The sequence below is a fragment of the Psychrobacter immobilis genome (assembly GCF_904846175.1).
GTDB classification, from domain to species: Bacteria; Pseudomonadota; Gammaproteobacteria; order Pseudomonadales; family Moraxellaceae; genus Psychrobacter; species Psychrobacter immobilis_E.
Map to the genome: position 1 here is coordinate 1 of NZ_CAJGZM010000012.1, position 57,671 is coordinate 57,671.

The following is a 57,671-nucleotide window of genomic DNA, read 5'->3' on the forward strand; positions in this document are numbered from 1 at the left end:
GAAGTGATGTTTTTAGAAGTTTAATGTTGTATTAGGCGAATTAAATTTTTTGGTGGTGTATCAGAAAGTATGCTGAGGAAATAAAAGGAGGAGTGGCAGCCGAAGCAAGCTAATATATTTGAGGTTATGAAGACACAAATAGAAATCAGCTGCCCCGACTGTCCCAGTTTAAAGAAGAATGGCATCAAAAGCTATGGCAAGCAGAACTACCAATGCAAGGACTGCAAACGACAATTTATTAGTGACCATGCCTTAACTTATAACGGCTGTCAATCTAAAATAGAAGACATCATAAGGCTAATGATGGTTCATAGCTGCGGCGTTAGAAACATAGCTACTATAGCCTCAGTTAGCATTGGTAAAGTGCTGAGCACCATAGGCTCATCTGTTTATAAGATAGCGCCTAAGAAGCGCTACTATGAACGCTTAGAAGTTGATGAGTTCTGGACTTACGTGTATCGCAAGAAGCGTAAAGTCTGGCTCATCTACGCTTATGACCGTGCTACTAATGAGATTGTCGCTTATGTCTGGGGCAAACGTGACCTAAAAACGGCTAAGAAGTTAAGAGCACGTTTAAAGCAGCTTACAGTCAGCTATGGCTCTATCAGTATGGACAACTGGGATAGCTTTAAAACCGCCTTTAAAAGTGATAACAAAGGAATTGGCAAACAATATACGGTAGGTATAGAAGGTAATAACTCTCGTCTTAGACGCCGATTGCGTCGGGCGGTTAGAAAGACTTGTTGCTTCTCAAAAAAGCTTGATAATCACTTTAAGGTATTCGATCTGGTGTTATTTTTTGTCAATTATGGTTACCTCTGATGCCAGCATGCTTTTTAGAACACCAGCAAATTAGTTTTATAAAGCTATTGAATTTTTATATTGGATATAGTTATATAAAAAACAATCTTCATGTATTTAACTTAGGTTAATTTAGATAAATTTTTGCTACCGTAGGGTTTTACTTATGAACAAAGTCGCATACTGTATTATGGCTCACAATGACAAAGAACATCTTTCAAAGCTTATAAATTCCCTAGGGAATAACTGTGAAATATTTATTCATATTGATGGGTTTGTAGATGATACGAACTTTTTAAACTTATCTAGTAAAGAAAATGTGCACTTTCTTATTCCGAGAATTAAAGTCTCTTGGGCTGGATTCTCTATGGTTAAAGTAATGATGGAACTGCTAAAACTAGCGGTTGAGCACAAAGACGAATTTTCTCACTATATCTTTTTATCAGGTAGTTGCTACCCTATCAAATCTATAGACCATATAGAAAGCTTGTTTGAAAACAATAAAGATAAGAGCTTTATAAAATATGTAAAAATGACGGAGCACCCTTTATTATATCGTCACATACAATATCAATTCTTAATGGATAACCCCTTTCCTATTAGAAATAAAATTACTCACAACCTACATCGTACGATGAGAAGGATTTCATTCCATACAAATATTACTAACCCTTGGAAAGATAATATAGTACCGTATGCTGGTAGCCAATGGACAGCATTGAATGCTCAATGTGCTAAATATGCGGTCTCTTTTCACGAGAATAATCCAGGGTTTCAAGATGTGATGAGATATACATACGCTCCAGATGAGCACTACATCCATACTATTTTGGGCAATTCCCCATTGGTCTCTCAATGCACGGGGCTACAAGATTTTAAATATTTTGGATTAGACTATTTAGCGAATCTTCATCTTATTGATAACTCTTTAACTAAGTGGTTTACGATTAATGATTGGGATGAACTTAAACAGTCTGAGAAGCTCTTTATTAGAAAAGTAAGAAGTGTTGATGGATCAACCTTAGTTGACAAGATTAATCATGAAATTCTCTAACTGGTAAGCTCAATGAATGGCATCTTTGTAATATTCCTCATATTAGTTTTGTTTTCATTATTAGAATCAACCAACTTAAGCACTAATATTAAGAGTTTTTTATGGTTTATAGCTTCTGTGTTGGTGCTTTTTACTTTAGGATTAGGTTATAAAGTAGGAGTCGACTGGGTTGCTTATCAAGAAAATTATTACCATAATAATTTTGAAAGTTTTGAGGCTTTGTATAGTGCATTATCAGTCTTTTCTGCTTCCTTGGGCATGAATTTTTGGTTTTTTGCAATTGCCATTAAATCTATTAATACTCTTCTATTATTGGCAATATTTAAAAGATATACGAAACTTCCTTTACTTGCAGTAACTATATTCTTCGCATTGACATACCCCTATATTAATGATGTATTAAGGCAAATCGTATCCTCAATAGTTATACTGTCTTCTTTCTTAATCTATAAAAAACACCCTTCTTTAATTTCTATAATCTTTGCCAGCGGATTTCATGCCTCGAGTTTAACGCTATTAATTGGTAAATTAAAGTTCTTTAACTCAACTTCTAATAGATTTATTGTACTATTAGTAATAGGGTGTTTAATTGCTGGTTTGTTATTAAAAGGAATCTTAACTTCTAGTATATTAGGCTCTTTAAGTTACACTTCTATCAATAAGTTACAATTTTATTCAGAAGGCTCAAGTTTATCGAACTTATATTCATCTTTTGTCCGTTTTAGTATAATTTCCTTAGCTTTATATTTTCAAGCAAAAGTAAATAAAAGTAATTCTAGCGTTAATGACTGGATTTATCGTGCAACTCTATTAATGTTACTGATTGAAGCACTAACTTTGAGCATACCTTTAATATCACAGAGGGTAAGGTTATATTTATTACCATTTGTATGTATTGCTCTTACAAATGGAATTTCTAATTTGCCTAGAACTTTAAAGGTTGGGGTAACAACATATATCCTAAGTTATTGTATGTTATTTATATATTTATTCACTCATGGACCCTTTAAAGAATATTATCAGCTTGATATGAATATTATTATACAGTTCTTTGAAGATTTTCCACCCAATAACTGGGAATCAGCAGCTTATAACTTCTGGCTTTATGGCTAAAAAAATTATTTCGGATTTTTAAAGTATAGAGAGTTAAATCGTCTATAACATTCATACTCTTTAGATTGAATTAAAAATTTCAAAATATTTCTGAAGACGTTTATGTTATTAAATCGTTTTATGAAGGTGTTTGGAGCTGCGGCCATATATTTTATAAAGAAGATCATTCTTGCTTCTAATTACAATACTAAAACATATACGTTTACTGAAATTATGATTAACTCCTTCTAATAAGATGATTATATTATAATGTGTTCAACTTTTCATACTTATATATTTATAATAATATTTAATGTGGATATTAATAATATCTTATAAAAGGCTTGGTTTTTATATGAAAATTCTCTTAGTAACTAATATAGTTAGCCATCACCAGTTACCAGTAGCTATTGAGTTAAGCAAAATAGTCGGTGAAAACAACTTTTTGTTCGCTGCAACCAGTCGTCCTGATAAAAAAAGACTTCAAAATGGCTGGTCAAACGAATATGTCCAGAGTTGGATTGTGCATCCAAATGAATCTGAGAATGATTCAATAATGTACGAAAAATTTTGGCAGGATGCAGATGTGGTAATTTGTGGCGAAAGGTTGATCAATAGAATGCAAGACCGAGTTGATAAAGGTAAACTATGTTTCTACATGTCAGAACGTTGGTGGAAGCCTCCAGTAGGTATGTTTAGATTATTGAGTCTAAAATATTTAAAAATGTTTCTAGAGTTTAAGCAGTTAAGTAAGAGTAATTATTTTCATTACTTACCTATTGGTCCATTTGCTACAAGAGATATGACTTTAGTGACATCGATGCCTTCACGTGTATGGGCATGGGGGTATTTCACAGCATTTCCTATAATGAAATCTACCATAAATGAGAGTAGAGGTTCAGATGTTACTAGTATTCTATGGATTGGGCGGATGATTAAATTGAAGCGTGTTGACTTGCTTATTAAAGCTTTAGCAAAATTAAAAAAAGAAGGTAAAATATTTAAACTTACATTAGTTGGTAATGGCTCTGAACGAAAACGTTTAGAGAAGCTTGCAAAAAAGTTATTAGGAACTTCTTTTTATGAGTTCGAAGAATTCATACCGTCAGATGAAGTGCTTTCTTTTATGGGACAATATGACATATACGTGTTGCCTAGTAATGCGTATGAAGGGTGGGGTGCAGTAGTAAATGAAGCGATGTCTATTGGATGTGCAGTAATTGCTTCAGATAAGACAGGGGCTGGCGCTTCACTTATTCAGAATGGTGTAAATGGACTCTTATTCAAGTCTGGCTCAGAAGATTCTTTATATGACTGTCTGACTGAATTAGTCAATAATAAAAAGTTAATAAACGACTTCAGTGTAAAATCAAGATTAAGTATAAAAGAAAACTGGACTCCTGCTATAGCAGCAGAAAGATTTGTTCAGTTATCCTTGTCGTTAATTAATAATGAACCATCAGCTAGTTTTAAAGGACCGCTTGAAGCAGTTTAGTAAAAATACTATAGGTCGAGTTTAATATTCTAATTTTATTAGTAATAAAATTATTGAGGGAGTAAGAGGTCTTTGAACATTCTAACTTTTACGGGGCACTACCTCCCTGGCTACAAGGGTGGTGGACCTATAAAAACCATCAAAAACCTCTTTGACCAAACTGGAAGCTCTCTATCTTACAAGCTAATAACTAATGATCGAGATCTTGGCGACACTTTACCTTACAATTCGATAGATCATAATGTTTGGAATAAAGTTGGCAACGCAGAAGTGTTTTATGTGCAGTCAGGCTGTATAGGTTATAAGCAAATTACTAAAATCTTGTTTGAGAAGGATTATGAACTAATATACTTAAATAGCTTTTTTTCGCCTACATTTTCATTATTCCCATTAGTACTAGCAAAAACTCTCCGTCAAAAAGTTATTGTCGGTCCCAGGGGTGAGTTTTCAGAAGGTGCATTGAGTTTGAAATCACGAAAAAAAAGTACTTTTATAAAGTTATATAAGCTCTTGAATTTACATCGTGGAATTATATATCAAGCATCAAGTGATTATGAAGCGGAAGATATTCGCCGAGTATTAGGTTCAAAAATAGATATTCAAATAGCGGAAGACATTGGCTCGCAAGAGTTTGCACAATATATACCTGAGCGTGAGAACATAGCATTAAAAGCTGTTTTCATCTCTCGTATCTCCCCTATGAAGAATTTATGTTTTGCTCTAGAAGCACTTAAAAGCGTTCAAAATCCTTTAGTTTACGATATATATGGCCCAATTGAAGACCAAAGTTATTGGCAGCATTGCCAAGGTATTATAGCTGATTTACCTTCATATATTGATGTGCAGTATAAAGGCGAGTTAACGCCTGAACAGGTAGTTCCGACATTATCACCATATGACTTCTTCTTTATGCCTAGCAAAGGTGAAAATTATGGTCATGTTATCGCTGAGGCTCTGTGTGCAGGATTGCCATTATTGATTTCTGATGCTACTCCTTGGCGTAATTTGTCTGAACAAGGTCTTGGTTGGGATTTACCACTAGACAACGCGAGCGCATTTAGTAATGCTATCAATAAACTGGCATTGATGAGCAAAGATGGTCATCATGAAATGCGGAAAAACGTACTTAAATGGGCAAAGCAAAAATTTTCTCAAAAAGATGCCATTGATTCCAATATTGCTATGTTTGAATATGCAGTTAATAAATAAATTAATAAGAAGGTATGTAAATGTTTAAAGGCAAAACACTTTTAATCACTGGCGGTACAGGCTCATTCGGTAACGCCGTACTAAAACGTTTTTTAGATACAGATATCGCAGAAATCCGTATCTTTAGTCGCGATGAAAAAAAGCAAGAAGACATGCGTATAGCCTACGCTAACTCTAAACTTAAATTTTACATTGGCGATGTTAGAGACTACTACAGTTTGCTTAGTGCGACCCGCGGGGTGGATTACATTTATCATGCTGCTGCTCTTAAGCAAGTACCATCATGTGAGTTTCATCCGATGCAAGCGGTAAAGACCAATGTGCTTGGTACAGAAAACGTCTTAGAAGCCGCTATTCAAAATAAAGTAAAGCGTGTGGTTTGCTTAAGTACAGATAAAGCAGTTTATCCTATCAATGCAATGGGTATTTCCAAAGCAATGATGGAAAAAGTAATGGTGGCCAAATCGCGTAATTTAGAAGGTTTAGACACTGTTATTTGTGGTACGCGCTATGGCAACGTGATGGCGTCTCGTGGTTCAGTTATTCCGCTATTCGTGGATCAGATTTTAAAGGGTAAACCTTTGACTATTACTGATCCTAATATGACGCGTTTTATGATGACGTTAGAAGATGCGGTAGATTTAGTGTTGTATGCTTTTGAGCATGGTGAGAATGGCGATATTTTCGTTCAAAAAGCACCTGCTGCCACTATCGAAGTGCTCGCTAAAGCCCTAAAAGAGATGATGAATTTTAATGAGCATCCTATTGTTATTATGGGTACACGCCATGGTGAAAAGGCTTATGAAGCCCTTTTAAGCCGCGAAGAAATGGCAGTGGCTATTGATCAAGGGTATTATTATCGAGTACCAGCAGACCAGCGTGACCTTAATTATGGAAAATATGTCGAAGAAGGTGATTTACATATCACCGAGATTGAGGATTACAATTCCCATAATACAGAACGCTTAGATGTGGAAGGTATGAAGCAGTTGCTCCTCAAGCTTGAGTTTGTCCGTGCTTTAACCGAAGGCAGACATGTTGATCCGGAGTCGTAATTGTGAATATTTTAGTGACTGGCTCTAACGGATTTATTGCTAAAAACCTTATTCAATTTTTATCCGAACAAAACGATATTAATATCTTGTGTTTTAACCGTAACTCTAGTGAAGATAATTTAAAAGATGCGGTTATTAGAGCAGATTGGATCATACATTTAGCGGGGGTTAATCGTCCATTAAATGAGCAAGAGTTTGTAGAGGGCAATATTACCTTAACGCAAAAAATTGCTGATTTGCTAATAGACTATAATAAAAAGACTCCAATTATTTTATCTTCATCCATTCAAGCTGAGCAAGACAATGCTTATGGTCAAAGTAAACTCGGTGGTGAGCAGGTATTAATTGATTTAAACAATGATCAAGGTAATCCAGTATATATCTGTCGTTTGGCTAATGTATTTGGTAAATGGTCGCGCCCTAACTATAACTCCGCTGTAGCAACTTTTTGCCATAATATTGCTAAAGATTTACCCATTCAAATTAATGATTCTGATGCGGTTATTCGCTTAGTTTATATAGACGATGTGGTAGAGATATTTTGGCAGATGATTCAAGGTCACTATTCGCTAGAGCAGTATTTTGTCATTGAGCCTGAGTATCAAATTAGCGTGGGTGATTTAGCGAATACTCTGCAAGAGTTTAAAGCATCACGTAATAGTCTAATTACTGCGCCAGTGGGTAAAGGTCTCACGCGAGCTTTGTACTCTACTTATCTAAGTTTCTTAAAACCTAGCCAGTTTGATTACACCTTACCCATGCATGGTGATGAACGTGGCGTATTTGTAGAAATGTTAAAAACATCGGATGCTGGTCAATTCTCTTATTTTACTGCCCATCCAGGTATTACTCGCGGTGGCCATTATCATCATACTAAGACCGAAAAGTTTCTCGTTATCACTGGTAAAGCCTTATTTAAATTTAAGCATATCATCACTGGTGAATACTATGAGCTAGAAACTTCTGGTGAAGAAGCAAGAATTGTAGAAACGGTACCAGGCTGGACTCACGACATCACTAATATCGGTGAGGATGAAATGATCGTTATGCTGTGGGCAAACGAGATTTTTGACCGTGAAAAACCTGATACCTATGCTATGCCAATAACAGAATAAGAGTTGTATTATGAATAAGTTAAAGCTAATGACTGTCGTAGGAACACGTCCAGAGATTATTAGACTGTCTCGAGTCATGCAGGCCTGTGATAAATATTTTGACCATATTATCGTGCATACTGGTCAAAACTATGACTATGAACTCAATGAAATATTTTTTACTGATTTAGGGATTCGTAAGCCTGATCACTTTTTAAATGCTGCAGGCGCAACGGGTGCTGAAACTATCGGTAACGTCATTATAGGCGTCGATAAGGTTCTAGAGGAAGTACAGCCAGAAGCATTATTAGTCCTTGGTGATACCAATAGCTGTATGGCTGTCATTCCTGCTAAACGCCGTAAAATCCCTACTTTCCATATGGAAGCGGGTAATCGCTGTTTTGATATGCGTGTACCAGAGGAGATTAATCGCCGTATCGTCGATCATACCGCAGATATTAATTTAACCTATAGTACTATTGCGCGTGACTATTTGCTTGCCGAGGGTTTACCTGCTGATCTGGTCATTAAAACAGGCAGTCCCATGTTTGAAGTTTTAAACCATTATAAAGCCAAAATTGAAGCGTCTGATATCTTAGAAACGTTAGGGCTTAAAGAGCAGCAATACTTTATTGTCAGTGCCCATCGCGAAGAAAATATCAATTCTGATCAGAATTTTTTAGATTTGGTTAATATGCTAAATGCAGTTGCAGAAAAATATCAATTTCCAGTGATCGTTTCCACGCATCCACGTACTCGCAACCGTATTGAAGAATTGAATATCAAGTTTCATCCCTTAGTTCAATTACTTAAGCCACTAGGATTTAGTGATTATAACAAGTTGCAGCTATCTGCTAAAGCGGCATTGTCAGATAGTGGCACGATTAACGAAGAATCTTCTATCTTAAACTTTCCTGCGTTAAATCTACGCCAAGCTCATGAACGCCCTGAAGGCATGGAAGAAGCTGCTGTGATGATGGTAGGGTTGACGGCTAAACGTATTTTACAGGGTCTAGATATTTTAGAGTCGCAGACACGCGGTGAGGAGCGTACATTACGCTTGGTAGATGATTATAGTATGCCAAATGTCAGTGAAAAAGTGGTTAGAATTATTTTGAGTTATACTGATTATGTTAATCGTGTGGTTTGGAAAAAATATTAGGAATTACTGTGTCTAAAAAATTATTCTTGATTACAGAGTTTTACGACTCCTCCCAAAATACAACGGGCTATCTATTTGGTAAGCTATATGAATTTCTTAGTAAACAAAAAGATTTAGATATAACTTTATTAACCAAAAAGGATGAGGATGTACTTAATCACCCTGAAGCTTTGTATGTAAAAGGGTTAAGGTTTGATAAGAAAAGCCTAGTAAGTAGATCTTCTCATGAATTACTCATAGGGTTTAATTTCTTTAAAAACTGTGCTCAATATATTAAAAAAGACGACATAGTATTTACTGGTACAACTCCTATCTTACTACTTATTATTATCCACCTTTTGAAAAAGCTAATAGGATTTAAATGGGTGGTTTTAGTTCACGATGTGTTTCCAGAAAATTTAATTCCCGCAAAGATAATAAAAAAAGATAATCTTGGATACAAATTATTAAAACGTGTTTTCGATACTGTTTATGCTAGTGCTGATGATATTATTGTTATTGGTAGAGATATGAAAGATCTGGTTTATGATAAAACAAATCATAGTAATATTACTGTTATACCTAGCTGGATTGATGAAAAAGATATTGCTTTACAACCAAAAAGTGATAACTCTATTTTAAAGGAGCTAGGTTGGCAAGATGATCAAAAAGTAGTATTTCAGTTTTTTGGTAATCTTGGAAGAGTGCAAGGCATATCAAATTTGATGAAAGCGATTAAGATGATGAAAAGGGCAGAGGATGCTCAATTTATTTTTATCGGAGATGGTGTGTACGTCGATGAATTGAAATCGTTGATTAGTGAGTCAGATAATCAAAATATCGTCTATTATGGGCCAGTATTTCAAGACAATAAGTCGCATGGCTTAAATGCTTGCGACATATCTATTGTTACTTTAGCAGATGGTATGCTTGGTTTAGGTGTGCCGAGTAAAGCTTATTATTCGATGGCTGCAGACAAGCTAATATTTACCATTATGGATAAAAGCTCTGAAACATATCGGATGGTACAAGAAAATAATATAGGATGGGTGGTAGAAGCTGATAATATTGTGGCAATAGCTGAAATGTTAGATAAGGCAGTAGTCGATATTGGTATTAAAGAATTCAGTTCACCACGGAAAGTTTTAGTAGATAAGTACTCATCTGAGCTTGCGATGAATAAAATTTTAGATATCATTCGCTCACTTTAGGTGTGTTTTGAGAGAGCGGTATTATATAAATATAATTAAGGTTAATTAATGAATATATTAGTAACTGGTGCTAACGGTTTCGTAGGTCAGTCATTAGTTAACAACTTGCTGAATAATACGAAATATAAAGTTGTAGCTGGTGTTCGTAAGATCCCTGCAAAAAAGGTTAACTGTGAATACAGGCTTATAAACAATCTCGAAGATAAGCCAGTATTGAATAATTTTTTTAGAGATATAGACGTGGTCATTCATACAGCTGCCCGTGTACATGTGATGGATGACAAGTCTGCTGACCCTTTAACTGAATTTCGTAAAGTAAATGTAGAAGGGACTTTAAATCTAGCTTGCCAAGCGGTTGAAGCAGGTGTAAAGCGTTTTATATTTATTAGCTCAATCAAAGTTAATGGCGAAGGCACAGAGCTTGGCAAACCCTATACTGAATATTCTAAGCCTAATCCTATCGATCCTTACGGTATTTCTAAATATGAAGCTGAGCAAGGCTTACTTAAGATAGCAGAGACTACATCATTAGAAGTTGTGATTATTCGTCCTACTTTAATATATGGTGAAAATGTAAAAGGTAACTTTCACTCTTTAATGAAATGGACTTACAGAGGTGTTCCTCTGCCAATAGGTGGAATTAAGCATAACTTGCGTAGCTTAGTATCAGTTGACAACTTGGTTGATTTTATTGTCACTTGTATCGAGCATAAAGATGCTAAAAATGAAGTGTTTTTGATATCTGACGATGATGACATATCTACCGCTGATCTGTTAGAAGAAATAGCAAAAGGTTTGGGTGTCAAAAATAAAGCAGTAAATATACCTGCGGGATTTATTAATACGGCAGCAAGTGCGATTGGCAAGTCAGGTGTGGCTCAAAGGCTATCCGGCTCATTGCAAGTGGATATCAGTAAAGCTAAAAAATTATTAGGTTGGCATCCTAAATGCTCTACTAGTGAGTCGATTCAGGAGACTGCTAGATCTTATAAATCAGGCTTAACTGCTCCTAAGCCCATGACTTTACAGAGACCTTTAGATATCCTGTTTTCAGCAACTGGTTTAGTAGTAGCCTCACCTCTATTAATTGGTGCAACAGCTATTGGTTACTTGGATACAGGTTCGCCTTTGTTTATCCAAGAGCGGGTGGGTAAAGATCAAAAGCCATTTAACCTTATTAAGTTTCGTACGATGAAGGTGAGCACGGAGTCTGTTGCCAGTCACCTTGTTGATAATACTTCGATAACGAAATTGGGCAAAGTACTGCGTAAGACAAAGCTCGATGAGTTACCACAGCTTATCAATGTATTAAAAGGTGAGATGAGCTTGGTAGGTCCGAGACCCAACCTTTTTAATCAAAAAGACCTTATCGAGGCTAGAGATAAGATTGGTGTTTACGAGGTCTTACCGGGTATCACAGGTCTGGCTCAATTAAGTGGTATAGACATGTCTACACCTGAACGCTTAGCTAAAAAAGACAAAGAAATGATTGATACTATCAATCTTAAAAACTATTTTTCTTATATACTGAGTACCGCCTTGGGTAAAGGTAGTGGCGACGCAGTTAAATGAAAAACAATATAATCTCAGTTATTTGGAAATAATCTATCATGTATAAAAAGCTAAGCTTCGTCCTAAGTTTGAGTGTCTTATCATCAGTGTCGATGTTGGCATCTGCACAAAACCTGTATATGAACGATCTAAAGCTGAAGGCAGATCTTGACTGGCTGGATACTCAAGGGGTCGCGCAGATTAGCACCAGTACTTGGCCGCTGACTGCCAATGAGATCAAACGCGCTTTAAATACCGCTAATGCCCAGACGCCAGCGCAGCAGCAGATCCTGCAGTCGGTACAAATGCGATTGAATCAGAATCGAGACTCAGTAGTAAAAGGGTCAGCCGCACTGCATATACAAACCGACAGAGATCAGCTACCACAAAAATTTGCTGACGATCAACTTGCGGGTCAACAGGCAAGCGTTGGGGTATCGCTTAGCGAAGCGGAGTGGGAATTTAATTTACAAGCCAATTTAAAAAATGACAAACTTATCGATGACAGCTCAGATGTTAGCTTCGAAGGCTCATACCTTGCTGGTACTGCTGCCAATCAATGGTTAATCGCGGGTAAAATTCCGACTTGGTGGGGACCTGGGCATGATGGTAGCCTTATTCGAGGTGATGCAAGCTTGCCAGTTGCAGGTTTTACCATGCAGCGTGATCAGCAAACTGCGCCGACATCTCCATATTTATCATGGGTCGGACCTTGGCAGTATCAGCTATTTGCGGGTCAGTTAGAGGATTATCAGGCCATTCCAGATACTAAGCTATTTGGCGCACGCTTAACTGCTAGCCCATGGGAATGGTTAGAAGTCGGTGCGTCACGTACCTTTATGTGGGGCGGTGAAGGTCGTCCACAAAGTTTCAGCTCTTTTACCGATGCTTTATTGGGAACAAAAGATAACAATGATGATCCTAGTGTTAGCACTGATGAAGACCCCGCGAACCAGCTTGGTGGTTTTGATGCGCGCTTAAATTTAGCACCCTTAGTGAATGTGCCTGCGGGTGTTTATGCTCAATATGTGGGTGAAGATGAAGCAGGCGGCTTGCCAGCTAAAAACATGTATTTAGCCGGTGTTGATTATGCCTCTGCTGCTTATGGCAAGCCGTATCAGCTATATGCTGAGTATACGGATACCCGCACTAGTGGTGATATTAAAGGCATCTCTTATGAGCATTACATGTATAAAGATGGTTATTATCAGCAAGGCTTCCCACTAGGCTATGCGCTAGGCGGCGATGCGGAAAGTATCGCCCTTGGTGGTCGCTTATGGCTCGATAACCGTAACTTTATCAATGCTAAGATTCAGCATGCAAAAGTTAATCAATCGGATCGAAGTACCAATCAAGCATTTCCAGCTAACGATAAGTTGACAGGTATCGATGTCGCTTGGGAGCATCAATACAATCCTAAAGCGCTTATCTCTAGCCGAGTTTGGGCAGTAGATTCAGATATCCAGTCCACTGATGTCGGCGTAGGCGTAGGTATCGAGCTGCAAACTTATTAAGTCCAAGTTGAATGTATTTAAATAGGAGTGGTTACTGAGGTAACCACTCCTATTTTTTTGTCAAAAATTTAATGATTTGCTGGGGCTTATTCTCTATTTTGAGAATAGGAATAAAAATAAGATAGATTTTTATCATTCAACAGAAATGTTACGGAAAACAAGTACATATTGCCTAAATATTTGTAGAAAATTATTGGATATCACTGCTAGCCAATTCCACCAATTGCCGTTTCATAAACTCTTACATCGCCACAAAGTTAACCACTACGCCATTTTCATATAACGCGCTACCTAGCTATTTATCTAACTAAAAGCTAATCGTATAACTACTATTAGATAACTGCTCTACGCTATTTTTTATATAACCTCTTAATCGATGTAAGTAATGCATAAGTTTTGTTGCTAATTGTTTTTAGATGGTATATAAGTATATAAGAATATACGAATATGTAAATTCTATTAGTTGTATATAACTATTAATTAGTTAACAAAAGTTTTCCATACTATGACTAATATTCTTACTAAGACGCTTTTTGTTTGTAATGTAGTTATTTAATGAGTTTGTAATAGCCTTACATCATAAAAATTACGCTATCGCTAATAGCTGTTACTTATAGCTGCAGTTTACAAGGAGTTCATTATGCGCGGATATCCATCTCAATTATCGACGATAACGTGCTTAGTACTCTTCACTGTCATATCCGGCTGTAGCAGCATTAATTCTGGACTACAAGTGGGAAACTTACCGCCTAGTGGTGCCTTTGTCGCAGAAAACGGTATTACCTTCAATGTTCAGCCATTAGACATGTCGACCTTACCAGCTAAGCAAGCTCCAGTACTCGACAATGAGCTATATAACTTGGTCAAATCCTCAGGGCCAGTGAGTTACCGTATTGAAGCAGGAGACGTCATAAGTATAGTGCTCACTGACTATCAAAATATTAGTGCATCAACATCAAGTCTGACTGTCGATCAGCAGGGTTTTATTCAGTTTCCACTGATCGGACGCCTGAAGGCGAGTGGCATGAGTGTGCCGCAGTTCACTGCCGTATTACAAGGTAGGTTGCAACGCTATCTCAAATACTCAGACCCGCAAGTCAAAGTCATTAACTATCTTGGTAGCAAATTTTTTATCGATGGCGAAGTTACTAAATCTGGCGAGTTTTCTATTACTGATGCACCAGTTACCTTATATGGTGCTTTGTCCATGGCAGGGGGTGCCACTGCGACAGGCGATTCAAATAATATTGTATTAAATCGCCGAGGTAAAAATTATAACTTAGGGTTGCAGTCACTAAGGCAGATGGGGCTATCTGCCAACCAAATTTATATACAAGATCGCGATTCTATTCATGTCAATAGTCAAAGCCGTAATAAAGTCTATGTCTTAGGAGAGTTTGGTCGAATCGCACCAGTCGCTATACCTGAGCAGGGACTTAGCTTAGCGCACGTATTGGGTGAATCAAGTGGTTTAAATGCGAGCACAGCCAATGCTGCCAAAGTATATATTGTCCGTGATAACTCACAGTATAACTATACCAATATCTATTATGCCGATATGCAGACTATTACCGGCTTAGCACTGGCAAATCGCTTTGAGATGCAGGCCAATGACATTCTTTACGTTGATCCTACGGGTCTCACTCGTTGGAACCGTGTGATCAGTGCTCTTTTACCATCAACTTCTGCAATCAGGTCAATCACAGACTTTTAAGCCATAACAATTATGGCGTTTGATAGTATCATCGCGAGCCTTAAATAACGGAATAAAAAAATAAGCTGACTGACTAATACTAATTGATGAAGACATAGTTATGGATAACAATGTTATGGATAACCATTCAAAAGACTTATCTAAACACAATACTGACAAAGATAATAATCTACTGGGTCTGCTTTTAGTATTACTACGCGGCTGGAAGATCATTGCTCTGTTTGCAATTTTGGGTTTAATAATAGGAGTGTTATATGTTCGCTATGAAAATCCTTCCTTTAAATCAGATGCTCTGATTCAAATCGATGAAACCTCTCAAAACTTATCAGGTCTAGGAACGAATATAGCAGAGCTATTGCCACCTGATGATAGTTCAGTACAAGCGCAGATTAAGCTAATAAGATCCCGCATGGTCTTAGAGCCAGTGGTGGATTTGCTTCATTTGGGTATTAGGTTGAATGACCCGGCAGTGAATAAAATAGATAGAATAAGAAACAACCAAACGAACGTACAAATCAATAGTGCTGATGGCGTTGTACTTGAGACTAGTGATGGTCGAGTACAAGTTAGTGAGTTTAATGTGACAGAAGACTATTTAGATAAACCCTTCACTTTATTAAGAACTAACACAGGTTTTGTTTTGAGTAGTGGCAGTGAGAAATTTAAAGGACAGTTAAATAAAGCTCATCGTTTCACAGGTAAAAACGGTCTCATTGAAATTACGGTCAATGAGCTACCTACTGGTGAACACTCTATCGATATTACCAAGCAATCACTGCAAATCACCACGGACTCTATCAATAGTGCTTTGTCAGTAGTGGAAGAAGGCACTAAGACCGGTATGATCGAGCTGTCTTTGTCAGGTCTAAACCAGAAGCAAGTCAGCCTAATATTAGAACATATTGTACTGTCTTATAGTGCACAGGACCAAACGCGCAGCTCGGAACAAACGATCAAAACTATTGAGTTTATGAAAAAACAAATCCCAGCATTAAAACAAAAACTCAAAGAATCAGAAGCGATATTTAATAAATTTCGTGAGAATTCTGGCACCATTGATGTGGCACAAGAAGCGTCAATATTGCTTAGTGAAAATGCTGGACTTGATACACAAATTAGTGAGCTTAAGCTAAAAAGAGCAGATATAACTACTTACTATACCAATGAGCATCCTTTAGTAATCCAGATAAACGAACAACTTAGCGTATTGAATGCTAGAAAGCAGCAAATCGACAATACCATCAGTGCGCTACCAGAAGTACAAAGAGAGTTTTTGACCCTCTCTGAGGATGTAAACATCGATAGAGAGATTTATCTGACTATCCTTAAAAACTACGAGCAGCTAAAAATTGTCAAAGCAGGCGAGGTCAGCGACGCCCGTATCATTGATTTGCCTATCAATACCAATAGAACCATCACCCCTAAAAAACAATTAATAATGATGTTATCCACCCTAGCAGGTGCTCTGCTAGGTGCTTTATTAGTATTTATTATGCATCTGCTTAGAAATGTTGTTAAAGATCCTGAACGTATTGAGTCTAAGACAGGGGTGCCAGTCATCGCCACCATTCCACGCTCTGCTGTATTATCACGATTAAGTACTAACAAAAAAGCAGCCCCTCGTATGCTGGCTCATGTTGATAATAGTAGCTTGAGTTATGAAGCGATCAAAAGCCTTCGAACTAAACTTATATTGAGTATGCCAGCGGTGACTTTAGGTAGCCAAAAGGCAAAAGTACTTTTGTTAACTGGTGAAAGCCCAGGCGTTGGCAAGTCGTTGATCTCTGCTAACTTGGCAGAAGTCTTTGCTCAGCTGAACAGAAAAGTTTTGCTCATAGATGCCGATATGCGTATGGGTGAGCTGCATAAGGTTTTTGGTATAAGTCAATATGATGGCTTAGCAGATTATCTGTTGCTAGATGATAATAGTTTACAACTTAGCAAGAGCGCCGATGCTCAAATAATGAATGATGTTTCTGATTTTAGTATAGGGAACTTTATTCATCCTAGTGGTATAGAGCATATTGACTTTATGCCACGTGGAAAGCATCCGAGTGATCCTGAATCGCTACTAATCAGCGAAAAGTTTGATACTTTGTTAACAGCATTAAAGTCTCAGTACGACTATATTATCATCGACTCACCACCATTATTGGCCGCTTCAGATGCAATGGTGTTAGCTCAGCATGCAGACAAAGTACTCATGGTAACCAGATATGATGATTCAATAGAAAAACAGTTAATCTATGCCGTTAAGCAAATGCATGAATCTGATATCCAAGTAGATGGCATTATTCTCAACGATGTAAGGCAAGGGCTTATGAGTAAATATAGCTATAATCATCGCTATGCCTATGCCGACAGTCGGTAATATGGTGTTGTCCTGTTCCTGTTCCTGTTCCTGTTCCTGTTCCTGTTCCTGTTCCTGTTCCTGTTCCTGTTCCTGTTATATTTTCAACCAAGCTGGTTAATCATGTTCTTCAAAAACGGTTAGGTGGTAGAACTCTATGATAAATATAAACAAGCTAAAAATAGCAGTGATTGGTTTGGGATATGTCGGACTTCCTCTAGCAGTTGAGTTTGGCAAACAGCATTCAGTGGTAGGTTTTGACATTAATGCTAGCCGCATTGCGGCGCTAATGGCAGGCACAGACCATACCTTGGAGGTTAGTAATGAAGAGCTAGCTGTAGCGATACATTTACGTTATAGCTCAGATATCCAAACACTCAAAGACTGTAATTTCTTTATTGTAACCGTACCGACACCTATCGATAGCTCAAAGCAACCTGACTTAACACCACTAATCATGGCCTCAAAGGCAGTAGGTTCATTACTAAAGAAAGATGACATTGTGGTGTATGAGTCTACAGTCTATCCTGGCGCGACCGAAGAGGTTTGTGTGCCAGTACTAGAAGAAGTATCTGGGTTAATCCTTAACCAAGACTTTTATGCAGGCTATAGTCCTGAGCGTATCAATCCGGGTGACAAAGAGCACCGCGTAACTAATATTTTAAAAGTAACGGCTGGATCGACACCTGAAATTGCTGATTTTGTTGATGAAGTTTATAACCTAATCATTACCGCCGGTACGCATAAAGCACCAAGTATTAGGGTCGCAGAAGCAGCCAAGGTCATCGAGAATACCCAAAGAGATGTCAATATTGCTCTGATTAATGAGCTAGCGGTAATCTTTAATAAGATGGGAATAGATACCGAAGCGGTGCTCAAGGCAGCGGGAACCAAATGGAACTTTTTACCGTTTCGTCCCGGACTTGTCGGTGGTCACTGTATTGGTGTTGATCCTTATTATCTGACTCATAAGGCGCAAGCTATCGGCCATAACCCTGAGATTATATTGGCAGGTCGGCGTTTGAATGACAGCATGGGTGAGTATGTGGTCACACAGTTGGTCAAAACCATGATCAAAAAACGCATACAAATTGAAGGCGCTAAAGTTTTGGTTTTAGGGCTCAGTTTTAAAGAGAACTGCCCAGATGTACGTAATACCAAGGTCATCGATATTGTACATGAGCTACAAAAGTACAATGTCGAGATTGATGTTCATGACCCTTGGATAGATGCTGACGAAGCCAAGCGGGAATACAGCATTACTCCTATTTCTCAACCTTTATCAAAACAATATGACGGTATTATTATAGCGGTCGCTCATGAGCAGTTTATCAAGATGGGCATAGAGAAAATAAGAGCATTAGGTAAAGATAGTCATGTTATCTATGATCTAAAGTATTTGTTTACTAAAGAAGATACTGACATACGCCTTTAAACATCTAGAGTAATCAAGATAATTTGGGAGACATTGACTATGAAAGTAACCGCCTATCAACAAGTTGCAGAAGCATTAGTTAATAAACCAAAGACTTGGCTCATCACAGGGGTTGCGGGTTTTATAGGCTCAAATCTACTTGAGAATCTGTTATTACTAAATCAAAAAGTCGTAGGTTTAGATAACTTTACCACTGGATTTCAACACAATTTAGACGAAGTTCAATCGGTGCTAACTACCGAGCAATGGCAGCGCTTTACCTTTATAGAAGGTGATATACGCAATTTAGCAGACTGCCAAACCGCTTGCGCAGATGTTGATTATATTCTCCATCAAGCAGCATTAGGCTCAGTGCCACGCTCTATTGCAGATCCCATTAATACCAATGACACCAACATCTCAGGTTTTTTAAACATGCTGGTCGCCGCTCGCGATGCGAAGGTGGCAAGCTTTACCTATGCCGCTAGTAGCTCGACTTATGGTGATCATCCTGCATTACCAAAGGTTGAAGAAGCCATTGGTAAGCCTTTATCACCCTATGCTGTGACCAAGTACGCCAATGAGCTATATGCCGAAGTTTTTGCTCGTACTTATGGTTTTCATACTATTGGCCTGCGTTACTTTAATATCTTTGGTAAGCGCCAGACCCCGGACGGTGCTTATGCGGCGGTGATACCTAAATGGACAGCAGCCATGATCCAAGGCGATGATATTTATATCAATGGCGATGGTGATACCAGCCGAGATTTTAATTTTATTGAAAACGCGGTACAGGCCAATATCTTGGCAGCAACTGCCGATGATGATGCCAAAAACCAAGTCTATAATGTAGCCGTCGGTGGTCGTACCACGCTCAACACTTTATTTACAGCACTAAAAGATAACTTAAGCATTAATGGCGTAGATTATAGCCAAGCGCCTATTTATCGTGACTTTAGAGAAGGCGATGTGCGCCACAGTCAGGCTGATATTAGTAAGATCAAAAGTGCATTGGGTTATGATCCGCAGTTTGATGTTGTTCAAGGTATAAAAAAAGCCATGCCTTGGTATGTTACTTTTTTACAAAATAGCTTGCATGGTTGATACTAAATAAAATAGAGACGTTACGTTATGATGCAGGACTGATATGAATGTTTCTGTCGTACGGTGCCTAAGCTGACAGAGGGTGCAAAAAATTGATCCCAGTCCCGCTGTATCTTTTCATATTGAACTTAATATAGTTGAATAAGTTATGTTAAAAGTAATCAAACAGCTCTTTGTTCTACTGACCGATAAACAGTTAAAACAGTTTTATCTATTGCAAGTGCTGGTGGTTATTATGGCGTTTACAGAGCTATTAGGGATTGCTTCTATAGCCCCTTTTATGGCTTTAGTTGGTGATATTAGCATACTAGAGACTAATGGTATTTTTGCGCAGTTATATAAGATGTCTGGTCTGAATAATCCTATGGATTTTTTATTCTATACTGGTGTGATAGTCCTAGTCATGTTGACGTTTTCTACTGTCATTGCTATGTTTACAACTTGGAGATTATCAATTTTTGGCGCACGTATCGGTACTGAGATTGCGGATCGTCTCTATAGCTACTATATGCAGCAAAGCTGGCAGTTTCATGCCAGCGGTAGTAGTGCACAGCTGACTAAGCAAGTATCCACTGAAGCGGCACGCATCAGTAATGACATCATACAACCGTTAATGCAAATGAATTCCAAGCTAGTCTTAGCACTATTTATATCCATCAGTATTGTGATTTATGATCCAGTTATCGCAATATTGGGATTATTCATATTTTCGTTAGCATACTTCGTACTATATAGATTAGTACGACAAAAATTAGAAAGTAATGGTCAACAGCTGTCTGAAGTGTCGACGCGACGTTTTAGACTCATGAACGAAGGGTTTGGCGGTATTAAAGATGTCTTATTGCTAAATCGTAGCCATGACTTTATCACTCGGTTTCATGATAGCGGTAAAGTCTACGCTCGTGCTCGAGGAACCAATATAGCGATTAGCCAGGTACCACGATATTTTATAGAGCTTATAGCCTTTGGTGCGATGATTTCATTAGTATTGGTATTGATTAAGGTACACTCTGGTAATTTAGGAGAAATCTTACCAATCTTAGCGGTTTATGCTCTGGCAGCATTTAAGTTGTTGCCAGCTTTACAACAAATATATTCTAGTCTATCTGTTATTAAGGGTAATGTCGCTGCGTTTGAGGCTGTCAAAGATGACTTACAGCGCTCAATTGAAAACCAGAAGATAGTCAGCGAAACTTCGATAGTTACATCCATAAACCTCTATAAAAACATTGCTCTGAATGATATAGCATTTAGTTATCCTGGTAAGGATAGAGCGGCCGTGGACCGTGTCAATATGAGTATCCCTGTCAATAGTGTGATTGGTCTGGTTGGTTCATCAGGCTCTGGCAAATCAACTTTGATAGATTTATTGCTTGGTTTGCTGACCCCGCAACAAGGCGGTATATATGTCGATAACATTCGTATCACTGCAGATAATAAACGAGCTTGGCAAGATCTATTGGGATTTGTACCACAAAGTATTTTTCTGAGTGAAGGAAGTATCGCTGAAAATATTGCCTTTGGTATTCCGGCGAAAGACATCAGCCTAAAGCAAGTCAATAAAGCGTTAAATTTAGCCAATCTGACAGAATTTGTTCAGCAACTACCAGACGGTGTCAATACCAAAGTAGGTGAGCGCGGCGTACAGCTCTCAGGTGGTCAGAGGCAACGTATCGGTATTGCGCGCGCACTGTATCATGAAGCAGAGGTTTTAGTATTCGACGAAGCAACCAGTGCATTAGATGGTATTACTGAAAAGATAGTCATGGACGCTATCCATGAGTTCAGTGGTCAAAAGACTATTATTATGATTGCACACCGTCTAAAAACAGTAGAGAAGTGTGATCTTATCTATTTTATGGAGCACGGTAAAATAATTGATCAAGGGACTTATCAGGAACTTGTGGTACGTAATGTAAAGTTTAAAGAAATGGCTAGATACGCTTAGCGTTACTGACGGGAGTTCTAATATGTACTTAAGTTTGATCATCCCATTTTTCAATTCGGCACATAAATGCAAGAGACTGCTTAAACGTGTAACAGAAATAACGTCGAGAGATCTCGATCTCGAGGTTATTTTAGTTGATGACGGTTCAACTGATGTCACTTATCGTTTACTTACAGATTTTAGAGATAGCTTGCCACAGGCTAATATAATCGCAATAAAACAAAAAAATAAAGGTCCTGGTGGTGCTAGGAACACGGGGTTGAAGCTCGCAAAAGGTGAATATGTTTGGTTCGCCGACTCTGATGATGATATAACGATAGATGCCTTAATATTTATAAAAGACAACTGCGCCAATCAGTATGATTTTATCGATTTCAATGTTATAAGCTCAGATAATATTCCTATGAATACAATGGGCGTGGCACCAGGCAGCTACAGAGATAGACGAGAAGTTCCTCATATACTTTTGAGTAGGTTTATGTCTCAAACGTGCAAAGCTTTTAGGCGAAATTTTTTGATTGAAAACCAAGTTTATTATCCTGAGTACTGCTATTACGAAGACATCCCATTGGCATTTACCCTCCCGCTTCTCGTCACGAGTTTTTTAAAAACAGACATCGTTGGCTATCTATATCATCAAGAATTCGCTTCTATTACTAGAGGTAAGATAACTCTAAAATCACTTGATCGTCTCTATACATCAATTTGTGGATTGAGAGAGAGCTTAGCAGGTGCCAAAACTGATATAGAAATCGATATCATAAAGCAGCGTTTTATTCAGCTGTACTTGATAGACAGTACTGAGATGTTCTTTAGTGTAATACCCAATAAAGAGTGGGTAACTATTTGGCGAATTATGAGCGAATATCGCAGATTGGCTAAGCAATTTAATATAAGTCTAAGCCCATTTCATCTCATTAATGAAAAAGACTATCAGTATAAACTGTATTTCCGTGCACAGTGGTTTATGTCTTTTACACTGACAGGTGAACAGACGGCTTACTTTGAGGGGATAAGAAAAAAAGAATGGAATTTATAAACTGATATAAAGCTATTTACTTTACTACAAGCGCAGCGCTTTTATTCTGAACCGACTATAGATATCTACTGAACATTTATATTTCTGACTCCCAATGTATTATCCCTTCACTTTCGGTAAAAACCAAACTATAAACACAAACAGAATTAAGTAAATTACCTTATAAATATTATGCTAATGTATTTGGAATATAGAATATATTTTTTTATAAAAGAATACTTTGCAGCATAGTTTTAGTGATTAAGCATTCATATGCTGTAAGTGAGGGATTTCATTTCAGCGATATTAAGGTCAAATAAAATAAGGGATTATTATTGATTAGGCTAAAGGAGAACCGAGTAATGAAAAATATTGGTATAGAAATGCACAAGCTTTGTGAAAAGCTTTTCCCGATATGTCGTAGCATAACTGGAATTGGTTTTCGAGAATCCTTAAATATTCTAAAAAACGATATGCAATTGAATGATTTGAATGTGTTTGAGGTAGCAACTGGTACCAAATGCTTTGATTGGGAAGTCCCAAAAGAGTGGAATATTAGAGACGCCTATATCATTACTCCTGATGGCAAAAAGATATGTGACTTTCAAGTTTCTAACCTTCATGCCGTTGGTTATTCTATACCCGTAAATCAAGAAATATCGCTTGAAGAATTGCAGAAGCATCTTTACTCATTGCCAGAACAACCGAATGCGATACCCTATATAACCTCATACTACCAAGAAAGATGGGGTTTTTGTATCGCTCAACAAGAGAGGGACATGCTCAAACCAGGTACCTATAAAGTATATATAGACAGTGATTTAGAGGAAGGAAGCCTAACCTACGGGGAGTTGATCATTCCAGGTGAAACGGAAGAGGAGGTCTTTTTATCAACCTATTTGTGTCACCCCTCAATGGCAAATAACGAGCTATCAGGACCGGTGGTAACAGTATTTTTGGCAAAGTGGCTTTTAAGCTTACCATTTAGAAAATATACTTATCGTATTATTATCATCCCTGAAACTATTGGCTCAATCACATACCTCAGTCGTCATCATGAAGCAATGAAACAAAACATTATTGCTGGCTTTAATATTACCTGTGTAGGTGATGATAGGGCTTACTCATATTTGCCTTCCAAAACCGGTGACACATTAGCAGACCAAGTGGCAAAACATGTTTTAACCCACACACATCCAGAGTTTGTCAGTTACTCTTTCTTAGACAGAGGAAGTGATGAAAGACAGTACTGTAGCAAGGGTATAGATCTGCCTGTATGTTCAATTATGAGAACAAAGTATGGATGCTATCCAGAGTATCACACCTCTTTAGATGATTTGGAGCTAGTCACTGCTACTGGGCTGCTTGATAGTTATGAAGTGCTAAAAAAATCGATTGAATGTCTTGAAGCTAATGAAGTACTTGCAACAAGCTTTTTATGCGAACCACAACTTGGCAAGAGAGGTTTACATCCCACAATCGGTACCAAAGACAGTAGCTTAGTTGTCAAAAATATGATGAATTTTCTGGCTTACTGTGATGGAGTAAGCACAAATCTAGAAATAGCAGAAAAAATAAATGCCCCATTATGGGCGTTGCAAGAGACTATAAATAAGCTGAAAGCGGAAGATTTATTGATAAGTGTTGACTTGGTGTCAGATCATAACGATATTTATGAATATTCAAAATTGCTAGTTTAACCTTTACATTAGTTTTTAAGCTGCTTATTTTTACACATCGAATACTGTAACGTAGGTTTTTTCTAATTTTTTTTTGACTGTAGGTAACTGTAATTCCTGCTAACTGGTAAAGAGCTTTGGCTTAAATGTATGAATAATCATATATTTAAGCCAAAGCTCTTTTTTTTGATGACTAATTTTTGTCATTTATATTACGTTTAATTTATTTTTGCTAGTTACATATTTAAGTATCGACATTAATAAATATATATATGCTTTATTTTGCATATTAATGTGTGTTATAGTTTTGTTAAGTTTATTACAGAAAAAATTATCGAACAATATTTGGTAGCGTTGCAACTGGTAGAGGGATTTTACATGTTGACTAATAGCACTATTCTCATCACTGGCGGCACAGGTTCATTTGGTAATACCTTTTTACCCATGACCTTAGAAAAATATAATCCTAAAAAAAACATCATCTTTTCACGTGATAAGATGAAGCAGTGGGAAATGGCAAAAAAATTCGTCGGTGACGATAGAGTGCGCTTCTTCATCAGCAATGTCCGTGATAAAGAGCGCTTATATCGTGCATTAGACGGCGTTGATTATGTTGTCCATGCTGCTGCTACTAAAATTGTACCTACTGCTGAATACAATCCCTTTGAATGCGTAAAAACCAATATTAATGGTGCAATGAACTTAATTGATGCCTGTATTGATAAAGGCGTTAAAGGTGTGGTTGCGCTCTCTACTGATAAAGCCAGTAGCCCGATTAATCTTTATGGTGCTACTAAACTTGCTTCCGATAAATTATTCGTAGCGGGTAACGCTTATTCTGGAGAGCATGGCACTAAGTTTTCAGTGGTACGTTATGGTAATGTCATGGGTTCTCGTGGCTCAGTGATTCCTTTTTTTATGTCTATTAAAGATAAAGGTGTGCTACCGATTACAGACGAGCGTATGACTCGCTTTATGATTTCATTAGAAGATGGCGTTAAGTTAGTTTGGCATGCATTCGAAGATATGATCGGTGGCGAGATTTACGTCAAAAAAATACCTTCTATGAAGATGGTAGATTTAGCCCGAGTAGTTGCACCAGAAGCCAAGCAAGAGATTATAGGCATTCGTCCCGGTGAGAAACTACATGAACAAATGATTAGTAGCGAAGACGCTTGTTACACCTATGAGTATCCTGAGCATTTCAAAATTTTGGCGCTGATACATAACTGGGCAATATGTCCAAAACGAATCAAAGATGGCAAAAAGGTACCTAAAGGTTTCGTGTACGCCAGTGACAGCAATTCAGAGTGGATGTCTGATGGCGATCTACAAGATTGGCTTGAGATAAACTACGAAAAAATAGGGAGTATATAAATGATTCCCTATGCCCGCCAAGACATCAATCAGCAGGATATTAATGCTGTTGTTGAAGTCCTTAAATCAGATTTTTTGACTCAGGGCCCTCAAGTTCCTGCATTTGAACAGGCCATTATAGATGCGTGTGATGCCAAGTATGCTGTTGCTGTTAATAGTGCGACATCGGCATTACATATCGCTTGTTTGGCTTTAGGGTTAGGCAATGACGATTGGCTTTGGACAACACCTAATACTTTTGTCGCTTCAGCAAATTGTGCTCTGTATTGCGGTGCCAAAGTTGATTTTGTTGATATCGACCCTCGTACTTATAATCTTTGCGCGAAGCAATTAGAGAAAAAGCTTATTGCAGCGGAAAAGGTAGGAAAACTACCCAAAATATTGATCCCTGTGCATTTCAGTGGTCAATCATGTGATATGCAAGCGATCCATGAGTTGGCTAAAAAATATAGTTTCAAAATTATTGAAGATGCCTCACATGCGATTGGTGGTAAATATCAAGATGCAGCCATCGGTAATAGCCGCTATAGCGATATCACTATATTTAGTTTTCATCCGGTCAAGATAGTCACCAGCGCTGAAGGTGGCGCTGCCGTGACCAATAGGGCAGATCTAGCAGAAAAAATGTATTTACTCCGCAGCCATGGGATTACCCGTGATGAAGAGTTGATGACGCAAGATATGGATGGCCCTTGGTATTATCAGCAAATTGCATTGGGCTTTAACTATCGAATGACAGAGTTGCAAGCCGCTCTTGGGCTATCACAAATGCAACGGTTAGAAGAGTTTGTTATCAAGCGTCACGAGCTAGCGTCTCGCTATGACGAGCTACTTCACGATCTACCAATTACCTTGCCCTGGCAGCACCCCGACAGTTATTCAGCCAGGCATTTATACGTCATTCGTCTGCAATTAAAACAAATTAATACCACCCATCTTGATGTGTTTAACGCGCTGCGGGCGGCAGGAATTCAAGCTAATCTGCATTATATCCCTGTACATATGCAGCCCTATTATCAAAGGCAAGGGTTTGAATCGGGTCAATTCCCTGAAGCGGAACAGTATTATAATGAAGCAATCAGTATCCCCCTGTTTTCAGCGATGACTGAAGGGCAACAAGACACTGTATGCTCGACGCTGAAAACCATATTGAGTAAAGAATCATGAATATCCTAGCGCACAGTCACAAGCTTGCGCTAGGAACGGCGCAATTCGGACTGAAATATGGTCTAGCCAATATGGCAGATAAAGTACCAAGAGACATGGTTGAGCAATTACTTAAAGTAGCCAGCGCATTTAACATAACCATGCTCGATACTGCTATTGCTTATGGTGACAGCGAACAAGTCTTAGGTCTGCATAACCTTACGAAGTTCGAGATAGTAAGTAAGTTACCGGCAGTGCCGTCCAATTGTCTAAACGTAGAAGAATGGGTGCTAGAACAAACGATGTCTTCATTAAAACGTTTAAAAACGGACAAATTGAACGACTTGTTATTACATAGGCCAGCCCAGTTGCTAGGGACAAACGGAGAGAAAATATATAAGTCGATATTAAAACTCAAAGAGCAGGGCATGGTAGACCAGATTGGAGTTTCTGTTTATGGTCCTGATGAGTTATCCGAGCTTATTAAAAGGTTTGATTTTGATGTTATTCAAGCGCCTATGAATATATTTGATAGGCGCATGGAGAATACAGGAATGCTTAAACATTTGAAGAAAACAGGCGTAACTATCCATATTAGATCGGCATTTTTGCAAGGTCTTTTATTGATGCCAAGTGAAAAGATTCCAGTATATTTTGCTCCATGGGCACCATTAATTAAACAGTACCATCAGTGGTTAAATCAACAAAGCATTTCTCCTTTGCAGGCCTGCTTAAGCTATGTTAACCAACATAGTGATATCGATAAAATCATAGTCGGAGTAGATGATATTTGGCAGCTGAAACAAATAATTGCTGCAATTGATATTCCTATCACTGACCTTCCTGACTTCTTACAATCAGTAGATGAAGGTTTGCTTAATCCGTCGAGGTGGCAGCGATGACATTAAAATTGGGGGTCATCGGCTCATCTGAAGGTAATGGACATCCTTATTCGTGGAGCGCTATTTTTAATGGTTATGATTCGGTGGAAATGGAAAAATGTGGCTATCCTGTCATACCACGTTATTTAGAGCAGCAACAATGGCCTGCGAGTCAAATCAAAGAGGCAAGAGTTACTGCTATTTGGACGCAAGATATAGCGCTTTCTCGGCACATTGCCAAAGCCGCAAAAATCGAGCACGTTGTGACTTGTTACAAAGATATGATTGGGCAAGTAGATGCCGTTCTGTTGGCGCGTGATGATGCCTATAATCATTTGCAGTATGCCGAACCATTCTTACGTCAAGGCATCCCTATTTATATAGACAAACCCATTGCACTATCAATTAATGATTTAGATAGGTTATATGCATTAGAGTACTGTTCAGGTCAGATTTTCACTTGTTCAGCGCTCAGATATAGCAAGCAGTTAGCCCTAACTACGACGGATAGGCAAAGTTTAGGGCATATAAAACAGATCATCGCATTTACCCCAAGATCATGGTCTAAATATGCTGTTCATATTATTGAGCCTGTGCTGAACATGCTCTCTGAGGGTGACGAGATAGTCGAAATGATTTCTCCTGCCTGTCATAGAAGTGATGGCTCAGGTAGCCTAGCGGTTTGTTGGAGCAGTGGTATACAGACCAATTTTTTTGCGCTTGGTAATGGACAGTCTCCAATCTCGATTAGAGTATTTGGTACGAGTGGTTGGAAGGACTTTACATTTACAGATTCATTCTCAGCTTTTAAAGCAGCTTTGCAGGCTTTTATACAAGGTATCTCAGACAAGAAGGTAATGTCAGATAGAGCATTTAATACAACAGTGGTTCAACTGCTTGAAAGAGGTTGCCAATGAAAGAGACGATCTTGATTACTGGTGGTACAGGTAAATTCGGCAGGCAATTTGTCAAGCATTTTGCAACTAAGGGCTGGCAGGTGTTATTTACGACGACCTGTCAAAATAATGCCGATAAGCTAATGGCAAAGATAGGCAGTGACTATCGTTTGATGCCGCTAATAGTTGATTTTACTAAGCCGCAAGCAGTACAGGACATCATTAACCGCGTTCAAGGTTCTGGCTATACCATTAATCACTTGGTAAATAATGCACGTAGTTTGGGTTTTTTGCAGACAGATTCATTAGGTCAGACCAGCCGTGAAGACTTTTTAGCTGAATATTTAATGGATGTCGTCGTACCCTATGAGCTATCAATGGGGCTATTCAATATTCAGCCAAAAGAGCTAAGCACCGTCACCAATATAGGTTCTCAGTACGGCGTCGTCGCTGCCAACCCTGCTTTATATGAGGATTATCCAAGACAATCGCCTATTCAATACAGTGTTGCTAAAGCAGCATTGATACATTTAACAAAGGAGTTGGCTGTACGTTTTTCTGATTTCGACATAAGGGTTAATTGTATTGCCTATGGTGGTGTCAGTGGACGTGTTGATGATAGCTTTGAAGCCAGATACGCAAAGCTTACGCCAAGTGGTCGTATGCTATCTGAGTCTGAAATCATAGGGCCTCTAGATTTTCTAGTTTCGGAAAACTGTAAAGCAATCAATGGTCAAACCATTCAGGCAGATGGCGGGTGGACATTATGGTGAAACGTAGAATAGCTATTATTCCTGCTCGCGGCGGGTCGAAGCGAATCCCGAAAAAAAACATAACCGATTTTAATGGTCTGCCGATGATTGCATGGACGATTAAAGCGGCGAAAGAATCTAGATTGTTTGATCGAATCTTGGTATCTACCGATGATTCAACGATAGCTGAGGTGGCAATAAACGCTGGTGCGGAAGTGCCTTTTCTACGTACTGATTGCGCTGATGATTATTCCACAGTAAGCGAGGCTACGACATTTGCTTTACAGCAGGCTATGGACTATTGGCAAGAAGAGTACAACGTGGTGGTCCAATTGATGGCTAATTGTCCATTACGAACTAGTGCGGATATCCAGTTGCTAGTTGCTACATTTGAAGCAAAGAAGCGCACGGCTCAAATTAGCTGCTTTGAATATGGATGGATGAACCCGTGGTGGGCGGCAACGATTGATGATGTAGGCAGACCCACTCAGATTTTTTATGAAACGTTGAATCAGCGTTCGCAAGACTTACCAAAACTTTATTGTCCAACGGGTTCGATTTGGATATCTACAGTGAAAGCACTGGTAACCCATAAAACATTCTACTCACCAGATCATACATTTGAGCCTATATCATTAAAAAGCGCAATGGATATAGACAGCTATGAAGATCTAAAGATTGCCAATGCATTATTACTAGCTAGTGATTACTCATCATGACAGCGAAAAAGTACAAGATCGTCTTTCGTTGTGATGCTTCTATTCAGATAGGAACTGGTCATGTGATGCGTTGCTTGACTTTAGCTAATGAAATGGCTCAACAAGGAGCTGAATGTATTTTTATATGCCGTAGACACCACGGGAATTTGATTGAGGAAATTCAGCAGCATGGATATAAAGTGTATTCACTTCCTTTAGAAAATGACTTGTATATTGAAACGAATAATAAAACTGTACTTGCCCACGCTGATTGGCTGGCTAGTACACAACACAGAGATGCGGAATTAAGTATCTCGATAGTAAAGGCGATACAACCTGATTGGTTGATTGTTGATCATTACTCTTTAGATGAGAGTTGGGAAAAAGGACTGCAACCCTATTGCAAAAAGATAATGGTCATCGATGATTTGGCAGATCGAAAGCATGATTGTGACATTTTACTTGATCAAAACTTTGGTCGTGATCCGCAAGACTATGCCGCCTATGTTAATGAAGATTGTGAATTACTATGTGGATCTAAATATGCATTACTGAGGCATGAATTTGCACAATGGCGAAGCTACAGCTTAGAGCGGCGTCAGCATAATAAATTGGCAAGTATTTTGATTAATTTAGGTGGGGTTGATAAGGATAATATTACAACCAAAATCCTGAAAGGACTGCAAACGAAATCTTTACCTGATCACTGTTCAATGAACATCGTTATGGGTTCGACATCACCATGGATTGAAGCAGTAAAACAACAAGCCGCAATAATGCAGTGGCGTACGGTAGTAAAGGTAGGGGTAGATAATATGGCTGAGCTAATGGCCAGTAGTGATTTGGCTATTGGCGCCGCAGGGTCAACATCATGGGAGCGATGCTGTTTGGGACTTCCAACTATTATGCTGGTTTTAGCGGATAACCAACAGGTTATTGCTAACGCATTAGAAGCTGTGGGAGCTGCACTGACATTCGATATAACTATGTTGGAGGCTGAGCCACTAGCATTTGCTAAAGGGATAGAGTCAGTCGCACCTAAGATGAGAGAGATGAGCAAGACGGCCAGTAAAGTTACTGATGGGCTTGGAGCGTCACGCCTCTCAAGATTTTTATTTCAATAGGCCGAAAGGAAATGCTATGAAAATCAGTTTCCTATGTAATGACCTTAGCCATCCCGTTAATGACTATCTATATGCATGGATAAAAAAGAACAATAGCAAACATGAGATAGAGCTAGTGCGTCAGAAAAAGGATCTGTCCGGAGGTGACATATTATTTCTCATTTCCTGTACAGAGATTATAAATAGCCAAGATCGCATGGCTTATATTAACTGCCTAGTAATTCATGCCAGTGACTTACCTAAAGGTAGGGGCTGGAGCCCACATATATGGAGCATTATAGAAGGTAAGGAGGAGCTGACTTTAACACTGTTAGAAGCTAATAATAAGGTTGATAGTGGCAAAATATGGAAAAAATTAAATTTTCAAGTACCCAAACATGCACTATGGAATGAAATTAATGCTCAGTTATTTGAAAAAGAAATTGAGTTAATAGATTTTGCGGTTGGTAATTTTAAGAGTGTTTCAGCTAAGTCACAAGCCCTAGATATAGAACCGACGTATTATCCAAAGCGGACACCAAATGATAGTGAAATTGATCCCTATAAAAGTATTGAGAGCCAATTTGATAAAATTCGAGTCTGTGATCCTTATCGTTTCCCCGCATATATAGAGCTTTATGGAGAGAGATATAAGCTTATTCTGGAGAAGGTAAATGACAAATAATATTCATATTGATGGTCGCATCATAGGTCGTAATCAAGCCCCTTATATCATTGCTGAGATGTCGGCAAACCATAACGGCCAACTTGATATAGCTCTGTGTATTATAGAAGAGGCCAAACGCGCCGGTGCTGACGCTATTAAAATGCAAACATACAGACCTGACACGATTACTTTAAAGTCAGACTTGCCGGATTTTCAAATTTCAGATGGTTTATGGGCTGGACGTACTTTATATGATTTGTATGATTGGGCTCATACTCCTTGGGACTGGCATAAGCCGCTGTTCGATCATGCTCGTCAGTTAGGTATTACGATATTTAGCTCTCCTTTTGACAGCACCGCTGTAGACCTACTCGAGGACCTAGGAGCACCTGCATACAAAATAGCATCTTTTGAGGCCGTTGATTTAGCATTGATTAAGTACGTTGCTAGCACTGGCAAGCCGATGATTATATCTACTGGTATGGCCAGTGCCGAAGAGATAGAAGAAGCGATAAATGCTGCACGTGTAGGCGGCTGTAAGGAGCTTGCTATTTTGCACTGTGTCAGTGGTTACCCAGCGCCTGCAGCCGATTATAACCTACGTACTCTTGCAGATATGATAGAGCGCTTTGGGCTAGTGACAGGTTTGTCAGATCACACTCTTGATAACACCACCGCAATCACAAGTGTCGCCCTTGGAGCCTCTATCATCGAGAAGCACTTCACCCTTGATCGTAATGGTGGCGGACCTGATGACAGTTTTTCATTGGAGCCTGCAGATCTGATTGCGCTATGTCGCGATACTAAGACAGCGTGGCAAGCGCTTGGACAGGTAGATTACAGTCGAAAAGCCAGCGAAAAAAATAATATCAAGTTTCGGCGCTCATTATATTTTGTAAAAGATATGGCAGAAGGCGATACGATAGCTGAAGACTCTGTACGCAGTGTGCGTCCTGGATTTGGATTGGCGCCAAAATATCTGCATGAAGTGATAGGTAAAAAGGTAACACGGAACGTCAATGCCAGCACTGCTCTTACTAGCGATACCGTAGAAGGATTGTTTGAATAGATTGTAAGAATATAGGTAGGAGGGTCGAACGATTAAATATATTGGAGTGTATAAGATGGATGTGTTTATCGTAAGAACTAGACTACAGTCTTTAATTGTTGAAAAGATAATAAATGTAGAGAATATAAGTAGGTATATCTTAGTATTTTGTTATCTGGATAATAAATATGAAGATGACTCTGAATATTATACTACTTATAAAAAAATCAGGAAAAATGCTTTTTTTACTATAAGTGTATTTTGCAGTAGTAGAATTTCAGTCAATTTTTTAAAGTTTACCGTATTACAGTTAATGGCACTTATAACCAACGGTAAGATTTTTTTAGCCGTAATTGATAGCTATCCTTTCGCACTTTCAAATATATTTTTTCCTAGTTTAGAGATTAATACATTCGACGATGGCTCATACAATGTGATTAAGTCTTCAGTGTATTTTAATGAGAACGCTCTCGCTAGAAAAGGAGTAAAAGGACTTATTTCTAAAATGGTTTTCCCTAATGGGGGAGCTAAGTATTTAAGAGATAAAACCAAGCGTCATTATACCGTTTTCCCTGATTTAGATAATATCGTAGAAAAAGATAGGGTAGTCAATCTTGATTGGGATTGGAGTGAACTGTTAGATAGCAGGGATTTAGATAAATTGCCGATGAATACTAATACTATTTTATTAGGAACCGCGTTTCAAGATTTCAGCATTAGGCAGCAAGTAAAGCTTAAAAAAAACGTAATGAAAATCATTGATGATGTAGGGTTGTATATCATGCATCCGCGGGAAGAGAGTTGGTTTGAAAATACAAAAGCAGTTAAATTGCATAGTCCTGCAGAAGCAGTACTAAAGTATATGCAGAGTGCTAATAATAACGAATTAACCGTATACCATGTTGACACAACCGTCTCTTATTCCTTAAAAGGTAATGAGCATATCAGATTTATTGACTTGCTTTCTGAAGTTTGATTAATAGTATTAAAAAAGTAGTTTTTTATAAGCGGTTTTACTAAGTAAGATTATACGAGTTATAGAAAGTATTTCTATGAATACGAAGGAAAATATATAACAAGATTCTTAGACAACAATCTGCTTAAAAAAGGCTAAATAATAATGAAAAAAATTGCGTTTTTTTTACCAGATCTTCGGTGTGGCGGAGCAGAAAAGGTAGCTCTTTTGCTAGCTAACGAGTTTATCAAACAAGGTTTTAAAGTTGATATGGTCTTGAGTAAAGCTCAGGGAGAATTCTTATTAGAGCTAAACAGCCAAATTCGAATCGTAGACTTGAAAGCAGATCGCATACGTTATGTGTTTAAGCCCTTATTAAAATATTTTAAAAGTGAAAAGCCGGATGTGGTATTAGCATCGATGTGGCCTTTGACTTTATTGGCAGTTGTTGCATTCAAATCAGCCAAACTATCTGGCTCGGTTTTAGTCTCAGATCATACCACCTTTTCTCAAGCTCCTTTGATGAAAAAAAGATCAACGCGCTGGTTTTTTAAATATAGTTTAAGTTTGGTTTATCCTTTTTCTGACGCGATAGTTGCAGTATCTGATGGTGTTGCTGATGATTTGTGCGGACTAGGTGGGCTAAGACGTAAAAGTATTACCGTTATATCTAATCCTGTAGAAATCAATACAGATCTTTGCCCAAAAGAGGAAGGCTTTAGAAATTGGAAAAATCATAAAGGCAAAAAAATAATCGCTGTTGGGGCTTTGAAAAAGGAAAAAGACTACCCATCGCTACTAGAAGCATTTTCCCTGCTTCTTAAAAAAGAAGATGCTTACCTAACGATATTGGGGCAAGGAGATTTATTAGCTGATCTAAAAGCTCTAGCCGTAAAGTTAGAGATAGCTGAACGGGTTAACTTTGCAGGTTTTAGTAGAAACCCTTCTGCATGGATGGCTTCATCTGACTTATTAGTTCTTTCATCTAACTGCGAAGGCTTTGGTAATGTATTAATTGAAGCCCTGAGTGTTGGTACACCGGTGGTTTCTACCGACTGTCAGTCAGGACCAAGAGAAATTCTTGAAAACGAGCGGTATGGAAGGTTAGTGCCAGTTGGTGATATTAATGCTTTAGCCAACGCTATGCATAAATCCCTTAATGACCAACATAATATAAATGCTTTAAAGAGTCGTGCAGCTGATTTTTCAGTGGATAAAATTGCGAAACAATATATTGGAGCTATTAAATAATGTGTGGATTATTAGGAATAGTAGATTATAAAAAAAGTATAAATGCGAGTTTATTTAATGAGATGTTAAATAGCTTGAAACACCGTGGTCCAGATGATGAAGGTGTAGAGGTTTTTTCTTTAGATTCATGCTCTACATTTCTAGGTCATAGAAGGCTATCAATAATAGATATCAGTTCTAATGGTCATCAGCCTATGCTCTATGAGCACCTAGCTATTATATACAACGGAGAGGTTTATAACTTCAAGGATATACGGCAGGACTTAATATCAGAAGGTTATTCGTTTGACTCAAATAGTGACACAGAAGTAATTTTAAAATCTTATCATTTTTGGGGAATAGATTGTGTAGAACGATTTAGAGGTATGTTTGCCTTTGCAATTTACGATTCTGAACAACAAGAAATTATAATTTTCCGAGATCGTGCAGGTGTAAAGCCTTTATATTACTCTCAAACAGATAACGCATTAATGTTTTCAAGCGAATTAAAGCCTCTTATGAAATATCCTGATTTCAATAAAGAGATAGATTTCGAAGCGGTATCTTCTTATCTGCAGTTTGGATATATTCACGCTCCAAAAACTATATTTAAAACTGTCCAAAAACTACTTCCTGGATATTATTTAAAATACGATATTGGATCAAAAGTTTTGGTAAAAGAGCGCTACTGGAATATTAATGATTTTTATGAGAATCAAGTTGCAAGAGAGGATATTGCAGAAGAGTTAGAAGCTACTATCATTGAAGCTTTCAATCTCCGTATGATAGCAGATGTCCCTGTAGGTGTTTTCCTTAGCGGTGGCATAGATAGTTCTTTAGTAGCAGCAATCGTCCAAAAATATAGCAAAATACCTATTAATACTTTTACTATTGGGTTTGAGGATGAGAAGTACGACGAATCTAACTATGCCAAAGAAATCGCTAAATACTTAGGTACAAATCATACCGAGCTTATTTGTAACAAAGAAGACGCTTTAGCAATTATAACGAAGTTACCAAAGATATTCGATGAGCCATTTGCAGATAGCTCTGCTATACCAACTGTTTTAGTTTCTGAACTTGCAAAAAAACAAGTGTCAGTTGTGCTCTCTGGTGATGGGGGTGACGAATTATTCTGTGGGTACCCAAGCTACGTACTTATGGAAAAAAGGTTTAAATTGCTATCTAAAGTTCCATTTAGAAAAATATTAAGAAAAATATCTAATATATTTCCTGTTCCTATTTTTATACAAAATAAATTTAATGGAAAATTGTACAATAAAGTCATAAAATTTAAAAATATGCTAGATCATAATGATATCGTGAATACTTTCAAAGTTGCAAATTCTGTATTTTCAAAAGATGAGATTAAGGGTTTAATAAGAGAAGGTTATTTTTTCTCTAAAGATATACCTGCTACTACATCGAACTTAGAAAAAATGATGATTTCAGATTTCAAGGGTTATTTGCCTGATGATTTAATGGTTAAAATAGATAGGTCGACAATGAGTGCGTCTTTAGAAGGACGAGAACCCTTGCTTGATCATAAGATAATTGAATTTGCTGCAAGCTTACCAGTTTCTTATAAAAAAAATAAAGAGATATTAAAAAATATTCTAGGCCATTATATTCCTGAAGAGCTATTTCTTAGGAAGAAACAAGGTTTTGGTATACCAATAAATGATTGGCTCCGAGAAGATCTTAAGTATCTTGTAGACCAATACTTGGGTGAAGAGTTAATAAAAAAATATAATGTCTTTGACTATGATTATATATCAAAATTATTAGAAGCATTTTATGCGAAAAAAAACGATGATAACAAGGTTTGGGTTTTACTAATGTTTCAAATGTGGCTTTCAGAAAATATAGATTTTGTTAAATGTAATAAATAGTTTTTATCAAGTGATAATAAAGGTTTCGATATGATTATTTTACTTTTGTATGATTGCTTTATACCCTTAATCGAATTTAAAAAATTAAGTTCTTTAAATTCGTATAAACCATAGGTTGGTTTTTAATTATATTTATATTGATAGGATACAATTAAAGGGAAAGGTGGGTTGATGGGAAGTCAATTGTTGAAAAGAATTATGTTTTTTATGCTAGCAGAAAAATCTAGATTAGAGTCTAGAAGGGAGAAGTTGGTTAAAAATAATATAGTGACAGTTCTTAACTTGCATAGAGTGTCGCCTGACACAGGTAGTGCGTATAAGGCAATATGTCCCATATTTTTTGATAAGCTACTTGGTTATCTGACGAAAGAATTTCATATCTGTTTATTTGGTAATTTTGAAAGAATAAAAACGCACAAACCAAAATTAATATTATCATTTGATGATGGCTACAAAGATTTTATAGATTATGCGGTACCCATATTAGAAAAGCATAATGTTCGAGTCAATCAAAATGTAATTCCTTACTGTATCGAAACCGGCTTACCACCTGTAAATGTCTTGCTACAAGACTTTATTGGAAAAGCGCCTGCTGAACTTCTAAAAAAAATACCTCTAGAGATAGATACTGCTATTATTAACCGTGATAAATTGGGCATAAAAGCATCTTTTTTCATTAAATACCTTCCTGAAGCTGAATTTATACCTTGCAGGGCTGAGTTACTAGGATTTCTACTAAACTATCCAGAGTTCCTTTGTGCTTCAGTAATGACCAAAAAAGATATCATGCAGATATCTCCAATGCATGAAATTGGCGCTCACTCCTTTGAACATTTATCAATGGAAAATCAAAATGAAGAATATTTTTTAAATGATCTGAGAAAATGTAAAAAATATTTTTTAGAAAGCCTGCAACTTGATTGCGATATTTATTGTTTCCCAAATGGCAGTGCCACAGCTGAGCAGATAGTCCTCGCTAAAGAATACGGTTTCCGGAGTGTTTTATTGGTAGGTGATAAGTATAGTGATGCTACTAGCGGTGTTTTTAATAGATTTACATTTGATGTCAGTAGTATGGAAGAGGCAAAGTACAAATCATTTGGTAGAAGAGCTCTATTAATATAGAAATTATGTTGAAGCTATAGTTTTTTTATAAATTTATTATAAGAGAAAGGTTTTAGTGTAATTTTATCGTTATGTGTTTATTACCATAATATAGCTAGCTTTACGTACCTCTAAAATATGACGGAGTATCTATGAATAACTCAGTATTGTTTATCTCTTATGATGGCTTGCTAGATCCTTTAGGTGGTAGCCAAATACTACCGTATTTATATAGTATCCGTCAGCATCCTCGTCCTTTGCATATCTTAAGCTATGAAAAACCTGAGCGTTTTAAGTCTGGCGGTGAGTTATTAAAAGCAGAGTTGGCTAGTTCTGGCATAGGATGGACACCTTTGTCTTTCACTACACGTTTTGGCAAGTTAGGCAAGCTTTGGGATTTGTCTCGCATGTATGAAGTTGCTTTATATTTGCAGTTTAAACATCGTTTTGGCGTGATCCATTGTCGTAGCTACCAAGCCATGCAAGTTGGAGCATTACTGCGTAAGCTTACCGGAGTAAAGGTCTTGTTTGATATGCGCGGCCTCTGGGTTGACGAGAGAGTAGATGGCGATATTTGGAAGCTAGACAACAGTATTGATGCTTCAATATTTAAGTTATATAAGCGTGTAGAGGGTAGTCTTCTTTTGAGCGCCAGTCATATTGTGGCTCTTACAGAACGAGTAGTACCTGAACTATACAAGCTGTCACCAGATATGTCTGCTCCCATTTCAGTGATTCCTTGCTGTGCAGACTTTGAGCATTTTATCCTACCTACTGCTAAGCAGCGTATGGCTACTCGTAAGGAGCTAGGATTACCTGAAAATGCTTTTGTACTCTCATACTTAGGTTCTTTGGGAACTTGGTATATGTTAGAAGAAATGCTACAACTGTTTGGCCAAGCAGCTACTGAGCGAGAAGATGTACACTTTTTATTGATTACTAAGGATTGGCGAGAGGAACATGAGGCATTAATAATTGCGCTTGGCTTGTCACATTTGCGTACGCGCATACGTGTGCATGAAGCCAAACGTGACCAAGTGCCTTCTTATATAGGTTGCTCTGATTTAATGCTTAGTTTCATTAAGCCTGCTTATTCAAAAATAGCAAGCTCACCTACTAAAATAGCCGAAGCGCTTGCGGTAGGTGTGCCTGTCGTTAGTAATGCTGGAATTGGTGACATAGATGATATGACGGCTAGGCTAAAAGCAGGTGCAGTTATAGACTTAGATAAGCCTGACAGCCTATCTGATATCGTATCCTCACTTGATAGTCTTAAGAAGATGGGAGGGCCCAATCTACGCGCGCGAGCTAAATCCGAATTAGATCTCCATGTTGCAGAATTAAGTTATAAAAAAATTTACGAGCAGCTGGAACAGACACTATGACCAATAATTCAAATGCCACCTTATTTATAACAGATGTTTGTGGCACATTGGTCTATGACGATACAACGTTAGGCCTGCTCAGAGTACATTTTTCTCAGCAGCCTGAACGTCAATGGCGTTTGCCAATGCTTCGTGCTTTGACCGCACATTTTAGTCCGTTTCGATTAGGAATAGCAGTGATTGAACGTCTCACTGGTAAACATGTTTTAAAACACTTACTCGTCAGAATGATGGTAAACGATACGGTCAGCTCTCTCGAATTGAATGCAGAAGTTTATGCACAATGGTTATTGGATAATAGAAAAGTCCCTGCTGTTTGGGATGTCATCACACCGGCCATAAAAGACAAACGTATAATATTGGCTTCTGCCAGTTTACAACCTATCATTTCGGCATTGGCAAAGCAGTTGGGTGTAAGGTTTGTTGCTAGTGAGCTTGAGAGTAATGATGGTGTATTAACAGGTCGTTATAGAAGTGACTTAACTGGATTGAAAATACAAGCATTAAGTGATCTTATTGGTAATGACTTGAGTAGCAGTTTTTATGATGCTATCAGTGACAATGTAACAGATCAAGAGTTATTAAGTGGTGCAAAGAGGGCTTATGTGGTTCTGCATAAAGCGTCCCATAAGGAGCGCTGGGCAGGATTAAACGCTACTTATATAGGGCTAAACCCATGAATATGATATATATATTGCCATTTAGTTACTTCTATAATACGCGTCTGCGTAATGGAAGTTGGGTTTTTCATGCTCTATTTGAGTGGTTAAGTGCAGCAATACTTGTGATGGCTCTTGGTAGTGTCCCACCGTTTCAAGCTTTGATACAGGCTATCTTAGTATACTTTGCATTTATCAGTTTGTATGAGATCGGCTATCTTGTAAATGACTTATTCGCGGCACGTAAAGAGAAAGATGGTCGTCGGCGCGGTCCTCAAAATGAACCTAGTATGTGGATTTTTACGTGGATTGCTTTTCGAATAATGGCTTTTATAGCATTAACTATTCTACTAAATATGCAAGAGGTATGGGCATGGTGGAGTTTCTTTTTAGCCTTGTCCATCGTATTCGCTCTTCATAATATTTTTGTTGATCGTGAGTTTAAGGTGGCAACCTTTCTTTGGTTGGCCTGGTTTCGATTTATGGCACCAGTCATATTTGTGGTAGAAAATCGTTATAGGATGGGTATCGCCCTAGCAGCAGGTATTATTTATGCTGCTTTCCGTCTTTTTGGTTATCTTGATAGTAAAGGGTTGCTAAAGATGCCTGGTCGTCAAAGAATTCGTTTTAGACTGGTATTTTTTTTAATGCCTTTGACAGGGGTCTTAGCATTAGCTCCTTACGATGAAGCTCGTGGTTTTGTTCTGCTTTGTGCTATTTATTCTATTAGCGCGTTAGCAGCTGCCGGTAGCAGTTGGTTACGCCATGGTCGTCTAGACTAAGGAGTATTTTATGTGTGGTATTGTTGGTTTTCGCCAAGGCCTATCAAGTAACATAGAGATGCGTGCTTGTATCACGCATATGAACGATACTCTTTATCATAGAGGTCCGGATGCTGGCGATAGTTGGCTGGATGAAACTGTTGGCTTAGCTATTGGTCATCGGCGTTTAGCCATTCTAGAGCTGTCGCCTGCAGGCGCACAGCCTATGCATTCTGTGTGTGGACGATATGTGGTGGTGTTTAATGGTGAGATATATAACCATCTGCAACTACGTCAACAGCTTAATCAAGAGGGCTTCTTACTCGAATGGAGAGGTCATTCAGATACAGAGACCGTGCTCGCTTGTTTCGTAGCTTGGGGTATAGAAAAAACACTACAAGCTATGGTAGGTATGTTTGCCATTGCTTTATGGGATAAGCAAGAGAAACTCCTGACTCTAGCAAAGGATAGGATGGGTGAAAAACCTTTATATTGGGGTTGGCAGGGCGATAGTTTATTCTTTAGTTCTGAATTAAAAGCGTTGAAAGCAAACCCTATGTTTAAAGCAGATATTAATCGTGATTCAATCACTTTACTGTTGCGTCACAACTGTATCCCTGCTCCTTATAGTATTTATCAAGGCATTAAAAAGTTGCGACCTGGTTATTGGTTACAATTACCCTTAGCAGAATTAGGAAAAGCTAAAATAGCGGTACCCAAGGCCTACTGGAGTTTTAATACTGTAGTTGAAACAGGGCTAGAAAATCCTTTTACGGGCAGTCCAAAGCAAGCCGTTGATATTTTAGAATCAGCACTTGTGGAGAGTATTGGCAGTCAAATGCAATCAGACGTGCCACTTGGCGCTTTTTTAAGCGGTGGTATAGATAGCAGTACAGTCGTTGCACTCATGCAAGCACAGAACGGGCGGCCAATTAAGACTTTTACTATTGGTTTTGAGGATGAAGCGTATAACGAGGCAACGCATGCAAAATCTGTGGCTAAGCACATTGGTACTGAACATACTGAGCTTTATATAACCGCTAAAGATGCTTTAACAGTGATACCGAAATTATCGTCTATATATTGTGAGCCATTTTCAGATAGCTCACAAATCCCAACTTTTTTAGTCAGTCAGTTAGCAAGTCAGCATGTGACGGTTGCCTTAAGTGGTGATGGGGGTGATGAGCTATTTGGAGGCTATAATCGCTACCTCATGGCTCAGCAAGTTTGGAATAAAAATCGTAAATTGCCTAGACCAATGAGAAGATTGGCGTCGACGACACTGACTGCTTTCGCACCTAAGAGCTGGGATGCTATGTTTACAACGCTTAATCCTATTCTACCTAAAGGATTACGATTGAGTGCTCCTGGAGATAAGGCTCACAAGCTAGCAGGTGTGCTAAATATTGATAGTGAACAGGATTTTTACCAGTCATTGACCAGTCATTGGCAGCAGCCTGAGACATTAGTCATAGGTGCAAAAGAACCTAGTACTTTGATAAGTGACATAAATTGTTGGCCGAAAACAGATAGTTTTCAACATGCGATGATGGCTATGGACGCACAGACTTATATGGCTGACGATATTTTGGTAAAGGTTGATCGCGCTGCTATGGCTAATAGCTTAGAGACCCGAGTGCCGATGCTAGATCATCGTATTGTTGAATTAGCTTGGAAAATGCCGTTGGATTACAAAATACGTCATGGTGAAGGTAAGTGGTTGCTGAAGCAGGTGCTATTTCGTCATGTTCCTCGCCAATTGATTGAGCGGCCTAAAATGGGGTTTAGACTACCTTTACACGACTGGTTACGAGGCTCATTACGGGATTGGGCTGAAGCATTACTAGATGAAACGCTATTACTACAGCAAGGTTATTTCTATCCCGCATCCATACGTAGGATGTGGACAGAACATCTGAGCGGTAAATATAATCATCAAGATCAACTATGGAATATATTAATGTTCCAAGCCTGGCTTGAGACACAGTAATTTATATGGATAGCAAAATGATAAATATATTTATTTTTTTGAATATAAATAGTTATTAGACTACAATCAGCAGGATACCTTTTAAAACATAGCCGTATAAAGCCAGTAGGTTAAATTAGAACGCTCCAATAGGCTAATCAGAACAGTGAATTGATAATAGCCAAAACAGACATGTCATTTGAATTTTTTATTAAAAATATAGAGACAAACTAATGTCAGACCTAAGTTGGATTTATACGTATGGATTTTTAGGGACCAGACTTTTTGAGTTACCTAGTCTGCTGATATGCTTGTTGCTAATTGTCACTGTTGGCTACAAGTTTAAGGTTCCATCCAATTATCAAGTAGTCCTTGCTTTACACTGTTTGCTTCCTTTTATTCTAAATGACGTAATGTTCAGTACGTCATATATGGGCGATCAGTTTAGATATTGGGAGGGAGTGAATGCGATAAGATCTGGAGAGCTAGGGTTGATTGAAGCATTCACAGGGGGTGATAATGTTTTTCAAGCCAGTGCTATGCTCGCCCTGTTACCATTTCCATCGCCAGTTTCTCCTATTAGTTTAGGATTCTATAATACTTTTCTCTATATTGTTTTGTTCTTCGTTTTGTATGTCAAAAATATTTTTACAAAAGTATCAATATGGTTTTATCTGCTGTTTCCAAGCATGGCTCTATACACAGCGCTAAGCTTGAGAGAAACTCTCATTCTATTTTTTATGGTGCTAACGGTTGTCTATGCGCGTGAGTCTAAGATCCTTAAAAGTATTTTGTTTATTATTCCTTTGTACTTAATTAAGTTTCAGAACTTTTTTATTTTAGGTCCTATTGTTCTAATGTATTTTATTTTCAATGTGGCTAGAAAGGGTATGGGGTTAGCAAAAGCAGTAACCATAAGCCTAATTAGTCTAGCTGGATTGCTTCTTGCTGCTCCGATAGCTATCCCTCAAATTAATCATTTTAGGGCGGCTATGTTTGTAGAAGATGGAGGGAAAGCTGAAGAAATTATGCTTATCTCTGGAGTAGGAGAGTTTGTTGTTGAAGGTTTGACGTCGGGTATTTACTTCTTATCTAAACCATTTTTGTGGGAAGCGAGCGGCTTTCTACCTTTGATTCAATCATTTGAAAATTTATTTGTACTTGCCATTTTGTTTCTGATAACTCGTAAAGCTTTGATGAAAAGTCCTGATAATCTTGCTTTTTGGTTATTATTTATGGCTTTATCGATGTCTGTATATGGCTTAGTCGTATTTAATTATGGAACAGCTGTTCGTTATAGATATCCATTCATTATGATATATGTGCTGTTCGTATGTGCTGACTGCGAAATTCACACATTATTTTCTAACGAAAAACTTCCAAATAACATCCCACTTCCTAAAATCAATCAGTAAAAATTCTTAACCACATCTCTCAAAGGTATAAATATAAATTATTTATGTCCTTCTATTGTAATTAGTCTAAAAGTTACCTATAGTATATTTATATATGTGAATATATAAATATATCTATTAAGATAAGTTTTGGGGTGGCATTATTAATAGTCAGTTTTTTACATGACTCAAAAAATAGGTTAAATACATTATGACTACTATAAAAAAGTTTTTAATATATTCTAACTGTTTGCATAATGTATTTAACTTTAGAGGCAAGCTTTTGGAGGCCATTGCTCAATTAGGGTATGAGATACACATTGTTTCTCCTATTTTAGAGAAGTATGCTGCAGACCATAATGAGCTTATAAATCGTGGATATCATATCCATCAGATTGCTATGCAAAGAACCGGAACTAATCCGGTCAAAGATATAAAGACATTTATTCATAGTTATCAGCTATTAAATAGAATTAAACCAGAATATGTACTTTCTTACACTGTAAAGCCTGTGGTATATGGAACATTAGCAGCATGGTTGGCCGGAGTATCCTATCGTTTTGTGTTGTTTTCGGGATTGGGTTATACCTTTCAGCAAGTAGAAGAAACCAATAAGCGTAGCATTTTCCAAAAATTTGTACATGTGCTTTACCAACAAGCATTAGCAAAGTCTTCTAAGGTATTTTTTCAAAATAATGATGACTTAAATTTATTAAAAAAACTCAATATAGTTCATTCAATGACTCCTACGGTAGTGGTGAACGGTTCAGGGGTGGATTTAAATGACTTCAATGTATTTCCATTACCTAGACATGAGTCAGGCGCCGTCAAGTCTTCCTTTTTGTTGATTGCTAGACTGCTCAAAGATAAAGGAATAGTGGAATATGTCGAAGCATGCAAACAGATAAAGAGAGAATATCCTGATGCCGAATTTCATCTGGTAGGCTCGATAGATGAAAACCCAGCAGCCATTGAACAAGCACAGTTAGATCAATGGATAGCAGATGGCGACATCATCTATTGGGGTCAGGTTAAAGATGTTCGTCCTGCCATAGCGGCCAGTTCAGTCTATGTATTACCGTCTTATCGCGAGGGCACATCACGCTCTGTGTTAGAGGCTATGTCAATGGGACGAGCTATTATTACGACGGATGCGCCTGGGTGTAGGGAGCCGGTGACCAATGGTATAAATGGTTATCTAGTTCCCGTCCAAGCCGTTACTGAGTTGATAGATGCCATGCGTCAGTTCATAGAGCATCCCAATCTTTATGAACAAATGGGGTCGGCCTCTAGAGTCATTGCGGTAGATAAGTATGACGTTAGAAAGGTAAACGCTCATATGATAGCTGAGATGGGATTAGAGTAAGTTTTCATATCTGAACGAACTTAAGAAGTATCGTTTTAAGCCATACAAAGTCTAATTATTTTTATTTTAAAAACAAGTTTATCCAATATATTCTTTTATAAGGATTTATATATTTAAATTTTAATATATAGAAAGCATTATGGGTCTGGGTATATCGTCAATTGCTCTACATAGGAGGTTTAAAATGCTTAAAAGGATATTCGACGTGAGCATTGCTCTAATGGCCTTATTTTTAATGCTGCCTATTTTCATCTTGGTGGCATACAAAGTTAGGAAAAACTTTGGAGCACCTGTGTTATTTCGTCAAGCTCGGTCCGGTCTTAATGGTAAAACATTTGAGATTATTAAATTTCGGACAATGAGTGATGAGAAAGATTCTGAAGGTAATCTCTTGCCTGATGAATATCGTCTTACAAATTTTGGTAAACAACTTCGAGCCAGTAGTCTCGATGAGTTACCTCAACTATGGAATGTGCTCAAAGGTGAAATGAGTATAGTAGGGCCGCGCCCTCAGCTTATGGAATATTTGCCACTATATAGTGAAGAGCAGTTTAAAAGGCACTTAGTTCAACCAGGAGTTACGGGTTACGCGCAAATCAATGGTCGTAATAATATCAGTTGGGAAAAACGCTTTGAACTTGATATTTGGTATGTTAGTAATCAATCAATCTGGTTAGATATTCAAATATTATTTAAAACAGTGGGGCTGGTTATAACAAAGCATGGAATTTGTGCAGAGGGAGAAGCTACAATGAGTCGATTTACTGGTAATAAGCAACGAAGATATAAAGTTATAAACGCTAGTGTTAGGAGAAGCTTGTTAAGCCGTCGATGTCTGAATAGGCATTTTTCAAAGCGTAACACCAATGTTTAGTCCAGTATTGAAAATAAGATGTATAAGCATCATGCTTTATTAAAAGTGTATTCAGTTATATAAGTTACCTAACACTTATAAAAGTGGTTATGTTATTAGCTCTTTATCGTTGGCTCTTTAAAGTGCGCTAGGATTTTTTAGCTCAGACAGGTACAATATCAGTCTCAATTAACGGTCAAAAAGAATTGACCGCTCATAAGACAGGCATGCAAAAATACTGCAGGCGCTGTCTTTACTTTTTTTATCGCACCCTCTATTGGAGTTACTATGTCAATTGCGTCTATTACGTCAACTGCCCAAGGATCTGCTACCGTTTTGGACGGTAAAGCACTTGCTAAACAAATAGAACAGCAACTGAGTACGCGTGTAGACGCTATTAAAGCTAAGACAGGACGTACCCCAAGCCTAGCGACGATATTGGTCGGTGACGATCCTGCTTCTGCGACTTATGTGCGTATGAAGGGCAATTCTTGTAAGCGTGTCGGCATGGATTCTATACGAGTTGAGATGCCAAGTGTGACAACCACCGAAGAGCTAATGGCTAAAATAGACGAGCTTAATAGCAATCCAGACGTTCATGGTATTTTGCTACAGCATCCAGTACCCGCGCATATCGATGAGCGCGCTTGCTTTGAGCAGATTGATTTGGCAAAAGACGTCGATGGCGTGACTTGTTTGGGCTTTGGTCGTATGGCGATGCAGCAGTCCGCTTACGGCTCATGTACCCCGCAAGGTATCATGCATTTATTAGAGCATTATAATGTTGAACTTGCAGGTAAAGAGGCAGTGGTCGTCGGTCGCAGTGCTATCTTGGGTAAGCCAATGGCGATGATGCTATTAAATGCCAACTGTACGGTAACGATTTGCCATTCAAGAACGCAAGATCTAGAGTCGCATATTAAGCGTGCTGATATCGTAGTTGGCGCAGTGGGTGTGCCTGAGCTGATTAAAGCTGATTGGATTAAAGCAGGCGCGGTAGTTATCGATGCAGGTTTCCATCCAACGGATAATGGCGGCGTTGGTGATATCGAGTTGCAAGGTATAGAAAGTATTGCCAGTGCTTATACACCCGTTCCCGGCGGCGTTGGACCGATGACCATTAATACCTTAATTCGTCAAACGGTTGATGCGGCCGAAAAGTCTGCTGGTTTAGACAATAGTGCAGTCAGCTGATGAAGCCGCTGTCAGAGCAAGAACCAGAACAGCAATCAGAACAGAAAAATAGTAAAGTCCATCAAGCCCAACAAACCAATACCTCTTATGTATCAAAGCCAAAAATGGAAATACATGAGCGCATGCAACATATCGGCCGTGAGTTTGTCGATATTTCCCACTATATTATTTTGTTTTTGATTAGTGTGGTGGTGGTTTGGACAGCGGGCAAAGAGTTCTTTGTTATTTTTCAAAAAGGCTCGGCCGATTTAAAAGATATTTTACTACTGTTTATTTATCTCGAGCTACTGGCGATGATTGGGATTTATTTTAAAACCCATCGTCTGCCAGTACAGTTTTTGATATTTATCGCGATTACCGCTTTATCACGACATCTGGTCGTCGATGTACAAGCGGTATCAGATAACTTTCATCTCTGGCTCTTGGCAACGATTTCCTTTGCCATTATGGTGCTGAGTGCCTCAATCGTTATACTGACCTGGACGGCCAAGATGTTTGGGCGACCAGAAGATTATTTGGATGATCATCAAATGACCAGTACCGAGCATCATCTGCCGAGCGTCGATAGCAAGCATTATCGTAAATAAGGTTTTGTTATCTTCAATCAACATCATTGATGAATGGTTGTTAATAAATTGCTGTTAATTGTTAATAAAAAAGGGTTGCCAATTGAATAGCAGCCCTTTTTTTATCTGAAATCTGAGAAAGCCGCTTAAGTTACAACCAACCCAAGCGTTTAAAATTAAGGTATAAGAAGCTACAGAGCGAAAAGATAACGGCCATGATAACAAGGTAAGAGTACTGCCAATGCAGCTCTGGCATAAAGTCAAAGTTCATCCCATAAATGCCGGCAATCGCTGTTGGCACGGCTAAAATACCAGCCCAAGCAGCAAGTTTACGTACCACCTCATTCTGTCCCATATTGACCATGGCGAGGTAAGTATTCATGACCACGCTAAGCATTTCATTTAAGCCATTAATCGCATCTAGAGAATGCAATAAGTGGTCATTAACGTCACGGAAGTAAGGTTTAGCAGCGTGAGAAAACGGCGAGATTAAGTCGCTTTTATCGTGATTGATAAAGAAACTACAGATATCTTGTACCGGTAAAATCACCGCGCGCATATGCACCAGTTGTGATTTTAATTCATACAGATTTCTAAGCGTTTCTTTATTAAACTCATAGGTAAAAATATTACGTTCTTGTTCACGTAGATAACTGCCTAAACGATCGGTAATCGGCATATAATTATCGACGATAAAATCGAGAATGGCATGCAGAACAAATATAGGGCCCATGCGCAGCTTTTCGGGGCGACGATGGCAGTGTTCGCGCACCGGAGCATAAGAGTTCGACGGCCCATTACGAATGGTAATCAGATAGTTTTTGCCCATAAATATCGCCGTGGTGCCATAACGAATGACATTGTCTTCGAGCTTGGCGGTACGTAGCACCACAAATATCATGTCATTATCATAGTTCTCAACCTTGGCGCGCTGATGATCAGCAAAGGCATCTTCAATCGCCAGTTCATGTAGCTCAAAGGCATCTCTAACTTTGACCATGGTTTCCAAACTTGGGTCATAAAGACCAAGCCAGATAAATTGACCGCTATTACTTAAAGCGCGACTGACATCATTTAGTCCAACTTTACTGGTTTTTTCACCGGTTTTACGCGAGTAAGCATAGCAATTGACCACTTCGTCATCGCTCGATAAATCTATATCCTCATAACGCTCAGAGTCGGGGTCGTAGACGGTCATCGTCTCAATCGTATCCTCGACCGTCGCATCGGCGTCGCCATAAATATAACTGTCATAGCTATCGTAATTGTCTAAATAAGAGCGCTCATCGCCCATGCTGGTATCGATAAGGCTGACATTAGAGTCAGGTGTGATACGCGTTGTCGGTTTGACAATCAGGTCATCATCTTGGTTCATACCTTCTCCTTTAGTCGGTGGTTAATGTTAAATAAAATAAACATTAAATTAAATAGATTATGACATGCGACTAAAATAATTTTTTCTGAACATCACTTTTCTACAAACTACAATGCAAAGCGTTTCAGCGTTTCGATATCAACCAAACTTAATAAACTTTCATGACAGGCTTCAAGCTTAATCTGCGGCGCAATATCGAAGTCTAAAGCTTCGACCCAACGTAGCGCGCAGATACACCAGTAATCACCAGGCTGTAAACCGGCAAAACCATACTCGGGCAGCGGCGTGATCAAATCATTGCCACGACTGGCAGAAAAGTTTAAAAATTCACTGGTCATCTTAGCGCACACAGTATGCTGACCAACGTCATGGTTGCCGGTATGACAAAAGCCATTGCGATAATAGCCGGTAATAGGGTCAAAACAACAGCTGGCAAGGGCAGTGCCGAGGACGTTGGTTTGGTTGATAGCAGGATTTGGGTGGTAATCAGATGACATAAGGCTTTCCGAGATAAAAGTATGCTTTAGTGTAACATGAGTCTAGCGATAAGGCGTTATGCAAGTAACAGACCGCAACGCTTCAGGCTGATAGAAACAGTAATGCTAATAAGTAGTGATGTTAAGAAACGAGATTCTAGGAAATAAGTAAGCGCGATGAGACATAATCAACATAAATAACCCTGTGTTACTCTTATCAGTGATAGGTATTACTTTTTATTTTCAGTTATTCGTGTTGAATGCATACCTTATTAATAATGAAGGCTGTAAACCTTTTGACCATGAATTAGATAGTAATTGGGGTTAATTGTCACTAGGCGAAGCTTGGCTGCTATGCTAAACTAAAGCATAAAGTGCCTTGATTATTTATCATAATTTTTTAGCGCATAAAGATACTCGTCTTATCATCCTAACTTATACTTATTACTCACCCTTTTGCGGTCACCTAGTTTGCTTATAGATAATTGGGTCAGTGATGTTGCGCGTCAAAAATAGAAAACGCCTCGCATCCCTGCAATTGTAAATACAACCTTTTAGTACCGCATCAGTACCGCGTTTTTGGTAAGCGATACGCCAAACAAGGATTCATTGTGTCTGCCAGTTCTGATTCTGCAAAACCTGCCCAGTCAAATACGACAAAACCAGAGGCGACTCAGCCTGCTGATAATCGTGCTACCGCTAATGGCCTGCCATATCTAAGCAACTTTGCCAGCGATGTTGCCAATAACAGCTGGTTGCTGCCTGATGGGGTCGTTGATGTGTTGTTTGAAGATGCACACAAGCAAGAAGTACTCAGACATCAATTGATCCAGCAGCTTATCAGCCATGGCTATCAATTGGTCAATCCGCCAATGATTGAGTTTACCGAATCTTTATTGAGTGACGCATCAGAAGATTTAAAGCGTCAAACATTCAAGATTATCGATCAGCTGACCGGTCGCTTGATGGGTGTGCGAGCTGATATTACCCCACAGATTTTGCGTATTGATGCGCATCATGGCGGTAGCGGAATTGCACGTTATTGCTACGCTGGCGATGTGATTCATACTTTGCCTTCAGGATTGTTTGGCTCACGTACACCGCTACAGTTAGGTGCAGAGATATTTGGTTGCGGTGAACTTGCTGCTGATATCGAGCTGATAGATGTGCTGTTTAGTATGGTAAATAGCTTAGATATGAGCGCTGCCCTACATATTGATTTGGGTCATGTGGCGATATTTAAGCGTTTAGCGGTATTGGCTGAGTTGTCAGATAATGACACCGAGCAATTGATGAATCTCTATGCAAATAAAAATTTACCAGAGCTAAAACGTGTTTGTCAGTTGCTGACAATGGGTAATGATTTTTATGCATTGGCACGATTTGGTCATGACATGGCAAAGTTATTAGACACACTGTCAGATATTGCCAAGCAAGATACGCACATTGTGACGGCTGTCGATGAGCTGCAACGCTTAAAAGCACATTTAGAAGCGCAGTGGCAGTGCCCAGTGAGTATCGATGTGACTGAACTGTCGGGTTATCACTATCATACAGGTATTATATTTAACGGCTATATCAATAGTGAAACCCAGCCACTGGTACGTGGTGGGCGCTTTGATGGTATGCATAGCGTAGGTCAATTAAGTGCTAAGCAACCACGTGAAGCCACAGGCTTTAGTATGGATGTTAGCCGTTTGCTGGCGCATACGCAGCTTGAGTCACCGATTATTGTACTAGTTGATTATCAGGCATTAAATCAAGTATCAAATCATGCTGATAAAGCGCAAATGCAAATGCTATTACAGCAGGTCTCAAGTTTACGTCAGCAAGGCTACCGCGTCACTATGCCATTAACGGCTGAAGACCGTCCAGCAGCGATGACGCATCGTTTAAACTTTGCGAATAATAAGTGGCAGCTAGAAGCGGTTTAAATTTAAAAATCCGTTAAGCTAATAACCAGTTTGAATAAGCTTCATTTATTGAAACTTATTTATTAAATTTCTAAAAAATAGACAGTGAATAACATATCATTTCTTAGCACGACGTGAGTTTTGATAAGTTATTTTAAAATTATTATTGCACACACCTCAATACATCAAGGTAAGGATTAATCATGGGTAAGAATGTCGTAGTTTTGGGTAGCCAATGGGGCGATGAAGGTAAAGGTAAGATCGTTGATTTACTTACCGAAAAAGCCGCAGCAGTTGCACGCTTTCAAGGCGGACATAACGCTGGCCACACCCTAGTCGTCGATGGCAAAACCACCGTTTTACATCTGATTCCATCAGGTATCCTACGTGAAGGCGTGACTTGCTTCATTGGTAATGGTGTGGTGTTAGCACCTGACGCATTACTAAAAGAGATGAAAAATCTAGAAGACAATAACGTGCCAGTACGTGAACGCTTACGTATTTCACCAAACTGCCCATTGATTATGCCTTATCACGTTGCGCTTGATCAAGCACGTGAAGCTAAGCGTGGCACTGGTAAAATTGGTACGACGGGTCGTGGTATTGGACCAGCTTATGAAGACAAAGTTGCGCGCCGTGCGATTAAGCTTGCTGACTTATTCCGTGATGACTTAGAAGAAAAACTACGCAACTTAATCGAATATCATAACTTCCAATTGACTCAGTATTATAAAGTTGACGCCATTGATTTTGATGAAACCTTTAAGCTTTGCCAAGAGTGGAAAGAAGAAATCAAAGGCATGGTTACCGATGTAACCGAAGACCTCAATCAATTACGTCTTGCTGGCAAGAACCTTATGTTTGAAGGTGCGCAGGGTACATTACTTGATATCGACCATGGTACTTATCCGTTTGTGACCAGCTCTAGCGTAACCGCGGGCGGCGTATCGACTGGTACGGGTATTGGTCCATTGTATTTAGACTATGTACTGGGTATCACTAAAGCGTACACCACGCGTGTTGGTAGTGGTCCGTTCCCAACCGAATTGTTTGACGATGTTGGTGCGCATTTGGCAAAAGTCGGTCATGAATTTGGTGCAACGACTGGTCGTGCTCGTCGCTGTGGTTGGTTTGATGCCGAAGCGTTGCGCCGTGCAGTGGTACTGAACTCACTATCAGGTATTTGCTTGACCAAGCTTGATGTCCTAGACGGACTTGAAGAGCTGCTCATTGGGGTAGGCTATGATGTGCCAGATACTGAGTTTGCTGGCGCGCATGATGCTGAGTTCTACGAGTCAGTCACGCCAAAATATGAAACGCTACAAGGTTGGAGTGAGTCAACCGTTGGTATCACCAATTATGACGACTTGCCAGAAAATGCAAAAAAATACATCAAGCGTATCGAAGCATTGATTGATTGCCCAGTCGATATCATCTCGACCGGTCCTGACCGTGAAGAGACGATTGTATTACGCGATCCGTATGATGCATAATTAGTAAAACAGCTATTTATTAATAATAACCTCCATTGTTTAAACGCAGTGGAGGTCTTTTTATGGGATTTTTTTAAGAATATTTATAAAATGCTTACAGTTACTAATTACATAAAATCAAGATAAGCGCTTTCAAAAAAGATTAAGCTAATAGTGACAAGAATAGCATTATCTTTGTTAAGTAGCATTTCATGTGTGAAAAAGGATTTCCATTATCAGCAAACCATAAGAGGGACATAACATGAAAACTAATATTATGAAGCACACTATTATTAAAACCTCATTAGCCATCTTGACATCGGCAGCTTTTATGTTTCCCATGCTATCTTGGGGCGCTCAGAATTGTGATAAGCCCATCAATGATTTTGATGGTCTGTATTGCTTAACCAAAGTATATCTAGAAGCAGATAAAGAGCTTAATAATTCTTATGCAAAACTGACTAAACACTTGAATACCTCGCAAAAATCCAAATTAAAGCGTGGACAACTGGCATGGATACGCGAGCGTAATGATCAGTGTAGTTATAATAATGACGAAGGTTTTTTTGTCAATATGGGCTGCGCGACCCGTAAAACAACGACACGAGTTAACTTCTTAAATGATCGGGTACGTGAATGTAATGCGGGTAGTTGCCGCGACAGTCGATTGGGAGAATAGTTAGTCAATCGTACATTTATAAAAACCATCGTGATGTGGCTTTCATTTTATGTGTGCAACCAAGCTTTAAAATTACCTATTTTTAAGTAAGGTATTTTTAAAGCTTTTTTAACCTTGCTTTTCTGAACAGTTAGCGTAATTAACCCTATCATTTACAGTCTCAATCATTATAATAGGCAGCAATCATTCGTTGGGCGCGGTATCTTCGTATTGTGTATCCGTATTGGACATGCATAAATACCTTTAGTCAGCGCAGTGATCACAGACAACATAAATTATTTAATCCCTCACTTATGTATTAGGAGCTTTTCATGGCTAACGAACGTACTTTATCTATCATCAAACCTGACGCAGTAGCTGGCAATAACATCGGCGCTATCTATGACCGTTTTGAAAAATCAGGTCTGAAAATTGTTGCAGCTAAAATGATGCAACTTGATGATAAAAAAGCAGGTGGTTTTTACGCTGAGCACGCTGAGCGTCCATTCTATAATGACCTAGTGTCATTTATGACTTCAGGTCCAGTATTGGTATCAGTATTAGAAGGTGAAAACGCTATCGCTAAGCATCGCGACATCATGGGCGCTACTAACCCAAAAGACGCGGCTGAAGGCACTATCCGTGCTGATTTCGCTAGCAGCATCGATGAAAACGCCGTTCATGGTTCAGATTCAGCTGAATCAGCAGCACGTGAAATCAGCTACTTCTTCAATGAAGAAGAAGTGTGTGCACGTACGCGTTAATATAGTAAACCAAATATAGGCTGTTACGGTGTCAGACTAGCTTAATGTATTCAATGTACGATTTGCGCTCGTCTTCCTTGTACCAGCTCTATATTTGATTCACTATGCACTAATGGTTTATAAAATTGATTATAAATTATTAGTATGGCAAGACGGCTTATATCTTTTGGTATAAGCCGTTTTAGCTATTATAATGGTCTATTAATGCATTGAAATTTCAGCCATTCTCCCTCATTATAAGTTTTACTTAGCGTTATCAATCCCTTATCAGCATATTGCGTTCAGTTTTTGATAAAAAATGCGCTCATAACGGATTGCTCATGCACTCATATATAAATGTATGACTGACTGGCAACGCCCATCTCAATAATTGCAGCGCTTATCCAAATGGCTGCAAAAAGGTTACCTATTATGTCCACTATTCAAACACCCATCCAACATACCCCAACAAAGTCTGCGAATAGCATTAAGCTCGTTGATGAGGCGCAAGCTAAAACCAATCTCTTGGGCATGACCCAAGCACAGCTGGCAGATTACTTTAAAAGTATCGGCGAGAAGCCATTTCGCTCGACGCAGGTTATTAAGTGGATTTATCAGCATGGCGTGACAGATTTTGAGCAAATGACCAATTTGAGCAAATCATTGCGTGATAAATTGGCAGCCAATGCTTGTGTGATTCCGCCAAAAGTGATTCACCGTCAATATAGTGAAGACGGTACGCGTAAATGGGTTTTTGAAGTGACTGGCGGCTCGTTGGTTGAGACAGTATTGATACCAGCCGACGACAGTAAATTAAACGGTCGAAAAACCCTATGCATATCGTCGCAAGTGGGCTGTGCATTAGATTGTAGCTTCTGTAGTACCGGCAAGCAGGGTTTTGAGCGTGATTTAAGCGCCGCCGAAATCATCGGGCAATTATGGGTGGCCAATGCTTCTTATATGACCGATGAAAATGATAGTTTAGAAAATGTTGACCATAGCTTATGGGAAAATAATGTAACCAACGTCGTGATGATGGGAATGGGTGAGCCATTATTAAACTATAAACCAGTGGTTGGCTCGATGGAGTTGATGCTGAGCGACCATGCTTATGGGCTATCAAAACGCCGTGTGACGTTATCAACCTCAGGCGTCGTGCCAAAGATGTATCAATTGGCACAAGATATCGATGTGGCGTTGGCGATTTCACTGCATGCGCCTAATGATGAGCTGCGTAACGAGCTGGTGCCAATTAATAAAAAGTATCCGCTAGAACAGTTGATTGCCGCGGCGAAAAACTATGTTTATGATGTCAATCCGCGTCATAAAAAACACGTAACGATTGAATATGTCATGCTTGATGGTGTCAATGATCGTAATGAGCATGCACATCAATTGGTGGCGTTATTGGAAGGTTTACCGAGTAAGATTAATCTGATTCCGTTTAATCCTTTCCCTCATGCCAATTACGACAAATCAAGCAATAATCGCATTCATGCCTTTAGTGACATTCTGAGCCAAGCGGGTTTTGTGTGTACCATTCGTCAAACGCGCGGTGACGACATCGATGCCGCTTGTGGGCAGTTGGTCGGGCAAGTCGCTGACAGAACGCGTCGCTCAGCAGCTTGGCAGCAAAGTATTAAAGATCGCGAAAACATTTAATTAATATAGTGTAAAAAATATGCCGTTAATAACGTAAGGTGGGTATTTAATGAGTGGATATTGGAATATATGACTAATGTTAGGTACTTAAATTAAATGCTTAGCTGTCATTTTTATCTCACAACGGTAATAAAATGTAGTTATTAACAGCAATAATCGAGTGTGGCGCATTTAATGACAATAAATTGTACTTATAGAGGCTAAATCTATTAAACTTAGGCCTCGAAGATCTAACGCATTGAACCTCAGTTTTATGATGGCGGCTATGATGACTTTTAAAAATCTTTGTCAGTTCAAATATCAAATCTTGTTTGCTCAAGTGGCACAGCAATCCTGCGTCAATATTGCCCAAAAGCGTGGCTCAAAATACATTTTGTTAGCCAGTGCGTTAAGCGTCTTGCTACTTAGTGGCTGTCAAAATACGCCGACCAATGATTTATTAGGCAGTGCGCCTTATCAGGGCTCGAAGCGGCCGAATGACAATCGCAATTTGGATCAGCAAGAAATTGCTCGCGTTCGCACCTCACTTGCTGCACAATATATCCGCGAAAATCAGCTTGATGCTGCACAGCGTCAACTTGAAAAAGCCTTTGCTGCCGATAGCCGTTACGCGCCGGCCTATGATATGATGGGCGTTTTGTTGCAGCAAGAGGGCAGTCGCCTCAATCTTGAAAAAGCCGATCAGTATTTTAAAAAAGCCATTACGCTGGATAAAGATTTTGATCAAGCCCACAATAATTATGGTGTTTATCTGTCACAGATGAAGCGCTATAAAGAGGCGGCGGCGCAGTTTGAGATTGCAGGAGCGTCGCTTGGCTACGAGGGTCGTATCGGGGCGTTAGAGAATTTAGGGCGTACCTACCTTCAGCTGAATGATCATCCAGCTGCTGCCAAAGCATTTTTGCGCGCCTTAGATGGCAACCGCAATAGCTTAATTGCGCACTTTGAGCTAGTCGATTTATTACTAGAGCAGCAGCGTGTGCAGCAAGCACAAAGGCTTTATGATGAAACCTTGCTATTGGTAAAAGGGCA

The 57,671-nt window shown here is 38.7% G+C and carries 48 protein-coding genes (1 of these 48 running past the window's edge); 46 read left to right on the forward strand and 2 right to left on the reverse strand.

Annotated features, from left to right (window positions below; translation table 11 throughout):
* Nucleotides 1-126 precede the first annotated feature (126 nt).
* The 40 genes from JMW39_RS11860 to JMW39_RS12055 all read left to right on the forward strand — a co-directional run bounded on the left by JMW39_RS11860 (nucleotide 127) and on the right by JMW39_RS12055 (nucleotide 48,361).
* A complete protein-coding gene (locus JMW39_RS11860; protein WP_201546711.1) occupies nucleotides 127-822 on the forward strand; it encodes an IS1 family transposase in 696 nt (231 codons plus the stop codon).
* Nucleotides 823-967: 145 nt separating this feature from the next.
* On the forward strand, nucleotides 968-1,855 hold the full coding sequence (locus tag JMW39_RS11865; RefSeq protein WP_201546712.1) for a beta-1,6-N-acetylglucosaminyltransferase: 888 nt from the start codon (nucleotides 968-970) through the stop codon (nucleotides 1,853-1,855).
* A 12-nt stretch (nucleotides 1,856-1,867) separates the two neighbouring features.
* Nucleotides 1,868-2,968: an EpsG family protein gene (locus JMW39_RS11870; RefSeq protein WP_201546713.1), complete on the forward strand. Its 1,101-nt coding sequence runs from the start codon at nucleotides 1,868-1,870 to the stop codon at nucleotides 2,966-2,968.
* A gap of 334 nt (nucleotides 2,969-3,302) precedes the next feature.
* A complete protein-coding gene (locus JMW39_RS11875; protein ID WP_201546714.1) occupies nucleotides 3,303-4,442 on the forward strand; it encodes a glycosyltransferase family 4 protein in 1,140 nt (379 codons plus the stop codon).
* A gap of 72 nt (nucleotides 4,443-4,514) precedes the next feature.
* The gene (locus JMW39_RS11880; protein WP_201546715.1) at nucleotides 4,515-5,651 is read left to right on the forward strand and encodes a glycosyltransferase; all 1,137 of its coding nucleotides are present in this window, start codon (nucleotides 4,515-4,517) and stop codon (nucleotides 5,649-5,651) included.
* A 20-nt stretch (nucleotides 5,652-5,671) separates the two neighbouring features.
* Nucleotides 5,672-6,706 (forward strand): polysaccharide biosynthesis protein, encoded by a 1,035-nt coding sequence (locus JMW39_RS11885; RefSeq protein WP_201546716.1) that lies wholly within the window; start codon nucleotides 5,672-5,674, stop codon nucleotides 6,704-6,706.
* Nucleotides 6,707-6,708: 2 nt separating this feature from the next.
* Nucleotides 6,709-7,821 carry a UDP-2-acetamido-2,6-beta-L-arabino-hexul-4-ose reductase gene (gene wbjC / locus JMW39_RS11890; RefSeq protein ID WP_201546717.1) on the forward strand — a complete coding sequence of 371 codons (1,113 nt, stop codon included), beginning with the start codon at nucleotides 6,709-6,711 and terminating at the stop codon, nucleotides 7,819-7,821.
* A 10-nt stretch (nucleotides 7,822-7,831) separates the two neighbouring features.
* Nucleotides 7,832-8,962, forward strand: coding sequence for a non-hydrolyzing UDP-N-acetylglucosamine 2-epimerase (gene wecB / locus JMW39_RS11895; protein WP_201546718.1), 1,131 nt, complete (start codon nucleotides 7,832-7,834; stop codon nucleotides 8,960-8,962).
* Between the two features lie 8 nt (nucleotides 8,963-8,970).
* On the forward strand, nucleotides 8,971-10,152 hold the full coding sequence (locus JMW39_RS11900) for a glycosyltransferase family 4 protein (protein ID WP_201546720.1): 1,182 nt from the start codon (nucleotides 8,971-8,973) through the stop codon (nucleotides 10,150-10,152).
* Between the two features lie 48 nt (nucleotides 10,153-10,200).
* The gene (locus JMW39_RS11905; protein WP_201546722.1) at nucleotides 10,201-11,724 is read left to right on the forward strand and encodes a hybrid nucleoside-diphosphate sugar epimerase/sugar transferase; all 1,524 of its coding nucleotides are present in this window, start codon (nucleotides 10,201-10,203) and stop codon (nucleotides 11,722-11,724) included.
* Nucleotides 11,725-11,762: 38 nt separating this feature from the next.
* The gene (locus JMW39_RS11910; RefSeq protein ID WP_201546724.1) at nucleotides 11,763-13,217 is read left to right on the forward strand and encodes a capsule assembly Wzi family protein; all 1,455 of its coding nucleotides are present in this window, start codon (nucleotides 11,763-11,765) and stop codon (nucleotides 13,215-13,217) included.
* Between the two features lie 640 nt (nucleotides 13,218-13,857).
* Nucleotides 13,858-14,931: a polysaccharide biosynthesis/export family protein gene (locus JMW39_RS11915; RefSeq protein ID WP_201546725.1), complete on the forward strand. Its 1,074-nt coding sequence runs from the start codon at nucleotides 13,858-13,860 to the stop codon at nucleotides 14,929-14,931.
* Nucleotides 14,932-15,031: 100 nt separating this feature from the next.
* Nucleotides 15,032-17,302 carry a polysaccharide biosynthesis tyrosine autokinase gene (locus tag JMW39_RS11920; RefSeq protein WP_227679511.1) on the forward strand — a complete coding sequence of 757 codons (2,271 nt, stop codon included), beginning with the start codon at nucleotides 15,032-15,034 and terminating at the stop codon, nucleotides 17,300-17,302.
* 136 nt (nucleotides 17,303-17,438) lie between these two features.
* A complete protein-coding gene (gene tviB, locus JMW39_RS11925) occupies nucleotides 17,439-18,716 on the forward strand; it encodes a Vi polysaccharide biosynthesis UDP-N-acetylglucosamine C-6 dehydrogenase TviB (RefSeq protein WP_201546726.1) in 1,278 nt (425 codons plus the stop codon).
* A 39-nt stretch (nucleotides 18,717-18,755) separates the two neighbouring features.
* Complete coding sequence (locus tag JMW39_RS11930; protein WP_201546727.1) at nucleotides 18,756-19,799, forward strand: NAD-dependent epimerase/dehydratase family protein; 1,044 nt, start codon at nucleotides 18,756-18,758, stop codon at nucleotides 19,797-19,799.
* Nucleotides 19,800-19,947: 148 nt separating this feature from the next.
* Nucleotides 19,948-21,747 carry an ABC transporter ATP-binding protein gene (locus tag JMW39_RS11935; protein WP_201546728.1) on the forward strand — a complete coding sequence of 600 codons (1,800 nt, stop codon included), beginning with the start codon at nucleotides 19,948-19,950 and terminating at the stop codon, nucleotides 21,745-21,747.
* 22 nt (nucleotides 21,748-21,769) lie between these two features.
* Nucleotides 21,770-22,786, forward strand: a complete 1,017-nt coding sequence (locus tag JMW39_RS11940; RefSeq protein ID WP_201546729.1) for a glycosyltransferase family 2 protein — start codon at nucleotides 21,770-21,772, stop codon at nucleotides 22,784-22,786.
* Between the two features lie 341 nt (nucleotides 22,787-23,127).
* The gene (locus tag JMW39_RS11945; protein WP_201546730.1) at nucleotides 23,128-24,465 is read left to right on the forward strand and encodes a DUF4910 domain-containing protein; all 1,338 of its coding nucleotides are present in this window, start codon (nucleotides 23,128-23,130) and stop codon (nucleotides 24,463-24,465) included.
* Nucleotides 24,466-24,822: 357 nt separating this feature from the next.
* Nucleotides 24,823-25,821 carry a UDP-N-acetylglucosamine 4,6-dehydratase (inverting) gene (pseB, locus tag JMW39_RS11950; RefSeq protein ID WP_201546740.1) on the forward strand — a complete coding sequence of 333 codons (999 nt, stop codon included), beginning with the start codon at nucleotides 24,823-24,825 and terminating at the stop codon, nucleotides 25,819-25,821.
* Nucleotides 25,822-26,988 carry a UDP-4-amino-4,6-dideoxy-N-acetyl-beta-L-altrosamine transaminase gene (pseC, locus tag JMW39_RS11955; RefSeq protein ID WP_201546748.1) on the forward strand — a complete coding sequence of 389 codons (1,167 nt, stop codon included), beginning with the start codon at nucleotides 25,822-25,824 and terminating at the stop codon, nucleotides 26,986-26,988.
* Nucleotides 26,985-27,869: an aldo/keto reductase gene (locus tag JMW39_RS11960; protein ID WP_201546750.1), complete on the forward strand. Its 885-nt coding sequence runs from the start codon at nucleotides 26,985-26,987 to the stop codon at nucleotides 27,867-27,869. The genes pseC and JMW39_RS11960 overlap by 4 nt, the downstream gene beginning before the upstream one ends.
* Nucleotides 27,866-28,765 carry a Gfo/Idh/MocA family oxidoreductase gene (locus tag JMW39_RS11965; RefSeq protein WP_201546766.1) on the forward strand — a complete coding sequence of 300 codons (900 nt, stop codon included), beginning with the start codon at nucleotides 27,866-27,868 and terminating at the stop codon, nucleotides 28,763-28,765. Before JMW39_RS11960 ends, JMW39_RS11965 begins: the two co-directional genes overlap by 4 nt.
* Nucleotides 28,762-29,517 carry an SDR family oxidoreductase gene (locus JMW39_RS11970; protein ID WP_201546768.1) on the forward strand — a complete coding sequence of 252 codons (756 nt, stop codon included), beginning with the start codon at nucleotides 28,762-28,764 and terminating at the stop codon, nucleotides 29,515-29,517. The genes JMW39_RS11965 and JMW39_RS11970 overlap by 4 nt, the downstream gene beginning before the upstream one ends.
* The gene (locus JMW39_RS11975) at nucleotides 29,511-30,215 is read left to right on the forward strand and encodes a cytidylyltransferase domain-containing protein (protein ID WP_201546770.1); all 705 of its coding nucleotides are present in this window, start codon (nucleotides 29,511-29,513) and stop codon (nucleotides 30,213-30,215) included. Before JMW39_RS11970 ends, JMW39_RS11975 begins: the two co-directional genes overlap by 7 nt.
* On the forward strand, nucleotides 30,212-31,318 hold the full coding sequence (gene pseG, locus JMW39_RS11980; RefSeq protein ID WP_201546779.1) for a UDP-2,4-diacetamido-2,4,6-trideoxy-beta-L-altropyranose hydrolase: 1,107 nt from the start codon (nucleotides 30,212-30,214) through the stop codon (nucleotides 31,316-31,318). Before JMW39_RS11975 ends, pseG begins: the two co-directional genes overlap by 4 nt.
* Before the next feature lie 16 nt (nucleotides 31,319-31,334).
* Nucleotides 31,335-31,982, forward strand: coding sequence for a formyltransferase family protein (locus JMW39_RS11985; RefSeq protein ID WP_201546781.1), 648 nt, complete (start codon nucleotides 31,335-31,337; stop codon nucleotides 31,980-31,982).
* Nucleotides 31,972-33,033, forward strand: a complete 1,062-nt coding sequence (gene pseI / locus JMW39_RS11990; protein WP_201546789.1) for a pseudaminic acid synthase — start codon at nucleotides 31,972-31,974, stop codon at nucleotides 33,031-33,033. The genes JMW39_RS11985 and pseI overlap by 11 nt, the downstream gene beginning before the upstream one ends.
* A gap of 55 nt (nucleotides 33,034-33,088) precedes the next feature.
* On the forward strand, nucleotides 33,089-33,988 hold the full coding sequence (locus tag JMW39_RS11995) for a glycosyltransferase family 52 (RefSeq protein WP_201546791.1): 900 nt from the start codon (nucleotides 33,089-33,091) through the stop codon (nucleotides 33,986-33,988).
* A 144-nt stretch (nucleotides 33,989-34,132) separates the two neighbouring features.
* Nucleotides 34,133-35,218: a glycosyltransferase gene (locus tag JMW39_RS12000; RefSeq protein WP_201546793.1), complete on the forward strand. Its 1,086-nt coding sequence runs from the start codon at nucleotides 34,133-34,135 to the stop codon at nucleotides 35,216-35,218.
* Complete coding sequence (gene asnB, locus JMW39_RS12005) at nucleotides 35,218-37,089, forward strand: asparagine synthase (glutamine-hydrolyzing) (protein ID WP_201546795.1); 1,872 nt, start codon at nucleotides 35,218-35,220, stop codon at nucleotides 37,087-37,089. The genes JMW39_RS12000 and asnB (JMW39_RS12005) overlap by 1 nt, the downstream gene beginning before the upstream one ends.
* Nucleotides 37,090-37,260: 171 nt before the next feature.
* The gene (locus JMW39_RS12010) at nucleotides 37,261-38,214 is read left to right on the forward strand and encodes a polysaccharide deacetylase family protein (RefSeq protein WP_201546797.1); all 954 of its coding nucleotides are present in this window, start codon (nucleotides 37,261-37,263) and stop codon (nucleotides 38,212-38,214) included.
* A gap of 131 nt (nucleotides 38,215-38,345) precedes the next feature.
* Entirely contained in the window at nucleotides 38,346-39,578 is a 1,233-nt protein-coding gene (locus JMW39_RS12015) for a glycosyltransferase (protein ID WP_201546799.1), read from the forward strand.
* Complete coding sequence (locus tag JMW39_RS12020; protein WP_201546801.1) at nucleotides 39,575-40,258, forward strand: haloacid dehalogenase-like hydrolase; 684 nt, start codon at nucleotides 39,575-39,577, stop codon at nucleotides 40,256-40,258. The genes JMW39_RS12015 and JMW39_RS12020 overlap by 4 nt, the downstream gene beginning before the upstream one ends.
* Complete coding sequence (locus tag JMW39_RS12025; RefSeq protein ID WP_201546803.1) at nucleotides 40,255-41,019, forward strand: hypothetical protein; 765 nt, start codon at nucleotides 40,255-40,257, stop codon at nucleotides 41,017-41,019. Before JMW39_RS12020 ends, JMW39_RS12025 begins: the two co-directional genes overlap by 4 nt.
* 10 nt (nucleotides 41,020-41,029) lie before the next feature.
* Nucleotides 41,030-42,988, forward strand: a complete 1,959-nt coding sequence (asnB, locus tag JMW39_RS12030) for an asparagine synthase (glutamine-hydrolyzing) (protein WP_201546805.1) — start codon at nucleotides 41,030-41,032, stop codon at nucleotides 42,986-42,988.
* A gap of 410 nt (nucleotides 42,989-43,398) precedes the next feature.
* Nucleotides 43,399-44,382 (forward strand): hypothetical protein, encoded by a 984-nt coding sequence (locus tag JMW39_RS12035; RefSeq protein WP_227679512.1) that lies wholly within the window; start codon nucleotides 43,399-43,401, stop codon nucleotides 44,380-44,382.
* A 190-nt stretch (nucleotides 44,383-44,572) separates the two neighbouring features.
* Entirely contained in the window at nucleotides 44,573-45,727 is a 1,155-nt protein-coding gene (locus JMW39_RS12040) for a glycosyltransferase family 4 protein (RefSeq protein WP_201546809.1), read from the forward strand.
* A gap of 184 nt (nucleotides 45,728-45,911) precedes the next feature.
* On the forward strand, nucleotides 45,912-46,601 hold the full coding sequence (locus JMW39_RS12045; RefSeq protein WP_201546811.1) for a sugar transferase: 690 nt from the start codon (nucleotides 45,912-45,914) through the stop codon (nucleotides 46,599-46,601).
* Nucleotides 46,602-46,868: 267 nt separating this feature from the next.
* Entirely contained in the window at nucleotides 46,869-47,774 is a 906-nt protein-coding gene (gene folD, locus JMW39_RS12050) for a bifunctional methylenetetrahydrofolate dehydrogenase/methenyltetrahydrofolate cyclohydrolase FolD (protein WP_201546813.1), read from the forward strand.
* Between the two features lie 104 nt (nucleotides 47,775-47,878).
* Entirely contained in the window at nucleotides 47,879-48,361 is a 483-nt protein-coding gene (locus tag JMW39_RS12055) for a phosphate-starvation-inducible PsiE family protein (RefSeq protein ID WP_201546861.1), read from the forward strand.
* Nucleotides 48,362-48,491: 130 nt separating this feature from the next.
* On the opposite strand, the gene corA is transcribed toward JMW39_RS12055, so the two are convergent.
* Together corA and JMW39_RS12065 are read right to left on the reverse strand one after the other, a co-directional pair.
* Nucleotides 48,492-49,715, reverse strand: a complete 1,224-nt coding sequence (corA, locus tag JMW39_RS12060) for a magnesium/cobalt transporter CorA (protein ID WP_201546815.1) — start codon at nucleotides 49,713-49,715, stop codon at nucleotides 48,492-48,494.
* Nucleotides 49,716-49,822: 107 nt separating this feature from the next.
* Entirely contained in the window at nucleotides 49,823-50,212 is a 390-nt protein-coding gene (locus tag JMW39_RS12065) for a DUF2237 family protein (protein WP_201546817.1), read from the reverse strand.
* A 590-nt stretch (nucleotides 50,213-50,802) separates the two neighbouring features.
* Here JMW39_RS12065 and JMW39_RS12070 point away from each other — a divergent pair.
* The 6 genes from JMW39_RS12070 to pilW all read left to right on the forward strand — a co-directional run.
* Nucleotides 50,803-52,125 (forward strand): ATP phosphoribosyltransferase regulatory subunit, encoded by a 1,323-nt coding sequence (locus JMW39_RS12070; RefSeq protein WP_201546819.1) that lies wholly within the window; start codon nucleotides 50,803-50,805, stop codon nucleotides 52,123-52,125.
* 182 nt (nucleotides 52,126-52,307) lie between these two features.
* Entirely contained in the window at nucleotides 52,308-53,597 is a 1,290-nt protein-coding gene (locus JMW39_RS12075) for an adenylosuccinate synthase (protein ID WP_201546821.1), read from the forward strand.
* Between the two features lie 241 nt (nucleotides 53,598-53,838).
* Nucleotides 53,839-54,255: a lysozyme inhibitor LprI family protein gene (locus JMW39_RS12080; RefSeq protein ID WP_201546823.1), complete on the forward strand. Its 417-nt coding sequence runs from the start codon at nucleotides 53,839-53,841 to the stop codon at nucleotides 54,253-54,255.
* Between the two features lie 311 nt (nucleotides 54,256-54,566).
* The gene (ndk, locus tag JMW39_RS12085) at nucleotides 54,567-54,998 is read left to right on the forward strand and encodes a nucleoside-diphosphate kinase (RefSeq protein WP_055124481.1); all 432 of its coding nucleotides are present in this window, start codon (nucleotides 54,567-54,569) and stop codon (nucleotides 54,996-54,998) included.
* A 411-nt stretch (nucleotides 54,999-55,409) separates the two neighbouring features.
* On the forward strand, nucleotides 55,410-56,639 hold the full coding sequence (gene rlmN / locus JMW39_RS12090) for a 23S rRNA (adenine(2503)-C(2))-methyltransferase RlmN (RefSeq protein ID WP_201546829.1): 1,230 nt from the start codon (nucleotides 55,410-55,412) through the stop codon (nucleotides 56,637-56,639).
* A 265-nt stretch (nucleotides 56,640-56,904) separates the two neighbouring features.
* Nucleotides 56,905-57,671: the 5' portion of a type IV pilus biogenesis/stability protein PilW gene (gene pilW / locus JMW39_RS12095; protein WP_227679514.1), read on the forward strand. The gene runs 169 nt beyond the window's last position; 767 of the gene's 936 nt are visible here — the first part of the coding sequence; the start codon lies at nucleotides 56,905-56,907; the stop codon falls past the right edge of the window.

Bases quoted from the DNA above. Each gene is read 5' to 3' on its own strand.
- JMW39_RS11860 (WP_201546711.1), top strand. From the start codon at position 127: ATGAAGACACAAATAGAAATCAGCTGCCCCGACTGTCCCAGTTTAAAG.
- JMW39_RS11865 (WP_201546712.1), top strand. From the start codon at position 968: ATGAACAAAGTCGCATACTGTATTATGGCTCACAATGACAAAGAACAT.
- JMW39_RS11870 (WP_201546713.1), top strand. From the start codon at position 1,868: ATGAATGGCATCTTTGTAATATTCCTCATATTAGTTTTGTTTTCATTA.
- JMW39_RS11875 (WP_201546714.1), top strand. From the start codon at position 3,303: ATGAAAATTCTCTTAGTAACTAATATAGTTAGCCATCACCAGTTACCA.
- JMW39_RS11885 (WP_201546716.1), top strand. From the start codon at position 5,672: ATGTTTAAAGGCAAAACACTTTTAATCACTGGCGGTACAGGCTCATTC.
- wecB (WP_201546718.1), top strand. From the start codon at position 7,832: ATGAATAAGTTAAAGCTAATGACTGTCGTAGGAACACGTCCAGAGATT.
- JMW39_RS11905 (WP_201546722.1), top strand. From the start codon at position 10,201: ATGAATATATTAGTAACTGGTGCTAACGGTTTCGTAGGTCAGTCATTA.
- JMW39_RS11910 (WP_201546724.1), top strand. From the start codon at position 11,763: ATGTATAAAAAGCTAAGCTTCGTCCTAAGTTTGAGTGTCTTATCATCA.
- JMW39_RS11915 (WP_201546725.1), top strand. From the start codon at position 13,858: ATGCGCGGATATCCATCTCAATTATCGACGATAACGTGCTTAGTACTC.
- JMW39_RS11920 (WP_227679511.1), top strand. From the start codon at position 15,032: ATGGATAACAATGTTATGGATAACCATTCAAAAGACTTATCTAAACAC.
- tviB (WP_201546726.1), top strand. From the start codon at position 17,439: ATGATAAATATAAACAAGCTAAAAATAGCAGTGATTGGTTTGGGATAT.
- JMW39_RS11930 (WP_201546727.1), top strand. From the start codon at position 18,756: ATGAAAGTAACCGCCTATCAACAAGTTGCAGAAGCATTAGTTAATAAA.
- JMW39_RS11935 (WP_201546728.1), top strand. From the start codon at position 19,948: ATGTTAAAAGTAATCAAACAGCTCTTTGTTCTACTGACCGATAAACAG.
- JMW39_RS11940 (WP_201546729.1), top strand. From the start codon at position 21,770: ATGTACTTAAGTTTGATCATCCCATTTTTCAATTCGGCACATAAATGC.
- JMW39_RS11945 (WP_201546730.1), top strand. From the start codon at position 23,128: ATGAAAAATATTGGTATAGAAATGCACAAGCTTTGTGAAAAGCTTTTC.
- pseB (WP_201546740.1), top strand. From the start codon at position 24,823: ATGTTGACTAATAGCACTATTCTCATCACTGGCGGCACAGGTTCATTT.
- pseC (WP_201546748.1), top strand. From the start codon at position 25,822: ATGATTCCCTATGCCCGCCAAGACATCAATCAGCAGGATATTAATGCT.
- JMW39_RS11960 (WP_201546750.1), top strand. From the start codon at position 26,985: ATGAATATCCTAGCGCACAGTCACAAGCTTGCGCTAGGAACGGCGCAA.
- JMW39_RS11965 (WP_201546766.1), top strand. From the start codon at position 27,866: ATGACATTAAAATTGGGGGTCATCGGCTCATCTGAAGGTAATGGACAT.
- JMW39_RS11970 (WP_201546768.1), top strand. From the start codon at position 28,762: ATGAAAGAGACGATCTTGATTACTGGTGGTACAGGTAAATTCGGCAGG.
- JMW39_RS11975 (WP_201546770.1), top strand. From the start codon at position 29,511: ATGGTGAAACGTAGAATAGCTATTATTCCTGCTCGCGGCGGGTCGAAG.
- pseG (WP_201546779.1), top strand. From the start codon at position 30,212: ATGACAGCGAAAAAGTACAAGATCGTCTTTCGTTGTGATGCTTCTATT.
- JMW39_RS11985 (WP_201546781.1), top strand. From the start codon at position 31,335: ATGAAAATCAGTTTCCTATGTAATGACCTTAGCCATCCCGTTAATGAC.
- pseI (WP_201546789.1), top strand. From the start codon at position 31,972: ATGACAAATAATATTCATATTGATGGTCGCATCATAGGTCGTAATCAA.
- JMW39_RS11995 (WP_201546791.1), top strand. From the start codon at position 33,089: ATGGATGTGTTTATCGTAAGAACTAGACTACAGTCTTTAATTGTTGAA.
- JMW39_RS12000 (WP_201546793.1), top strand. From the start codon at position 34,133: ATGAAAAAAATTGCGTTTTTTTTACCAGATCTTCGGTGTGGCGGAGCA.
- asnB (WP_201546795.1), top strand. From the start codon at position 35,218: ATGTGTGGATTATTAGGAATAGTAGATTATAAAAAAAGTATAAATGCG.
- JMW39_RS12010 (WP_201546797.1), top strand. From the start codon at position 37,261: ATGGGAAGTCAATTGTTGAAAAGAATTATGTTTTTTATGCTAGCAGAA.
- JMW39_RS12015 (WP_201546799.1), top strand. From the start codon at position 38,346: ATGAATAACTCAGTATTGTTTATCTCTTATGATGGCTTGCTAGATCCT.
- JMW39_RS12020 (WP_201546801.1), top strand. From the start codon at position 39,575: ATGACCAATAATTCAAATGCCACCTTATTTATAACAGATGTTTGTGGC.
- JMW39_RS12025 (WP_201546803.1), top strand. From the start codon at position 40,255: ATGAATATGATATATATATTGCCATTTAGTTACTTCTATAATACGCGT.
- asnB (WP_201546805.1), top strand. From the start codon at position 41,030: ATGTGTGGTATTGTTGGTTTTCGCCAAGGCCTATCAAGTAACATAGAG.
- JMW39_RS12035 (WP_227679512.1), top strand. From the start codon at position 43,399: ATGGGCGATCAGTTTAGATATTGGGAGGGAGTGAATGCGATAAGATCT.
- JMW39_RS12040 (WP_201546809.1), top strand. From the start codon at position 44,573: ATGACTACTATAAAAAAGTTTTTAATATATTCTAACTGTTTGCATAAT.
- JMW39_RS12045 (WP_201546811.1), top strand. From the start codon at position 45,912: ATGCTTAAAAGGATATTCGACGTGAGCATTGCTCTAATGGCCTTATTT.
- folD (WP_201546813.1), top strand. From the start codon at position 46,869: ATGTCAATTGCGTCTATTACGTCAACTGCCCAAGGATCTGCTACCGTT.
- JMW39_RS12055 (WP_201546861.1), top strand. From the start codon at position 47,879: ATGGAAATACATGAGCGCATGCAACATATCGGCCGTGAGTTTGTCGAT.
- corA (WP_201546815.1), bottom strand. From the start codon at position 49,715: ATGAACCAAGATGATGACCTGATTGTCAAACCGACAACGCGTATCACA.
- JMW39_RS12065 (WP_201546817.1), bottom strand. From the start codon at position 50,212: ATGTCATCTGATTACCACCCAAATCCTGCTATCAACCAAACCAACGTC.
- JMW39_RS12075 (WP_201546821.1), top strand. From the start codon at position 52,308: ATGGGTAAGAATGTCGTAGTTTTGGGTAGCCAATGGGGCGATGAAGGT.
- JMW39_RS12080 (WP_201546823.1), top strand. From the start codon at position 53,839: ATGAAAACTAATATTATGAAGCACACTATTATTAAAACCTCATTAGCC.
- ndk (WP_055124481.1), top strand. From the start codon at position 54,567: ATGGCTAACGAACGTACTTTATCTATCATCAAACCTGACGCAGTAGCT.
- rlmN (WP_201546829.1), top strand. From the start codon at position 55,410: ATGTCCACTATTCAAACACCCATCCAACATACCCCAACAAAGTCTGCG.